48 protein-coding genes (2 of these 48 running past the window's edge) are annotated in these 57,671 nt (G+C 65.7%); 9 read left to right on the top strand and 39 right to left on the bottom strand.

What is annotated here, in order from left to right; translation table 11 throughout:
- The 12 genes from gmd to rfbB form a co-directional block, all read right to left on the bottom strand.
- Nucleotides 1–682: the 5' portion of a GDP-mannose 4,6-dehydratase gene (gene gmd / locus LDO27_RS16885; protein ID WP_224042905.1), read on the bottom strand. Its footprint begins 404 nt before the window's first position; only the first 682 of its 1,086 coding nucleotides appear in the window; its start codon is at nucleotides 680–682; its stop codon lies off the left edge, out of view.
- A 3-nt stretch (nucleotides 683–685) separates the two neighbouring features.
- The gene (locus tag LDO27_RS16880) at nucleotides 686–2,089 is read right to left on the bottom strand and encodes a mannose-1-phosphate guanylyltransferase/mannose-6-phosphate isomerase (RefSeq protein ID WP_224042896.1); all 1,404 of its coding nucleotides are present in this window, start codon (nucleotides 2,087–2,089) and stop codon (nucleotides 686–688) included.
- Nucleotides 2,090–2,295: 206 nt separating this feature from the next.
- A complete protein-coding gene (locus tag LDO27_RS16875; RefSeq protein ID WP_224042895.1) occupies nucleotides 2,296–3,069 on the bottom strand; it encodes a glycosyltransferase in 774 nt (257 codons plus the stop codon).
- Nucleotides 3,062–4,021: a rhamnosyltransferase gene (locus LDO27_RS16870; RefSeq protein ID WP_224042893.1), complete on the bottom strand. Its 960-nt coding sequence runs from the start codon at nucleotides 4,019–4,021 to the stop codon at nucleotides 3,062–3,064. The genes LDO27_RS16875 and LDO27_RS16870 overlap by 8 nt, the downstream gene beginning before the upstream one ends.
- Nucleotides 4,018–4,941, bottom strand: coding sequence for an NAD-dependent epimerase/dehydratase family protein (locus LDO27_RS16865; protein WP_224042891.1), 924 nt, complete (start codon nucleotides 4,939–4,941; stop codon nucleotides 4,018–4,020). The genes LDO27_RS16870 and LDO27_RS16865 overlap by 4 nt, the downstream gene beginning before the upstream one ends.
- Nucleotides 4,942–4,955: 14 nt before the next feature.
- On the bottom strand, nucleotides 4,956–8,951 hold the full coding sequence (locus tag LDO27_RS16860; protein ID WP_224042889.1) for a glycosyltransferase: 3,996 nt from the start codon (nucleotides 8,949–8,951) through the stop codon (nucleotides 4,956–4,958).
- Nucleotides 8,952–8,971: 20 nt separating this feature from the next.
- Entirely contained in the window at nucleotides 8,972–10,405 is a 1,434-nt protein-coding gene (locus LDO27_RS16855; RefSeq protein WP_224042887.1) for an ABC transporter ATP-binding protein, read from the bottom strand.
- Nucleotides 10,395–11,216 (bottom strand): ABC transporter permease, encoded by an 822-nt coding sequence (locus LDO27_RS16850; protein WP_224042885.1) that lies wholly within the window; start codon nucleotides 11,214–11,216, stop codon nucleotides 10,395–10,397. Before LDO27_RS16850 ends, LDO27_RS16855 begins: the two co-directional genes overlap by 11 nt.
- Nucleotides 11,217–11,325: 109 nt before the next feature.
- Complete coding sequence (rfbC, locus tag LDO27_RS16845) at nucleotides 11,326–11,877, bottom strand: dTDP-4-dehydrorhamnose 3,5-epimerase (RefSeq protein ID WP_224042884.1); 552 nt, start codon at nucleotides 11,875–11,877, stop codon at nucleotides 11,326–11,328.
- On the bottom strand, nucleotides 11,874–12,752 hold the full coding sequence (gene rfbA, locus LDO27_RS16840) for a glucose-1-phosphate thymidylyltransferase RfbA (RefSeq protein ID WP_224042883.1): 879 nt from the start codon (nucleotides 12,750–12,752) through the stop codon (nucleotides 11,874–11,876). The genes rfbC and rfbA overlap by 4 nt, the downstream gene beginning before the upstream one ends.
- A gap of 11 nt (nucleotides 12,753–12,763) precedes the next feature.
- Entirely contained in the window at nucleotides 12,764–13,678 is a 915-nt protein-coding gene (rfbD, locus tag LDO27_RS16835; protein WP_224042882.1) for a dTDP-4-dehydrorhamnose reductase, read from the bottom strand.
- Nucleotides 13,668–14,732, bottom strand: coding sequence for a dTDP-glucose 4,6-dehydratase (gene rfbB / locus LDO27_RS16830; RefSeq protein ID WP_224042881.1), 1,065 nt, complete (start codon nucleotides 14,730–14,732; stop codon nucleotides 13,668–13,670). Before rfbB ends, rfbD begins: the two co-directional genes overlap by 11 nt.
- A 239-nt stretch (nucleotides 14,733–14,971) precedes the next feature.
- Between rfbB and LDO27_RS16825 the strand changes: the two genes are divergently transcribed.
- Entirely contained in the window at nucleotides 14,972–15,811 is an 840-nt protein-coding gene (locus LDO27_RS16825) for a symmetrical bis(5'-nucleosyl)-tetraphosphatase (RefSeq protein WP_224042880.1), read from the top strand.
- Between the two features lie 44 nt (nucleotides 15,812–15,855).
- Here LDO27_RS16825 and LDO27_RS16820 read toward each other — a convergent pair whose 3' ends face one another.
- The 7 genes from LDO27_RS16820 to LDO27_RS16790 all read right to left on the bottom strand — a co-directional run bounded on the left by LDO27_RS16820 (nucleotide 15,856) and on the right by LDO27_RS16790 (nucleotide 21,480).
- A complete protein-coding gene (locus LDO27_RS16820) occupies nucleotides 15,856–16,683 on the bottom strand; it encodes a lysophospholipid acyltransferase family protein (RefSeq protein ID WP_224042879.1) in 828 nt (275 codons plus the stop codon).
- A 13-nt stretch (nucleotides 16,684–16,696) separates the two neighbouring features.
- A complete protein-coding gene (locus LDO27_RS16815) occupies nucleotides 16,697–17,971 on the bottom strand; it encodes a dihydroorotase (protein WP_224042878.1) in 1,275 nt (424 codons plus the stop codon).
- A 35-nt stretch (nucleotides 17,972–18,006) separates the two neighbouring features.
- Nucleotides 18,007–18,978 carry an aspartate carbamoyltransferase catalytic subunit gene (locus LDO27_RS16810; protein WP_224042877.1) on the bottom strand — a complete coding sequence of 324 codons (972 nt, stop codon included), beginning with the start codon at nucleotides 18,976–18,978 and terminating at the stop codon, nucleotides 18,007–18,009.
- Nucleotides 18,979–19,092: 114 nt separating this feature from the next.
- Entirely contained in the window at nucleotides 19,093–19,650 is a 558-nt protein-coding gene (gene pyrR / locus LDO27_RS16805) for a bifunctional pyr operon transcriptional regulator/uracil phosphoribosyltransferase PyrR (protein WP_222208012.1), read from the bottom strand.
- The gene (gene ruvX / locus LDO27_RS16800; RefSeq protein WP_222208014.1) at nucleotides 19,647–20,099 is read right to left on the bottom strand and encodes a Holliday junction resolvase RuvX; all 453 of its coding nucleotides are present in this window, start codon (nucleotides 20,097–20,099) and stop codon (nucleotides 19,647–19,649) included. The genes pyrR and ruvX overlap by 4 nt, the downstream gene beginning before the upstream one ends.
- The gene (locus tag LDO27_RS16795) at nucleotides 20,092–20,664 is read right to left on the bottom strand and encodes a YqgE/AlgH family protein (protein ID WP_222208016.1); all 573 of its coding nucleotides are present in this window, start codon (nucleotides 20,662–20,664) and stop codon (nucleotides 20,092–20,094) included. Before LDO27_RS16795 ends, ruvX begins: the two co-directional genes overlap by 8 nt.
- Nucleotides 20,665–20,772: 108 nt before the next feature.
- The gene (locus LDO27_RS16790) at nucleotides 20,773–21,480 is read right to left on the bottom strand and encodes a pseudouridine synthase (RefSeq protein WP_224042876.1); all 708 of its coding nucleotides are present in this window, start codon (nucleotides 21,478–21,480) and stop codon (nucleotides 20,773–20,775) included.
- Between the two features lie 129 nt (nucleotides 21,481–21,609).
- Here LDO27_RS16790 and LDO27_RS16785 point away from each other — a divergent pair, with 129 nt between their 5' ends.
- Complete coding sequence (locus LDO27_RS16785; RefSeq protein WP_224042875.1) at nucleotides 21,610–23,169, top strand: cryptochrome/photolyase family protein; 1,560 nt, start codon at nucleotides 21,610–21,612, stop codon at nucleotides 23,167–23,169.
- A 39-nt stretch (nucleotides 23,170–23,208) separates the two neighbouring features.
- On the opposite strand, the gene LDO27_RS16780 is transcribed toward LDO27_RS16785, so the two are convergent.
- Genes LDO27_RS16780 through hemC form a run of 3 tightly spaced genes read right to left on the bottom strand, consistent with a single transcriptional unit; the run spans nucleotide 23,209 to nucleotide 27,666 of the window.
- Nucleotides 23,209–24,399 carry a heme biosynthesis protein HemY gene (locus LDO27_RS16780; protein WP_222208020.1) on the bottom strand — a complete coding sequence of 397 codons (1,191 nt, stop codon included), beginning with the start codon at nucleotides 24,397–24,399 and terminating at the stop codon, nucleotides 23,209–23,211.
- Between the two features lie 3 nt (nucleotides 24,400–24,402).
- Nucleotides 24,403–26,658: a fused uroporphyrinogen-III synthase HemD/membrane protein HemX gene (gene hemDX, locus LDO27_RS16775; protein ID WP_224042874.1), complete on the bottom strand. Its 2,256-nt coding sequence runs from the start codon at nucleotides 26,656–26,658 to the stop codon at nucleotides 24,403–24,405.
- Nucleotides 26,659–26,667: 9 nt separating this feature from the next.
- Nucleotides 26,668–27,666, bottom strand: coding sequence for a hydroxymethylbilane synthase (hemC, locus tag LDO27_RS16770; protein ID WP_224042873.1), 999 nt, complete (start codon nucleotides 27,664–27,666; stop codon nucleotides 26,668–26,670).
- An 88-nt stretch (nucleotides 27,667–27,754) separates the two neighbouring features.
- On the opposite strand from hemC, the gene ppc reads away from it, so the two are divergent.
- From ppc to LDO27_RS16745, 5 genes are all read left to right on the top strand, one after another.
- Nucleotides 27,755–30,796: a phosphoenolpyruvate carboxylase gene (gene ppc / locus LDO27_RS16765; RefSeq protein WP_224042871.1), complete on the top strand. Its 3,042-nt coding sequence runs from the start codon at nucleotides 27,755–27,757 to the stop codon at nucleotides 30,794–30,796.
- A 154-nt stretch (nucleotides 30,797–30,950) separates the two neighbouring features.
- The gene (gene argH / locus LDO27_RS16760; protein ID WP_224042869.1) at nucleotides 30,951–32,366 is read left to right on the top strand and encodes an argininosuccinate lyase; all 1,416 of its coding nucleotides are present in this window, start codon (nucleotides 30,951–30,953) and stop codon (nucleotides 32,364–32,366) included.
- 176 nt (nucleotides 32,367–32,542) lie between these two features.
- Entirely contained in the window at nucleotides 32,543–33,142 is a 600-nt protein-coding gene (locus tag LDO27_RS16755) for a TRAP transporter small permease subunit (RefSeq protein WP_222208031.1), read from the top strand.
- Between the two features lie 12 nt (nucleotides 33,143–33,154).
- Nucleotides 33,155–34,849 (top strand): TRAP transporter large permease, encoded by a 1,695-nt coding sequence (locus LDO27_RS16750; protein WP_224042867.1) that lies wholly within the window; start codon nucleotides 33,155–33,157, stop codon nucleotides 34,847–34,849.
- Nucleotides 34,850–35,050: 201 nt separating this feature from the next.
- Entirely contained in the window at nucleotides 35,051–36,019 is a 969-nt protein-coding gene (locus LDO27_RS16745; protein ID WP_224042865.1) for an Rpn family recombination-promoting nuclease/putative transposase, read from the top strand.
- Between the two features lie 94 nt (nucleotides 36,020–36,113).
- On the opposite strand, the gene LDO27_RS16740 is transcribed toward LDO27_RS16745, so the two are convergent.
- From LDO27_RS16740 to apbC, 15 genes are all read right to left on the bottom strand, one after another.
- Complete coding sequence (locus tag LDO27_RS16740) at nucleotides 36,114–38,375, bottom strand: arginine/lysine/ornithine decarboxylase (RefSeq protein WP_222208037.1); 2,262 nt, start codon at nucleotides 38,373–38,375, stop codon at nucleotides 36,114–36,116.
- 177 nt (nucleotides 38,376–38,552) lie between these two features.
- Nucleotides 38,553–39,119, bottom strand: coding sequence for a dCTP deaminase (dcd, locus tag LDO27_RS16735; protein ID WP_222208039.1), 567 nt, complete (start codon nucleotides 39,117–39,119; stop codon nucleotides 38,553–38,555).
- A 135-nt stretch (nucleotides 39,120–39,254) separates the two neighbouring features.
- The gene (locus LDO27_RS16730) at nucleotides 39,255–40,085 is read right to left on the bottom strand and encodes a formate dehydrogenase accessory sulfurtransferase FdhD (RefSeq protein WP_222208041.1); all 831 of its coding nucleotides are present in this window, start codon (nucleotides 40,083–40,085) and stop codon (nucleotides 39,255–39,257) included.
- 64 nt (nucleotides 40,086–40,149) lie between these two features.
- The gene (locus LDO27_RS16725; RefSeq protein WP_222208043.1) at nucleotides 40,150–40,671 is read right to left on the bottom strand and encodes a superoxide dismutase family protein; all 522 of its coding nucleotides are present in this window, start codon (nucleotides 40,669–40,671) and stop codon (nucleotides 40,150–40,152) included.
- Between the two features lie 55 nt (nucleotides 40,672–40,726).
- Nucleotides 40,727–41,089 carry a hypothetical protein gene (locus tag LDO27_RS16720; protein WP_224042863.1) on the bottom strand — a complete coding sequence of 121 codons (363 nt, stop codon included), beginning with the start codon at nucleotides 41,087–41,089 and terminating at the stop codon, nucleotides 40,727–40,729.
- An 81-nt stretch (nucleotides 41,090–41,170) separates the two neighbouring features.
- The gene (locus LDO27_RS16715; protein WP_377747488.1) at nucleotides 41,171–42,403 is read right to left on the bottom strand and encodes a formate dehydrogenase subunit gamma; all 1,233 of its coding nucleotides are present in this window, start codon (nucleotides 42,401–42,403) and stop codon (nucleotides 41,171–41,173) included.
- A gap of 70 nt (nucleotides 42,404–42,473) precedes the next feature.
- Nucleotides 42,474–42,707: a hypothetical protein gene (locus LDO27_RS16710; protein WP_222208047.1), complete on the bottom strand. Its 234-nt coding sequence runs from the start codon at nucleotides 42,705–42,707 to the stop codon at nucleotides 42,474–42,476.
- Complete coding sequence (gene fdh3B, locus LDO27_RS16705) at nucleotides 42,704–43,366, bottom strand: formate dehydrogenase FDH3 subunit beta (RefSeq protein WP_222208049.1); 663 nt, start codon at nucleotides 43,364–43,366, stop codon at nucleotides 42,704–42,706. The genes LDO27_RS16710 and fdh3B overlap by 4 nt, the downstream gene beginning before the upstream one ends.
- A gap of 15 nt (nucleotides 43,367–43,381) precedes the next feature.
- On the bottom strand, nucleotides 43,382–46,417 hold the full coding sequence (locus LDO27_RS16700; protein ID WP_224042861.1) for a molybdopterin-dependent oxidoreductase: 3,036 nt from the start codon (nucleotides 46,415–46,417) through the stop codon (nucleotides 43,382–43,384).
- A gap of 60 nt (nucleotides 46,418–46,477) precedes the next feature.
- A complete protein-coding gene (locus LDO27_RS16695) occupies nucleotides 46,478–46,687 on the bottom strand; it encodes a twin-arginine translocation signal domain-containing protein (RefSeq protein ID WP_222208053.1) in 210 nt (69 codons plus the stop codon).
- Nucleotides 46,688–46,872: 185 nt separating this feature from the next.
- Nucleotides 46,873–47,505 carry a TorD/DmsD family molecular chaperone gene (locus LDO27_RS16690; protein WP_224042859.1) on the bottom strand — a complete coding sequence of 211 codons (633 nt, stop codon included), beginning with the start codon at nucleotides 47,503–47,505 and terminating at the stop codon, nucleotides 46,873–46,875.
- A 59-nt stretch (nucleotides 47,506–47,564) separates the two neighbouring features.
- Entirely contained in the window at nucleotides 47,565–49,730 is a 2,166-nt protein-coding gene (locus LDO27_RS16685) for a 4Fe-4S binding protein (protein WP_224042856.1), read from the bottom strand.
- A 103-nt stretch (nucleotides 49,731–49,833) separates the two neighbouring features.
- Nucleotides 49,834–50,472, bottom strand: a complete 639-nt coding sequence (locus LDO27_RS16680; protein ID WP_224042854.1) for a DUF3306 domain-containing protein — start codon at nucleotides 50,470–50,472, stop codon at nucleotides 49,834–49,836.
- A gap of 1 nt (nucleotide 50,473) precedes the next feature.
- A complete protein-coding gene (locus LDO27_RS16675) occupies nucleotides 50,474–51,037 on the bottom strand; it encodes a DUF3305 domain-containing protein (protein ID WP_377747492.1) in 564 nt (187 codons plus the stop codon).
- A gap of 3 nt (nucleotides 51,038–51,040) precedes the next feature.
- Nucleotides 51,041–52,129 (bottom strand): iron-sulfur cluster carrier protein ApbC, encoded by a 1,089-nt coding sequence (gene apbC / locus LDO27_RS16670; RefSeq protein ID WP_224042852.1) that lies wholly within the window; start codon nucleotides 52,127–52,129, stop codon nucleotides 51,041–51,043.
- A gap of 319 nt (nucleotides 52,130–52,448) precedes the next feature.
- On the opposite strand from apbC, the gene LDO27_RS16665 reads away from it, so the two are divergent.
- Both LDO27_RS16665 and metG read left to right on the top strand, forming a co-directional pair.
- Entirely contained in the window at nucleotides 52,449–53,081 is a 633-nt protein-coding gene (locus LDO27_RS16665; RefSeq protein WP_222208065.1) for an OmpA family protein, read from the top strand.
- A 288-nt stretch (nucleotides 53,082–53,369) separates the two neighbouring features.
- A complete protein-coding gene (gene metG, locus LDO27_RS16660) occupies nucleotides 53,370–55,442 on the top strand; it encodes a methionine--tRNA ligase (protein ID WP_224042851.1) in 2,073 nt (690 codons plus the stop codon).
- Nucleotides 55,443–55,481: 39 nt separating this feature from the next.
- On the opposite strand, the gene bamE is transcribed toward metG, so the two are convergent.
- Both bamE and LDO27_RS16650 read right to left on the bottom strand, forming a co-directional pair.
- Nucleotides 55,482–56,030, bottom strand: a complete 549-nt coding sequence (gene bamE / locus LDO27_RS16655; RefSeq protein ID WP_224042849.1) for an outer membrane protein assembly factor BamE domain-containing protein — start codon at nucleotides 56,028–56,030, stop codon at nucleotides 55,482–55,484.
- A gap of 28 nt (nucleotides 56,031–56,058) precedes the next feature.
- Nucleotides 56,059–57,671, bottom strand: the final stretch of a protein-coding gene (locus tag LDO27_RS16650; RefSeq protein ID WP_224042848.1) for a translocation/assembly module TamB domain-containing protein. Its footprint extends 2,500 nt past the window's final position; only the last 1,613 of its 4,113 coding nucleotides appear in the window; the start codon falls outside the window, past its right edge; the stop codon is at nucleotides 56,059–56,061.

The following is a 57,671-nucleotide window of genomic DNA, read 5'->3' as shown; positions in this document are numbered from 1 at the left end:
CCCAGTCACGGCGTGAATCGAGGTTGCCGAGGTACAGGCAGTCCTGCAGCCCGAGATTGATGCGGGCGAGCGCCCGGGTAATCTTGCGCGTGACGAACGTCTCGCCACGGATCGGCGATTCGTGATTGAAAAGGATGCCGTTACAGGCGTACATGCCATAGGCTTCGCGGTAATTCACCGTGATCCAGTACGCGTAGAGTTTAGCCACCGCATAGGGCGAACGTGGATAGAACGGCGTGGTTTCTTTCTGCGGAATCTCCTGAACCAGTCCGTACAATTCCGACGTGGAAGCCTGATAAAAACGCGTCTTCTTTTCGAGCCCAAGAATGCGGATCGCTTCCAGCACCCGCAGTGCACCAAGTGCGTCGGAATTGGCGGTGTACTCGGGCTCTTCGAACGAGACGGCGACATGGCTCTGTGCCGCGAGGTTGTAGATTTCGTCGGGCTGGACCTGCTGGATGATGCGGATCAGGCTCGACGAATCCGTCATGTCGCCATAATGAAGGATGAAATTGCGCCCGCTCATATGCGGGTCTTGATAGAGATGGTCGATGCGATCGGTATTGAACGACGACGCGCGCCGCTTGATGCCGTGGACCTCATAGCCCTTGCCGAGCAGAAATTCGGCGAGATAGGCGCCATCCTGGCCCGTGACACCGGTAATGAGTGCAACTTTAGTCATCGCTCAGTTCGTCCTTCCGTAGGTATCTTCGAAGCGGATAATATCATCCTCGCCAACATAATCGCCGCACTGCACTTCTATTATTTGCAGCGCTACCGACTGGTGGTTTTCCAGCCGATGTCGCGTGTTTTTCGGGATATAGGTCGACTCATTTTCCCGCAATGAGCTCGTCGTTTCCCCATTCGTAATTTCTGCAATTCCGGCAATTACGACCCAATGTTCCGAACGATGCCGGTGCATCTGCATGGAAAGCTTAGCGCCAGGGTTTACAACGATGCGTTTGATCTTGAAGTTCGGCCCTTCCTCCAGCACGGTATAAGTTCCCCACGGGCGGTGTACCGTCAGGTGACATTCGGTCACGGCAGGAAAACTGCGACTCAGATCCGCAACCAGATGCTTGACGTCTTCCGTCCGGGACCGATCGCAGACCAGCGTGGCATCGTCGGTCTGGATCACGGCGACATCGCGCAGCCCCACCGCCGCAAGCACGCCGCGCGAACTCCATACGATGCTGTCGCGCGTATCCATCAGCATTACGTCGCCGCGAGCGGTATTCCCTGCGGCATCCTTTTCGTGCGTCTGGTAGATCGAGTCCCAGCTACCCAGGTCGCTCCAGCCAAAGTTGGCCGGCACTACTGCGACGTTCTCGGCCTTTTCCGCGAGCCCATAGTCGATTGACACTTTCGGCAGGCGATCGTAGACGTCGGCGACATTGGTGTCGTCGAGGCTGGCAATCAACGAGTGCAGCTCGGGTTGGTGTCGCTCGAGAAGCGCCATGAATTCGCGCGCCCGGAATACAAAGATACCGCCATTCCACAGGTACCCGTCGGCGACGAAACGTTCTGCGGTGGAACGGTCGGGCTTCTCCACGAACTCCCGCACCTTGCGGATGTCACGGTCGCCCTCTACCTGCAGCACCTCGCCGCAACGGATATAGCCGTAGCCGGTTGCCGGCTCGGTTGGGGTGATCCCAAGCAGCGTCAGGAAGCCTTGGCGGGCGCTTGCCTCGGCCGCTCTCCAGCACGAAAGAAAGCTGTCGTCGTCCTGAATGGCATGATCGGACGGAAACACGCCGATCAGCCCTTCGGGATCACGGGCGTGCACCTGTGCGACAGCTCGGGCAATGGCCGGCAACGTATTGCATGCCGCCGGCTCACACAAGACCGAGGCCGGCAGATCCGGCGACACTTCCCCCAACTGCCCCTTGACTTCGAACTTCTGATCTTCGTGCGTGACCGTCAGTATGTTGCGGGCGGAAACATGCTGCAGCAGCCGCCGTGCCGTCTGCTGAAGCAAGCTTTTCTCGCCGTTCAGGCACAGGAGATGTTTCGGGCGTTGTGCGCGCGACAACGGCCACAGACGCGTGCCTGAGCCGCCGCAGAGGATGATGGCGTAGTGATCAGACACGGTGGTTCCCAAAGCATGAGGGAGCGACATCGGGAGCAGCATGGCGCCGCAACTGGCAGCCGCCGGGGCGCCCGGCCATCAGATCGTTTCTTTGTCTCATCGTTATCGCGGCGCCAGTAGCGCTCTCCTTCCCAAAAATTTGCAACGAGGGCAGCGCCTGCTGCCTCTACGCGCGGGTGCCATTTAAGTCCGTCGAAAATGTGGGCTCAATGTGGCATGCTGAGCCGATATTTCCAGTAAGGTTTCGACGTGAACAGCCGCAGAAGACTGCTGAGATGCCATCCGAGATAGCGCAGGCTTCGATGGCTGTCTCTTTGCGCGTCGTGGATTACCGTACTGGATTGCACCCATGACACCGCACGCCCGGAGAGATGCATGCGTATGCATACGTCGACGTCTTCGCAATACAGCCTGTAGTCTTCCGTGAATCCGCCCACCGCAACGAAGGAGTCGCGATCGAACATCAGGCACATCCCGGCCACCCAGTCGACGGACTGTTCGGAAACAGATGCATTGTAGTCGGCGCGGCGCCGCCCGGAGAGCGTCCGCCAAGCCAGGCGCAGCACGCCAGGCACCTTGCGCGCGCTGTCCTCCAGGCAGCCGTCCGACGCAATCACCTTGGGCCCCGCCACTCCGGGCTTCCGTTCAAGGCATTGCAGCAAGGCGAGCAGGCTGTGATCGTGAAGGCGGATATCGGGATTCAGAATGCAAAAAAACGGCGCCCGTGATTCCGCGAAGGCCTTGTTGTGGTTGGCGCCGAAACCGAGAGGCGAAGCGTTGCGCAACACGCGGACGTGCTCCGCCCACGTGGCTGGCAAATGGGTGGGACGTGCAAGCACGTTGTCCGTGAGCAGAATCTCCAGCGGAGTCTCGCTAGACAGCGTGATCAGCTGCTCCAGCAAAGGCATCACCAGATCGCCCTGGCCGTGGCTGACGATGGAGACGGAAAGTTGGGGCTGGGCCGCGCCGATCTCATGCATGAATCGGGCCTCCCCTGTTCCGGAGCCCGTCCGCGATGCCTCGCAGCATGTATCGCAGGCGTGCCGAGCGGCTCGACCCGATCACTCCGAAGAAAACAAAGAACTGCGCCAGCCGCAACACATGCGCGACTCTCCAGGCAAATGGCATCGGCGTCCTGCGAAGCATCAGGATGGTATTTCGGAATACATAGTAATTACGCGCCGGCGCATGCACGGATACTTCGCGCCAGCGGCCCATCCATACGCGGACTACACTGTCTCCCAGCGTATGCCGCAACAATGCATCGCAGACACCGAAGAGTGCATAGCCTTTGCTGCGCGCCCGCAGGCACCATTCCGTATCGACATGATCGATGAACATATCTTCACTCATGCCGCCTACCGCCTCGAACACATCCGCGGATATCAACATGCCGGAGGCAATCAGAAAATCCGCCTGGACAGCCGGCTGTCCACATGTGCACTGGCGCCGCCCTATCCGAATGCCGTCGAAGCATACGAAGGCGCCGCGCACCCCGGTGCGCGAGTCGACAGTGACGGGGCCAACCGCCGCAACGCGCCGGCCCGCCTGAACAAGGCTATGGCGGGCCGCAAGCAGACGCTCGGCCATGTTCTCGTCCGGAAGACTGTCTTGGTCCAACAACATCACGAAGCGAAACCCCGTCGCCAATGCATCGCGAATGCCGGCATTCTGCGCTGCGCCGATTCCGACGTTCGACCCCATGGGCAAGACGCGCTCATACGGGCCTACAGCGATAGCGTCCAACGCGGCCAGCGTTGTCGCGTCACTGCCATTGTCGACAATGACGACGCCGTTGCCGGACTCGCGCAGGCGCGCCACGCAAGCGGCAACATGCGCGACCTGCGGGCGATAGCTCACGATGACCGCGCATACCGACGGCATCGCAGAAGGGAAAGTCACGCCCATCATGCCTGGCGGATCAGCGGTCATCCGCGCAACCACTCCAGGGTCTTGCGAATGCCCTCGCGAAACGGCACGCGTGGCGCAAACCCAAGTTCCTGCTGCGCCCGGGCGATCGACAAGACGTTGATCGGCACGTCGAACACGCGTGCCGGCTGGTACACCACCGTTGCCTTCTCCCCCGAAACCCGTTCGATTTCGGCGATGACTTCGTTCAACGAGTGCCCCACGCCGGAGCCGATGTTGTAAATCCCGCGTCCACCCTCGTAGCGGGCGGCGGCCACGATACCGTCGACCGCATCGGAGATATAGATGTAGTCGCGCACGACCGAGCCGTCCCCCCAGATCTCGATCGGCACCTTGCGCAGAATGCGGTCCAGGAAGACCGAGACCGCGCCCTGCGCCCGATCTAGGGGTTGTCCGGCACCGAAGGGATTGGACAAACGCACCACCGCATACTCAAGCCCATGCTGGGTATGAAAGAGCTGCAGATACTTCTCGATCGCCATCTTGCCCACGCCATACGAGCAGTTAGGCTCGAGCGGGTGATCTTCGGTTATTGGAAGGAACTGCGGCGGACCGTAGATCGTCCCGCCTGACGACAGGAAGACCACCTTGCGGACCCGGCATTCCACTGCCACGCGCAACAGTTTCAGTGTGCCGCCGACGTTAGAGGTGATGTCATAGACGGGATCCTCGTTCGAGGAGCGCGGCAGTGTCGTCGAAACGAGGTGAAACACGGTGTCAGCGCCTTCCATCACGGAGCGCACCAATGCCTCGTCCTGGAAGTCGCCGCAGAACCATCGCACGGCGTCGCCCTGCTGATCGGCATCGGCGCAATCCGCCGGAGTAATGCCGAGCGCATGCACCCGGCATCCGGCCTCCGCTAGCTGCCGCACCAGAGGCTTGCCGATGAAGCCACTACCACCGATGACTGCAACCTGGGTCATGGTTCCCCTCCGCGTCATGGCGCTGGTGTCAGCGACTCGCCCGTTGCCGCAACGATCGTATTGGTAAAGGTCTCGCGCGAGAAGCATTGCTGAAAGACCTGCTGCCCGCGGTGCCCGATGGCGTTCCAGCTATCCCGCCGTGCCAACGACGACTCCAGCGTCCTCGCAATGGCTTCAGCCGAGTCGGCCGGAATGATGAAGCCCGACTCCATATCTTCAATATACTTGGACGTCCCGGTCGACAATGTGCACATCAGGGGCTTGCCCGCCGACAGCGCGTGCAGCGACACAAGCGGCAGCGTGTCATCGCGAGACGGCACGACCACGAGATCGGATTCGCCCAGTTCGGTCACATAGCTTTCGAATCCCAACTCCTTCCCAAGCGTGATCTGAGGAATGTCCTTGGCGCGACTATGTACGACCTTGAAAAACGAGTCATGCAATACACGGCCAAAAAAGCGGAACGAGCATTGGGCCCGGCGCTCGGGTTTCAACAGGCGGATCGCCTCCACCATCAGATCCTGGCCCTTGCGCGGTTCATAGGAACCGAACACGCTGATCACCACCGGGTCGTCGCCTGCACCATTGCTGGCCCGGGGAAGCGCCAGCGGATCCAGCCCGTACTCGATGACTCTGACGTCCGGACGCAGCGCGGTCAGCGGCTCCGCGGCGCGCTGGCTACCGGCCCACACCGCCTTCGCACTTTTCATTGCGGCGTCGAAACCGGAATGCTCGCGGGACAGTTGGGCCACCAGGCTGGTCTCGTGGATGTACCAGTAAACGTCCGTAACGGGAGCCACCTGCTCCACCAGTGGAAAGGACACCGCGGTGTTGGCGATCACTGCATCGAAATTGCGCGCGAAATCCAGCACGGACGGATGTTGGCGGAGCACCAGCGCGTCGACGATCACCGTGATCCCCAGCTGCTGGAAAGCGCGGCGCATCGGCCCGTCCTCCGGCGAGACAACCACGACGAAATGACCGGACGCCTTCAACGACTGCGCAACCTCGAGAACCACGCGAGGCGCGCCGCTTTCACTGAGATCGTGCGACACCAGCAGGACGTCCTTGCCGTTGCCTTGGTATGGCCTTTCGGCGGCGAAAACCTCGTAGTGGTCCGGCGAGTCGTGGAACAGCAGTTCCCGCATGGCCTTCGTGAAGTACGGATCGCGCGCGAGCATGGCGGACCAGCGACGCAACAGATAAATGTCCGCCTTGTCCTTGCGCCGGGTCGCCGCCTTCTTCTGGGCCTTCTCCATGGCGCCGATGGACATGTGGCCGATGTGAAGCAGCTTGGCGTGCGGCGTGTAGACGCACTCGTAACCGGCCTCGCGGACCTTGAAGCAGAGGTCTACGTCGGAATGGTTGATAGGCGCGTCAACGGCATCGAAGCCTCCAATGGCGCCGAATACGTCGGCGCGGATCGCGAGGCATGCGCCGCAGATCAGCGAAACCTGCCGTACCGATTGTGCGAATTGATAGTGCTTCGCGGTGTCATCCGGCAGCGCGTGGAATGCCGTGCCGACCAGGCGCCGGACGCCGGTTACCATGCCGGCATGCTGGATCGTTCCATTCTCGTACAACAGCTTGGGACCCACGACGCCTACTCGGTCAAGGGTCAGATATTCGAGCGTCGATTCAATCCAGTCCGGCGAAATCACCCGCACATCGTCGTTGAAGAAGACGAAGAATGCGCCGGTAGCGATCTTCGCGCCCGCATTGCACTTGTCGGAAAAATTGTACGGCTTGTCGTACGGCGCGAAACGCACGCGCGTGGGATCCACCTTGCCCCGCAGCGCCTCGACAATACGTGAATTCGTGACGATGATCGTCTCGAAATTCCGGTAGGTCGACTCTCCCAGAGATTCAATGGTGGCTTCGATATTGGCCTGGTTGTCCGAGGGCACGATCACCGAGACCAGTTGGGTAAATTGAGCGGGGTCCCGGTGCGCGCGGTTTGCCGTCGGCAGCGCCTCGGCTCTGCCGTTCCACCCCCTCCGATCGATGGCATCCTGCAGTGCGGCGAGATTCGTGACGCGCGCGTGCGGTTTGCCACCCGCTGCTGCGGACGAGGCGATCATTCTCCAGCCGTACAAGACGCGCTCGATGTGGGCGACGCGTCTGGCCCTTTCCGTCACGCGCAGCGCCAGGTCATAGTCCTGCGAGAAATCGAACTGCGAACGGAACCCACCGACAGCTTCAACCAGCGATTTGCGATAAACACCGAAGTGGCCGATGTACATGCAGTTGAGCAACAGCATCGGATCCCAGTCTGGCTTGGTGAAAATCTCCACCGGCCGCCCAGCCTCGTCGGTCTTGCACTCGTCGGAATAGACCACGTCAATGGCCGGATCCTCAGCCAGCTTGCGCGCGACCGCCCACAACGCATCGTTGGTCAGCACATCGTCGTTGTCGAGCAGACCGACGAATTCGCCGGTAGCCTGTTGCAGCGCCAGATTGGTGGCGTGCGAAATGCCACCGTTGACCTCTGAAAACACGACCTTGATTCGCCGGTCGGCGTTGGCGTAGGCTCGCAGCACCGACGCGATCTCGTGGTCATCCGACTTGTCATCCGCGATGCACAACTCCCAATCGGCATAGTTCTGCGCCAACACCGAGTCGATAGCGGCCTTCAGCAGCTTCACCGGCACTTTGTACACCGGCATCAAGATCGAGATCCGGGGGCCGGCAACGACCTCGGTCGTCTGGGCCGCGGGACCCGCCAAGCGGCTCGCGATTTCTTCCAGCGCTGCTTTCGTGCGCAGCGCAATCGGGTCGAAACCTGCGGCTGTCGCGTATGCGGCATTGCCGAAGCTGCGGGCCTTCCTGAAAAGCCCCCCCGCACCTTCGGTGCGGAGCACGCGATAGGCGGCATGACCCAGCTTATCCCAGCCGCCCATCGCCTCCTTCGCCGCAAGAACCTTGCGCGCGCGGTTGCGGTAAGTCCTCGAGTAGTGACCCAACGCCCGCCAGGGGAACGTCAAGCGCCAGATTCGCGACGAATAGATTTCATGCAGCCGGCGATTCGCACCGTCCAACTCAGCCTGCAGAGCGTTGACCTGATCGTGAAGTTCATGGTCATGCTCGTCCATTTCCCGACGCTGTTCCGCAATAACCTCTTCCGCATGCTGCGCGACGACTTCGATCTCGTGCTGACGCCCGGTCAAAGCTTCATCCAGGTCGTGAATGCTCGCATCCAGTTCCCTGATGCGGTTCTCCAGCTCTCTATTGCGCGCCTCCGAGGCGTTCAACGCGTTGTGCACTTCCCCGATCTGGCTTTGCTGCGCCGCCATGCCGGCCTCGAGCTGCTGCTCTCGGGTAAGCCGATAGCCGAGTTCAGCGAAAAACTTGGCGATGCGGGTCCGCCCTTCGGCGTCGGCATCGACCAATGGCGCAATCAGGGTGCGGGCCTGCGGGCCTACTGCCAGCACACCCAGCCCGTGACCGTGCGCAAACTCGAAGTGCGGATACTGAGCCGACAGTTCTTCCCACAGTTTCCACACGCCAAAGTCGCGCTCGCGGACATTCGTGTCATGGAACAAGACCACCGCCCTTTCGGACAGCTTGTCTTTCCACGTCAGGAAGTCATGTTTGACGGCTTCGTAGCTGTGCAGACCATCGATATGCAAAAGGTCGATGCTATCGGGTCCGAAGTTCGCAGCTGCCTCATCGAACGTGGCCTGCACCAGACGCGAGAAATAGCTGTACTCAGCGTCGTGGGCCTGCCGCACCTGTCCAAGCACCTGATTCCCATAAAAGCCGGCGTGTTCGTCGCCCTGCCACGTATCGACAGCGAACGCGCGAGATTCCAAACGTTGCTGCTTGATGGCCTGACAGAACGCGCAGTACGAATCGCCATAGTGCGTGCCCAGCTCGACCAGCACGCGTGGCTTCAGCATTTCTATGAGCGCGAACGCGAATGGTATGTGCTCGATCCACGCGCTCTTTCCCGACAGGTAGATGGGCCGATCGAAGCTTCCAGGAAATTGCAGGGGGTTGAACGAATGCATGTGTCAGTATGAAAGTTCGGTCAGCGCTGGACGCGCAGCGGCTCCACGTCCGCGGGAACGTCGGGGCACGCGGGCCTGGCGGCCATCTCTATATGGCGCATCGGGATGCCCACCAGACCGGTGGACACGCTCGACGACGACGACGTGAAGAGCAGTGCATCGTGAATCCAATGCAATTGCGTATGGACATCCTGCGTACCTTGGGCGATCGCCACGCAGATCGAGTAATCCCCCTTCGGGAGGATTGGCATCTGGAAGTGGAAGCGCGCCTCGAGTTCGCCGCCCGCCGCGCATTGCACCGCGGCGTCGTGATAAGTGAAATAGGTGTTGTCGCCGAACAGTGTCTGGCCCAACCGGTCCTTCACATAGAAGCCGATGATTGGCGATTGCAGCGGCTTGTGTGCAACGGCGGTAATAGAAATGACAACCGTCTCGCCGCCGACGACCCATGACAGAGGTGCACCGTCCTCGTCAAAGAAGCGCACGTCTGTGATTTGGGCATCGCCGAGGCCGAACGAGCTGGCATTCGGATCAAACTCGAACAATTGCAGATCGTTGCGCAAGGTCGTCTGGTTGACGAACTTGAGTCGCTGGTCGCGCGTTTCCTCCGCCGGCGTCTGCGGCTTAGCCTGCACCTTTAGCCGTGTGGTCGTACTCTTGCCCTGTTGGGCCTCGTAGAAGGCTTCAAGGTAGGCGTCGCAAACGTCCTTGGGAGCGCCCGCCATGAGCACCTGGCCATGCTCGAGCCAGATCGCATGCGAACACAGGCTCTTGACCGACGCCGTATCGTGACTGACGAACAGAATGGTGCCGGTCTCCATGAACTTGCGCAGGAAGCGCATGCACTTCTGGGTGAAGAACGCATCCCCAACAGCCAGCGCCTCATCGACAATCAGTACGTCCGCATCGACGTGCGCGATGACAGCGAAAGCCAACCGCACCAGCATGCCGCTGGAATACGTCTTGACTGGCTGTCCGACAAAGTCACCAATATCGGCGAAGGCAACGATCTGGTCGAATCGCTCCTCGATCTGCTTGCGTGTCAGACCGTACAGTTGGCCGTTGAGGAACACGTTCTCGCGGCCCGTGAACTCGGGATTGAAGCCGGAGCCCAGTTCCAGTAGCGCGGCCACCCTGCCGCTGAATTCGGCCTCTCCGGCGGTAGGCGCGAGCGTGCCACAGATGATCTGGAGCAACGTGCTCTTGCCTGAACCGTTTCGGCCGACGATGCCAACGGTTTGACCGCGAGGGATTTCGAAGGACACGTCGTTCAGCGCCCAGAACTTGCGCGAGCACTTCTCGGCGCGGCCGCGCAGTTTTGCCTTCAGCGCTGGAACGGGGCAAGTCCGAGCGGCAAGGCCGTACAGACCTTCCATCAGCCTGTCCTTCGGACGTTCGTAGGTACGGAATACCTTGCTCAGGTGGGAAACTCGGATTGCCAGATCAGACGACATCGGCGAACCCCCTCCGAGATTTCTGGAACGCGGCGAAACCGATCCAGGCCACCGCGGCCGTGAAGGCCAAATAACGCAACCATCCGTCCCACTCCAGCGGGCTGCCGATCACCAGCACACTTCGCATCTGCTCGATGGGGAACGTCAGTGGGTTGAGGTCCGCCAGGATGCGCCAGCGCTCGGGAAACGAGCTTACCGGAAAGAAAATAGGCGAAACGAACATCAGGCCGGTGACGACGATACCGACGGTCTGCCCCACGTCTCGCAGGTACACCCCGATCGCGGCAAGGCCCCAGGTCAGTCCGAGCAACAGCAACACGACGGGGACCATCACCACCGGTGCAAAGAGCGCAGTCGCCGGCACCGAGCCCATGCTGATCCATTCAAAGACCAGCAGCACGCCGACGCTGACCACCGCATGGAACAGTGCGGACAGCACCGTCACGCACGGCAAAATTTCGAGCGGAAAAATTACCTTTTTCACGAAGTTGACATTTGACAGCACCACATTGGGCGCCTTCACCAGACACTCGCTGAATACGTTGAAGATGATGAGGCCCGCGAACAAGATGACGGCGAATGTGGCCTTGGAAGGCGCGACAGTAGCCCCCCAACGCGATACAAAGATTTCGCTGAAGACGAAGGTGTAGATGCCCAGCATCAATAGCGGGATGATGAGCGACCACAACACGCCCATGACGGATCCCTTGTAACGGCCCACGGTTTCCCGCCAAGCGAGTTCTAAAACCAGGTTCCGGTTGCGTACCAGCGAGCCAATCATGGCGGCCGGACTAATACTGAAGTGTTTCATTAGAGACCTTTGTGACTCGACGCGTGTCCCGGACACGATGTCCGCGGCCAGCCCCCAAAATCAAAGCGGAGTCGCGCCTGGCATGCCCAATACTGGCCATGCGACCGACTTACGCGAAGCACTCAGCCTGGTCGAGCGTAACTGCCTGCCGGTCTTTTTGGGCGAGCAGCGGCTCACCTGTAATCTGCCAGTCGATGCCGATCGCGGGATCGCACCACAGCACGCTGCGTTCCGCTGATGGGTTGTAGTAGTCGGTCGTCTTGTAAAGGAAATCCGCCGATTCGGATAGCACCACGAAACCGTGGGCAAAGCCCTCCGGCACCCAGAGTTGGCGCTTGTTTTCGCCCGACAGTCGCACTCCGACCCATTTGCCGAAGTTGGACGACGAACGCCGCATGTCGACGGCCACGTCAAGTACCTCCCCAGACACCACGCGGACCAGCTTGCCTTGGGGATTCTGGATCTGGTAATGCAGACCGCGCAACACGTTGCGCGCGGAACGGGAATGGTTGTCCTGCACGAACTCCCGTTCTACGCCTGTTGCCTCGGCAAAGACCGCGGCGTTGAAGCTCTCCATGAAGAATCCACGATCGTCGCCAAATACCTTTGGCTCCAGGATCAGTACTTCCGGCAGCGCCGTACGAATGACGGTGAGACTCATTTGATGATTTCTCCGACGATATGCTGCAGATACTTGCCGTATCCATTCTTCGCCAGGGGCCGCGCCAGTTCAGCCACTTGATCTGCCGTAATCCACTTGCTGCGATAGGCAATTTCTTCCGGGCAAGCCACCATCAGACCCTGCCTGTTCTGCAGCGTAGCGATGAAGGTCGCCGCCTCCAGCAGCGAATCATGGGTGCCCGTGTCCAGCCATGCGTAACCGCGACCCATGATTTCGACGTCAAGCTGCCCCATTTCAAGATAGCGCTTGTTGACGTCGGTGATCTCGAATTCCCCGCGTGCCGAAGGCTTGATATCGGCTGCAATGTCGCAAACCTGGTTGTCGTAGAAATACAGGCCTGTCACGGCGTAGTGCGAACGCGGCTTGGCCGGCTTCTCTTCGATCGAGACAGCACGGAAGCTGTCGTCGAATTCGACCACCCCGTAGCGCTCCGGATCGTGCACGTGATATGCAAAAACGGTCGCTCCCTTCTCCTTCCGGGCGGACCGGTGCAACTGGCTCACCAGGTCGTGGCCATGGAAAATGTTGTCACCGAGGATGAGCGCGGACGGATCGTTGCCCACGAAGTCGCGGCCGATGACGAATGCCTGGGCGAGGCCGTCGGGCGAAGGCTGCACGGCATACTGCAGATTGATACCCCACTTATTGCCATCGCCCAACATGGCGGAGAAGCGCGGGGTGTCTTCCGGCGTCGAAATGATAAGAATGTCCCGAATCCCCGCGAGCATCAGCGTCGACAGCGGGTAATAAATCATCGGCTTGTCGTATACAGGCAGCAATTGCTTGGATACGGAGCGCGTGATCGGATAGAGACGGGTGCCGGAACCTCCGGCCAAGATAATGCCTTTGCGCATGGGAAACCCTTTCAGCTCAGGATCTGGTCGAGCAAGTGATGCACGCCCGTCTGCCAGTCCGGCAGGTAAATGTCGAAGGTCTGCCGGAGCTTTTCCGTGTTCAGACGCGAATTGGCGGGACGCGGTGCGGGCAGGGGGTAAGCCGATGTGGGGATCGCTTCGACCTGAGCTGGATCGACCTTGAACGCTTCGCCATGTTGCTGCGCGTACGTGAGAAGTTCGACGGCATAGCCGTGCCAGGAGGTAAAGCCGTCTGCTGCGAGGTGGTACACACCTCCCGGGAACTCGTCCTTTGCTTCGAGCCACCGGCGTCCCACGATCTGTGCCGTAACATCGGCGATCAAGGCGGCCGTGGTGGGCGCCCCGAGCTGATCATCGATGACCCGAAGGGTGTCGCGCTCGCGCGCAAGGCGCAGCATCGTCTTAGCGAAATTACCGCCGTGCGCGCCAGCCACCCAGCAAGTGCGCAATACAAGCGCGGCCGCGCCGCTCGCCACGATGGCCTGCTCCCCGGCCAGCTTGCTTGCGCCATAGACCGACTGCGGATTGACCTCGTCGCTCTCGACGTAGGGACTGTCCTTTCGGCCGTCGTATACGTAGTCGGTCGAGTAATGAACCAGCAGGCTGCCCAGTGCTTTCGCCTCTTCGGCCAACACACCGACACTTGTGGCGTTGATCGCGAACGCGAGATCGCGCTCCGTCTCCGCCTTATCGACGGCGGTGTAGGCCGCGGGATTGACGATGACGTCCGGCTTCGCATCGCGCACAACCCGGCGAAGCTGGTCGACATCGGACAGATCGCATTTGCCTCTGTCCAGCGCAATGACCCGGCCCAGCGGAGCAAGGCTGCGGCGCAGTTCGAAGCCGACCTGCCCGTTGCTTCCAGTTACAAGAATGGTCGGAGTACGCGATAGCTTACGCGGCATATTGCTTCGCCACCCAATTCCGGTATTCCCCCGACATAACGTCCTGCACCCACGCCTGATTGTCCAGATACCACTGAACGGTCTTGCGCAGACCGCTTTCGAAGGTCTCCGCCGGCTTCCATCCGAGCTCGCGTTCCAGCTTGCGCGCGTCGATGGCGTAGCGGCGGTCGTGCCCGGGCCGGTCCTTGACGAAGGTGATCTGGTCCCGGTAGGAACCGGCCGCCTTCGGCCGCAGTTCGTCGAGCAGATCGCAGATGGTGTGGACGACCTCGAGGTTGGTCTTCTCGTTCCAGCCACCGACGTTGTATGTCTCCCCAAGCCGCCCGCGCGCGAGCACCTCTCGGATGGCGGCGCAGTGGTCGCCCACATACAGCCAGTCACGGACATTCAGGCCGTCGCCATAGACCGGCAGCGGCTTACCGCCGAGGGCATTCGAGATGACCAGCGGAATGAGCTTTTCGGGGAAATGGTACGGACCGTAGTTGTTTGAACAGTTCGTAGTGACCACCGGCAGCCCGTAGGTGTGATGGTAGGCGCGGACCAGATGATCGGAGGCCGCCTTGGACGCCGAATATGGGCTATTGGGCGCGTAGGGTGTGGTCTCCGAGAACTGAGCATCGTTCGGCCCCAGGGAGCCGAACACTTCGTCGGTGGAGACATGCAGAAAGCGGAAGCTGGTCTTGCGCGTGTCGTCAAGGCCCGACCAGTAGGCCCGCACCGCCTCCAGCAGTGTGAAGGTGCCGACGATATTGGTCTGGATGAAGTCGCCGGGACCATGGATCGACCGGTCGACATGGCTTTCCGCCGCGAAATGCACCACCGCGCGAGGCTGATGCATGGCGAACAACTGGTCCAGCGCCGCGCGGTCGCAGATATCCGTCCGCGAGAAGGTGTGCCGTGCGTCGCCTTCCAGTGAGGCAAGCGTCTTGAGGTTGCCAGCGTAGGTGAGCTTGTCGACATTGACGATGCCGTCGGCATCGCCATCGCGCAGCCAGTCCAGAACGAAGTTGGCGCCGATGAATCCGGCGCCTCCGGTAACGAGTATTTGTGGCAAACCCTGAGCTCCCTGCCTATCGATATGTTTCGAATACCCAACGAAAAGTCGGGCGCCCGCCTTGGCCCGTGAGCACGGACAGCGGGATCATAAGTACCTGCAGAAGTGGCCGTATTCTATCCGACCGAAGGATGGGGATTACCCCGACCCGTCATCTTTTTGTAGCCTGTTGTAACGATCGCTCCCCCATCTCTTTACAATCAAGCCATCCTTTGCCATATGGCTTTTCCGCCGTTTCGATGCCCGCCCCCGACCCCCGTCTTCTCCCCTACGCCATCGGCGACCTCCAAGGCTGTGCCGACGCACTCGACCGACTGGTCGACGCGCTGCCCACCGACGCCCCCCTGCGCTTCGTCGGAGACCTGATCAACCGCGGCCCCTCCTCTGCCCGGACGCTGCATACCGTGATGGCCTGGGGCGACCGTGTCCGCACCGTTCTCGGAAACCACGACATCCATCTGCTGGCCGTGGCCGCCGGCGTGCGCAAGTCGGGCCGCAGCGACACGCTGGACGACATCCTGGAGTCGCCGGACCGCGACGACCTGCTGCACTGGCTGCGGCACCGGCCGCTGGCCATCGAGGAGAACGGCTTCCTGCTGGTGCATGCCGGCGTGCTGCCGCAGTGGACCGTCGACAAGACTCTGGAACTGGCCCGGGAGGTCGAGCAGCGGCTGCAGGGGCCGGGCTGGCGGGACTTCGTTGCCGATATCTTCGGCAACGCGGCGGACCGCTGGCATGACGGCTTGCGCGGCATCGAGCGTCACCGGGTCGTGATCAACGCGCTGACTCGCCTGCGCTTTTGCACCGCCGAAGGCGTCATGGACTTCAAGACCAAGGAGGGCCTGGGCCACGCGCCCGAAGGCTTCATGCCGTGGTTCGACGTGCCCGGGCGGCACAGCGCGGACGCGACCGTAGTCTGCGGTCACTGGTCAGCTCTCGGCCTGGTAATGCGTCCGGACCTGATCGCGCTCGATACCGGATGCGTCTGGGGCGGCAAGCTGACCGCGGCGCGGCTGTCTCCCGAGCCGGCGGATCGCTCCGTGGTCCAGGTGGAATGCGGCGGAAATTGTGATTCTTGAGTCTCGCAATGTGATCCCCACTTGAGCAGGGATGACAGCCGCGGTCAGGGCATGCCAGCGGCGGCGGGGACGGCCATGGCGGGAACCGCGGCATTGGCCCGCGCGACCACATCCGCCGCGGCGTCGTGGGCGCCGGCGCACAGATGAGCCACCGCTTCCCGCGAGGCTTCGGCCAGCGCCCGGCGGCTCGGTTCGGTGGCGCGCAGTGGCGGCGCGAAGCTCAGGCGCGCCACGATGGGCGGGGCATGAAGGACCGCGTTGAGCGTCTGCATCAGCGTGAGTTCCCCGATATAGGCAGGCGCCACGGTGCGCTCCCGCGTGGCGGCGTCGAGATAGGCGAGTCCCACGGGCAACACCGGCAGACCGCCGGAGATCGGCGCCTGCATCAGGTTGGCATGGAAGGGCAGCACCTGTGCGCCATCGCTGGTCGTGCCCTCCGGAAAGACGCAGACGCGGTCGCCTTGCAGCATGCAGTCGGTGATGTCGTGCAGCACGCGGTGGGCGTCGCGCTTGCGGCCGCGCTCGATGAACAGCGTGCCCGTCTGCGCGCACAGCCAGCCGATGACCGGCCAGCCCCTGATCTCGGACTTGGCGACGAAGCGTGCCGGATGCCAGCAGTGGATGACGAAGATATCCAGCCACGAAATATGGTTGCAGACCACCATCGCGCCATGGGTGCCGGCCACATCGGCCTGATCGGGCACGGTCCCGACCAGTTCGAGCCGCACCCCGCACAGCCGCAGCAGCCGCAGCGACCAGCGCCGGATATGCCAGCGCCGCACGCTGGCCCCGATCCAGGGGAACAGCACGGCGCAGGTCACGACGCCGCGCAGCAGGTGCAGCGCGAGGGCGATCTTGCGCAGCCAGATCATCGGCCGTTACCGCTCAGCGGGCCTCGTAGACGATCTGGCCGCCCACCAGGGTGGTGCGCACCCGGCCCTGCATGTCGTAGCCCAGCCACGGCGAATTCTTGCCCTGGCTCTTGAGCGAGCGGCGCTCGACCTTCCAGGTCTGCTTCGGATCGAACACGCAGACGTCGGCCGCGCAGCCCGGCGCGAGCTTGCCGGCCGCGAGACCGATTACGCGGGCCGGCTCTGCGGTGATGCGTCCCAGCGCCGTGGCCAGGGGCACGCCATGCTCCTCGGCCCAGCGCAGCGTCAGCGGCAGCAGCAGTTCGAGCCCGGTGGCGCCCGGCGTGGCTTCGCCGAAAGGCAGCAGCTTTTCATCGTCGTCCACCGGCGTGTGATCGGAACACAGCGCGTCGATGGTGCCGTCGGCGAGCGCAGCGACGATGGCATCGCGGTCGCGCCCGCCGCGCAGCGGCGGCGAGAAGCGCATCTGCGAGTTGAAGAAGCCGATATCGACGTCGGTCAGCCCGACGTGGTGGATATTGACGTCGCAGCTGACCTGCAGCCCTTCGCGCTTGGCTTGGCGCACCAGCTCGATGCCGGCGGCCGACGACAGCCGGCACAGGTGCACGCGCGCACCCGTGGCCCGCATCAGCTCGAAGATGGTATGCAGCCGCACGGTCTCGGCGATCACGGAGACGCCCGACAGGCCCAGCCGCGAGGCGACCGCCCCACTGGCTGCGACACCGCCGCCCAGCCACGGATCTTCCGGGCGCAGCCAGACGGTGAACCCGAACGTCTGCGCGTATTGCAGCGCGCGCAGCAGCACCTGGGTATTGCGGATCGGCATCTCCGCCTGGCTGAAGCCGACGCAGCCCGCCTCGGTGAGCTGCGACATCTCGGTCAGGGTCTCGCCCTTCAGGCCCAGGGTCAGCGCGCCAAGCGGATAGACGTGCGTCTGGTTCAGCGAGCGGGCGCGGAACTTGAGCATCTCTACCAGGCCCGGCTCATCGAGCACGGGGTCGGTATCGGGCGGGCACACCAGGCTGGTCACGCCGCCGGCCGACGCCGCCGCCACCTCGGATTCGAGCGTGGCCTTGTATTCGTAGCCGGGCTCGCGCAGCCGCGCGCACAGGTCGACCAGTCCGGGGCACACGATCTGTCCGCTGGCGTCGATGGTCTTGTTGGCCTGGAAGTCGGCGGGCGCGTTGCCCACGCCGACGACGCGGCCGGCGGCGATATAGAGGTCCTGCTGCGCGTCGACGTTCGCGGCCGGGTCGATCAGGCGGCCACCCTTGATGTGAATCTTCATATCGTGTCGCTTGGCTGGTATCGGTTGTTCTTGTTTCAGTCGTGATTGCCGGCCACGATGCCCATCACGGCCATGCGCACCGCAATGCCGAACGTCACCTGGTTCAGGATCACCGACTGCGGGCCGTCGGCCACGGCGGAGTCGATCTCCACGCCGCGGTTCATCGGTCCGGGGTGCATGACGATGGCGTCGGGCTTGGCCAGCGCCATGCGCTCCGGCGTCAGACCGTAGGCCTTGAAGTATTCCTGCGCCGAGGGCAGCAGCGCGCCGCTCATGCGTTCGTTCTGCAGACGCAGCATGATCACCACGTCGACGCCCTTCAGGCCTTCCTCCATGCTATGGAAGACGCGCACGCCCATCTGCTCCAGCCCGGACGGCAGCAGCGTGCGCGGCCCGATGGCGCGCACTTCCGGCACGCCCAGCGTGGTCAGCGCATGGATGTCCGAGCGGGCCACGCGCGAATGCAGGATGTCGCCAACGATCGCGACGGTCAGGTTGGTGAAGTCCTTTTTGTAATGCCGGATGGTGTACATGTCGAGCAGCCCCTGCGTGGGGTGCGCGTGCCGGCCATCGCCGGCGTTGATGACATGCACATGCGGGGCCACGTGCTGCGCGATCAGGTAGGGCGCGCCCGAGCTGGCATGGCGCACCACGAACATGTCGGCGGACATCGCCGACAGGTTGTTGATGGTGTCCAGCAGCGACTCGCCCTTGCTGGTCGACGAGGCGTTGATGTTCAGGTTCAGCACGTCCGCCGACAGCCGCTTGGCGGCGATCTCGAAGGTGGTGCGCGTGCGCGTGGAGTTCTCGAAGAACAGGTTGAACACGCTCTTGCCGCGCAGCAGCGGCACCTTCTTGACGTCGCGGTCCGAGTCCGACAGCGAGACGAACTGGCTGGCGGTGTCCAGAATGTGCGTGACCATGTCGCGCGACAGTCCTTCGATGGACAGCAGATGCTTCAGCTCGCCGTTCTTGGTGAGCTGCGGATTGCGGAACGTCTTGATCATGGCAGGTGAGGCCCGGGCAATGGCGATTGGCTGGTCTGGCGTTGGTGGTGGCGATGCGGGCCGCGCGCGGGCCGCGTCGATGACGCGGCCGGCCCGACGCCCGCGCGGAGCCGGTCAGTTGCCGGCACCGGGGAAGACTTCGGTGGAGGTTTCGGTGGAGAAGGCGAAGCGCGTGTCGGCGCCCTCGCCTTCGCGCGACAGCACCAGCGTGGTGCCGCGCGGCAGCTCGATGCGCTGGGCGACGAAGTCGGCGGCGATCGGCAATTCGCGTCCGCCACGGTCGACCAGCGTGGCCAGCGCCACGCGCGCGGGCCGGCCGTAGTCGAACAGTTCGTTGACCGCGGCGCGGATGGTGCGGCCCGTGGCCAGCACGTCGTCAATCAGCAGCACGTTGCGATCCTGCACGTCGAACGGCAGCGTGGTCGACTGCGCCTGGCTGTGCAGGCCCTTCTTCGCGTAGTCGTCGCGGTGGAAGGCCACGTTGACCATGCCGTGGTTGGGCAGCCCCAGGTCTGCGGCGAGCCGCTCGGCGATCCAGGCGCCGCCCGAATGGATGCCGGCGATCGACCATTTGTCTCGTGCCGGGCCGGACTCCGCGGGAAGCAGGTTCCGCACCTGGTCGCGCAGGGTACGGTAGAGCGCCTCGGCGTCAAGGGAGGATGTCTGGGTCATAGCGGATGCTGGTCGAAATACTGTTGCAGGATGATGCGCGCGGCTTCGGCATCGAGCGCCCCGGGACGGGCCCCGCCCATCTCCGCAAGGCGGGACGAATAGCGTTCGTCGATCCAGGTCACCGGAAGACCGAAGCGTCCGTTCAATTGATTGCCGAAGCGGCGCGCCAGCCGCATCGAGGGCTGCTCGCCGCCTTCCGGGTTCACCGGCATGCCGACGACCAGGTGCACCGGCGCCCATTCCTCTATCAGCGCGGCCACGGCGGCGAACCGGCCCTCGACGGTGAGATTGGGGACGATGGTGAGCGCCCGGGCCTGGCGCGTGATGAAGTTGCCCAGCGCGACGCCGATCTTCCTCTCGCCGTAGTCGAAGGCGAGCACCGTGCCGTCCACGGGCAGGACGGGGGCGCTTGCGGGCGGGGTGGTTTGCGGCGCATCGGCGTCAGGCATGCCCCGCCTCGCCGGAGAGCATGGTGAAATCAATGCCCAGAAGGCGAACGGCGGAGGCGAAGCGTTCCTCGGGAGGGACGCTGAAGATGATCTCGGGGTCGGCCTGGACGGTCAGCCAGCCATTGCGGCTCAGTTCTTCCTCCAGCTGTCCGGCGCCCCAGCCGGCGTAGCCGAGCGTCAGCAGGAAGCGGTGAGGACCGCTGCCATTGGCGACGGCTTCGAGGACGTCCTTGGAGGTGGTCATTTCCAGCCCGCCGGGCACGGTCAGCGACGACACGTAGATGCCCACCGGGTCGTGCAGCACGAAGCCCCGCTCGGTCTGCACCGGGCCGCCGAAGTAGACCGGCTGCTGGGCCACCGGCTGGATTTCCAGCTTGAGGTCGATCTTGTCGAACAGCGTGGCCATGTCGATATCGATGGGCCGGTTGATCACCAGGCCCAGCGCGCCGCGCTCGTTGTGTTCGCAGATATAGACGACTGCGCCCGTAAACGTCGGATCTGCCATGCCTGGCATGGCGATCAGGAACTGATTCGTCAGATTGATGAGGGCTTCGGGCTTCGCCATGGGCTGCATTTTATCAAATCATGGCCAAGATTCCGGAAAAGATTCCGCCGTCGCCGCGGTGCACCATCGCGCTCCGCGCCGGGCGGCGACCGCCCCCGGGACCCGCGCCTATTCCTTGCGGGTCAGCGCGGCCAGGTCTTCCGGCGTCAGCCAGCGCCATTCGCCCGGCTCCAGCGCGGGATCCAGCGGCAGTGCCCCGATGCGGCTGCGGTGCAGGGCGACCACGTGGTTGCCGGCGGCGACCACCATGCGCTTGACCTGATGGTATTTACCCTCGGACAGGGTCAGCCGCAGGGAACGCTCGCCGGTCGCCTCGCAGGCCAGCGCGGCCAGTGGCGCCGGCTCGTCGTCCAGCTGCACGCCGCTGCGCAGCGCCTGGACCTGGGCCTCGGTGACCGGCTCGGCCGTGGTGACTTCGTAGATCTTGGGGATCTTGCGCTTGGGCGAGGTCTGCGCGTGGATGAACTGGCCGTCGTCGGACAGCAGCAGCAGGCCGGTGGTGTCCTGGTCCAGCCGTCCGACCGCCTGCACCCCGCGCAGGCGCAACGGGTCCGGCAGCAGCGTATAGACGCTCGGATGGTGGATGGGCCGCTGCGAGCATTCGTAGCCGGCGGGCTTGTGCAGCATCACGTACGCCTTGGCGTGGCACGTCCACGGCTCGCCGTCGATGGCGATTTGCAGGCCCTCCACCTCGAACTGGGCCGAAGGGTCATCGCACACCTCGCCGTTGACTTCCACCATGCCGGCCGCCACGAGGTCCCCGCAATAGCGGCGCGTGCCGAAGCCCTGGGATTGGAGAATGCGATCGAGAGTCATGGTGTGGCTGGTACGTCGGAAGTTGATGGTAAGGGCGCCATCGCGGCCGGGCAGGCGGCGATGTCGCTATGTTAGGGTAGCGCCCACGTCAATCCGGCCTTCAACGCCGCAATATCCACGAGAAACGCCTTGCCCCCGCTTTCCGATTCCGGACGCCGCCCCTACCAGATCGATCGCCGCTTCGAGCGCGCACTCGTCTGGTTCCGCCGAGACCTGCGGATCGACGACCATGCGGCGCTGCATTATGCCCTCAAGCACAGCCGGCAGGTCTGGTGCGCGTTCGTCTTCGACCGGGACATTCTCGACCCCTTGCTGGAACGGGGCCTGCAACAGGATCGCCGCGTCGAGTTCATCCTGCGTTCGCTCGCACCCCTGGAGGCTGCCCTGCGCGCCTCCGGCGGTGGCCTCATCGTGTTGCACGACAGCGCCAGCCGCGCCGTGCCCGCGTTGGCCCGGGACCTGGACGTGCAGGCCGTCTTCGCCAACCACGACTACGAGCCGGCCGCCGTCGCGCGCGACGCCGAAGTCCGCGATGCGCTGGCCAGCGAGGCTCGCCTGCTGTTCACCTTCAAGGACCAGGTCGTCTTCGAGCGGGACGAGATCCTCAATGGCCAGGGCAAGCCGTTCGCAGTCTTCACCCCCTACAAGAACGCCTGGCTGCGCGAAGTCCGCCCGTTCGACCTGCGGCCTTATCCGGTCGCGCCCTATCTGCCGGCGCTCGCCGCGCCGCCCCCGGCCCTGGACCGCGGCATGCCCGCCCTGGAGACCCTGGGCTTCGCGCCCACCAACCTGCCGGAACTGGCCATCCCCATCGGCAGCGAGGGCGCGCACGAGCTGTTCGACGATTTCCTCACCCGCATCGAGGACTACCAGCGCCGGCGCGACTTTCCCGCGCTGCGCGGGCCGAGCTATCTGTCGGTGCATCTGCGCTTTGGCACCATCTCGATCCGCACGCTCGCCCGCGCCGCGCATACGGCCGTGCTGTACGGCGGGGCCGCCGCCAGCGGCGCGGCGACGTGGCTGTCGGAACTGATCTGGCGGGACTTCTACTTCATGGTGCTGCACCACCACCCGCGCGTGGCGGCTGGGAAGTCCTTCCATCCCGCGTATGACGCCATCCGCTGGGAACAGGGCGAAGTCGCCGAGGACTATTTCCGCGCCTGGTGCGAGGGTCGCACCGGCTATCCGCTGGTGGACGCCGCCATGCTGCAACTGAACCAGACCGGCTATATGCACAACCGGCTGCGCATGGTGACAGCCAGTTTCCTCAGCAAGGACCTGGGCATCGACTGGCGCCGCGGCGAGCAGTATTTCGCCGATCGGCTCAACGACTACGACCTCGCGGCGAACAACGGCGGGTGGCAGTGGGCGGCATCGAGCGGCTGCGACGCGCAGCCCTACTTCCGCATCTTCAATCCGGTGACGCAATCGCAGAAGTTCGATCCGGACGGACGATTCATCCGGCGGTATCTGCCGCAGCTGGGCGCCCTCCCCGACAGGTATTTGCACGCGCCGTGGACGGCGCGGGAGGACGTGCTGAGCGCGGCTGGCGTCCGGCTAGGCCAGGACTACCCGCGGCCCATCGTGCAGCATGACGTGGCGAGGCAGCAGACGCTGGCGCGGTACGCGGTGGTGAAGGAGGCGAAGGGACGCGACCTGGCTGCGGTGGCAGAAGACGCGCAGGGTTGAGCGCAAACGCCCAGGCGCGCGCCGCCGCCATCCACGGGATCAGGACGCCAGCAACGCGCTTTCCCGGTAGTGCCGCTGCGCCTCGTCCGGCCGCTCGGTCTCCTCGAACAGCCGCGCGAGCGCCAGATGGGTGCGCACCCGCAAGCGGCGCTGCTCCTCGGGATCGGCGTAGTTCAGCGCGCGCTCGAAGCATGACTGCGCCTTGCCCCACAGCTGCTGGCGCAGGCAAAGCACGCCGAGCGTGTAGTACAGGTCCGCGTCCGCAGGATGCTGGACCAGCCATTTCTCGGCCTGCTGGATCAGCGGCAGGGCCTTGCCGGCCTCCGCGCAATCCGCGTAGCGCAGTACCAGACGACTGTCCCAGTTGACCCTGAGCGCCTCCTCGACGATCCGGCGGGCCTCCTGCTGGCGGCCCAGCGCCGAGAAATACCGTGCCGCGGGCTCGGCGATGCGGGCCGCGTGCCGCTCCTCGGCCGAGAGCGAGCGCCAGAACTCGTTCAGCGCCTGCGCGTCGTGGCGGCGCTCGTCGAGCAGCGCCTCGCAGGCCATCTGCTTGAGCCGCAGTGCCAGCACCGGATGCAGCGCGTTGCGCTTTTCGAGCGAGCGTGCAAGGCGCAGCACTTCGGACCAGTTCTTCAGGTGCTGGTGCGCCCGCAGCGCAATGCGCTGCACCTGGATCTGCCGGCCGCCCTGCGCCTGCAATTGCGCGATGGTCTCCAGCGCGCCCTCGGCGTCGCGGTTGTCGGCCAGCATTTCGGCCAGCGACACGAGCCGGGCCTGCTCGCGTTCGGGCGCGGTGACCTGGCCAAGCCAGGCGTCGCGCCGTTCGCTCTCCTGCATGCGGTGGGCGGCCATGGCACCGATTAGCGCGGCGGTCTGCGCCTGTTCCGGCCATACCTGGGCTTCGCGCGCGGTGCGCTCCGCGCGGGCGAAGCGGCCGGCGAACAGGTTCTCGATCGACTCGCGCAGCGACGACTGCGCCTTCAGCATGCGGTTGCGCTCGCGATAGGCGGCGGCGCGCCGCGGCATCTCGGACAGATGGCGGACCGTGGACAGGATGGTCCACAGCACGAAGAACACCAGCAGCAACAGCGCAAGCGCCAGATTCAGCGACAGTTCGATCCGATACGGCGGATAGAACAGCACCAGATTGCTCTGGTTGAATTGGGTGAACAGCGCCAGACCGACGGCGCCTCCGAACAGAACCGCTACCCAGAACAGAAGCCGCATGCGCTACTCCTTCTTGAGCGCATGGAGCGCACCGAGGCTTTCCGCCATGGTCGGCAGCTGCACCGTGACGGCGCCGGCCTGGGCCTGCTTGAGCAGCGTCTGCACGCCCTGCACACGGCGCGACTTGGTATCGAAATAGCGCGAGATCATGGCCTGCGCCGCGGCCAGGTCGTTGCGGAACACCGGTTCGTTGCGCGACAGCAGTGCGAGGCGCGCGTTAAGCAGGCGCAGCTTGACGTTCTCGCGCAGGAACCAGCCCTGGTCGCCGCTGAGCAGCAGCGCCTCCGAGTCGTCGACGCGACGCACCCGGATTACCTGCATGAATTCGTCGCGCACCGTTTCCCACAGGCCCGCGAACCAGCGGCTGACCGGATTGCCGGCGTCCGCGGCGGCTGGTGCGCTGGCCGGCGTGCGTGCGGCGGCCTCGCTGCGCTCGAGCATCCGTTCGCTGGAGAGCAGCGGCAGCAGGTCGACCTGGTTGATGGCCTCGTCCAGCTTGATGGCGGCGCCGGTCAGGTCGGTATCGGGCACCGCCTTCATGCGGGCAATATCGCGTGCAATGGCCCGGCGCAGCAGGTTGTACTGCGGCTTGTCCGAACGGGCCAGCCGCATGTCGGCGCTTTGCAGGGCCGACAGGGCGACCTGCACGTTGCCGGTGAGCTGCAGCTGCTGGCCGGCATTGGTCAGCAGCTGCTGGATCTCGGCAACTTCCCAATCATCGCGGTTGCGCATCAGGTCGTGATAGACCTGCTCCAGCGCGGCCTGCTTGTCGCGCGCCTCGCCCACCTGCGCTTCGAGTCCGCCCACCTTGGCCTGCATTTCCTTGACCAGTTCCTGGGCCTGCCGCGACAGCACGCGCGTTTCCTGCACGAGGGCGTCGTTGGTCTGCTGGCGGCGGGCCAGTTCGTCCGTCAGCCGGTCCACACGCTGCTGCAGCCACCAGAAGGCACCGGCAAGCGCGACCAGCATCACGGCCAGCACCAGCCAGCCCCACGGAAAGCGGCCAGCCCCGGCCGCGCGCGCAGTGGCCGGGCCGGACGGCGGAATGGGGGGCGGCGTGGCGCCCGGCGAGGGCGCGGAGGTGGAGGTAGTGTTGTCTTGCGTCACGCGATCGACCTTCGTTGACGGGGTGGGCGATGGGGCCGCGGCCGTGGCGGCTGCGGCCGGCGGTTCGGCGTGCGGGGGCGGCATCGTGGCGGGCGCGGCATTCCCCGGGCGCGGTTGCGGTTGCGGTTGCACCTGCACGGCGGTCGCGGCGATGGCCGGGGCGGCGACTACCGCGCCGGTCGCCGGACTGCCTTCCCCGTCGACCGCGGCATCGGGCATCGCGGGCGCCTTCACGGCGAACTGCTCGGGCGGCGCGATATGCGGCGCGGCCCACTGCAGGCAGGCGGCGAGCAATCCGTCGTCGCCCGGCGCGGCGCGAACCACGCGGCCGAAGCCCAGCGCGGCGGCCTGCTCCGCGATGCGGGCATGGGGCGCGATGCACGGCGCCTCGCGCAGCCGGGCGAACTCGCCCTCTTCGAGGTGCTCGCGCGCCAGCGTGTCGAGATTGCGCACCGCTTCGGAACTGGTCAGCAGCCACGCATGCGGCGCGGCTTCGGGCTTCAGGCTTTCGCGCACCGCATGCCATTGCATGGCGCCGGGGATCGGCATGCTGCGTCGATACGCTTCGACCGCGTGCACCTCGGCGCCCGCCGCGCGCAACTGGTCGGCCAGCCAGTCCCGTCCGCCGTTGCCGCGCACGATGAGCACGCGGCGCCCGGCCAGCGTGGCGGGCTCGAGCTGCGCCCACAGGGCTTCGGAATCGAAGCGCGAGCCAGCGCCATTGCCTTCGGGATCGCCGGCGTGCGGCTGGGCAGCGGTATCGACCTCGGCATCCTGGGACATCTCGATGGAGGCCCCCGCAGGGGCGATGACCCGATGGCCGGGCGCCGCGATGCCGCGTTCGGCCAGTGCCGCGACGCTCGCGGGCCCGACCACGGCGACCGGCACGCCGGCCGGCCATGCCGCGACCGCCACGCCCTGCACCTGGGCCAGCGCATCGAGCGCATAGGCAATGGCATTGGGGCTGACGAACACGGCCAGCGCGAAATCGTCGAGGCGCGCGAGCGCCTCGCGCAGCGGGCCTTCGTCAGCCGCGGGGCCGATGGTCAGCAACGGGAAGCTCAGCACGTCCACGCCGGCGGCCAGCAGCGCCTCGGTCAGTTGCCGGGACTGCCCGGCGGGTCGTGTCACAACGACGGTCGGGCGGGGCATGGGCTGGCCTCAGGCAGGAGCTTGCGGGGACGTATCGCCGGACAGCGATGACAGGATCGCGCTGGCGCCTTGCGCCACCAGGTCGCGGGCCACTTCGCTGCCCAACCGCTCGGCCGCCTCGCCGTCGGCGACGGCAGCGTCGGCGCGTGCGTGCAGCGCGCGGCTGCCATCGGGCATGGCGACGAACGATTCGAGCGCGAGGCGATCGCCTTCCCAACGAGCGTGCGCGGCGAGTGGCACCTGGCACGAGCCGCCGAGCGCGCGGGACACCGCGCGCTCGGCGCGCACGGCCAGCGCCGTGGGGGCGTGATTCAGGGGGGCGAGCCAGCCGGCGAGCTCAGGGCGGCCGGAGCGGATCTCGATGCCCAGGGCGCCCTGCCCCGCAGCCGGAAGCGATGCGTCGGGCTCGATCACCGCGCGGATGCGCGCGCCCAGGCCAAGGCGCTTGAGGCCGGCGGCCGCGAGAATGATGGCGCCGTACTCGCCGCGGTCCAGCTTGGCCAGCCGCGTATCGAGATTGCCGCGCAGGGGCCGGATCACCAGGTGGGGATAACGCGTGCGCAGGGCCGCCTCGCGGCGCAGGCTGGAGGTCCCGACCACGGTGCCGGCCGGCATGTCGGCCAACGACGCGAAGGCGTTCGACACCAGCGCATCGCGCGGATCCTCGCGCTCCATGACCGCGGTCAGCACGAAGCCTTCCGGCAGCTCCATCGGCACGTCCTTGAGCGAGTGCACGGCGAGATCGGCGCGGCCCTCGGCCATGGCGATCTCCAGTTCCTTGACGAACAGGCCCTTGCCTCCGACCTTCGACAGCGTACGATCGAGAATCTGGTCGCCGCGCGTGGTCATGCCAAGAATGGACACATCGCACGCGGGATAGTACTGTTGCAACGCAGCACGCACGTGCTCCGCCTGCCAAAGGGCGAGGCGGCTCTCGCGCGACGCGATGACGAGCTTGCGCGGCGCGCCGGCCGTCTGCGGGGAAGTCTGGATAGCGGAATCTTGCATTCCGCGAATGTTAGCACGCACCTCCAGCGCTTCTTGCCGCCGCCGGCGCCGCACAACAACAGACTGGACGAGACACAGAGGAGATGGCATGACCCAGCCCGCCGCGCGCCCTTCGGGACGACGGAACGCATCCGCCCCGGCCCAGCAGAGGCCCACCACGCCACACGAACCGTCGGCCCCGGCCGCGCCCGATGCCCCTCCGGCGCCTCGCCGCAGGGCAGCAAAATCCGTCTCCGCCGAGCCGGCCGCCGCCCCCCGCCGCGCGCTCGTGCATCTGGAGTCGGTGCCCGATGCGGGCGCGGCCGCCCCGGCGCGTCGCGCCGCCGACAAGGACCTGCCGCTGCGCGACGACATCCGCTTCCTTGGCCGCCTGCTTGGCGACGTGCTGCGGGAACAGGAAGGCGAGGCGGCCTTCGACCTGGTCGAGACGATCCGTCAGACCGCCGTGCGCTTCCGCCGCGAGGACGACCGCGCCGCCGCGGCCGAACTGGACCGCCTGCTCAAGCGCCTGTCGCGCGACCAGACCAACTCGGTGGTGCGCGCCTTCAGCTACTTCTCGCATCTGGCGAACATCGCCGAGGACCAGCACCACAACCGCCGCCGCCGGGTGCATGCGCTGGCCGGCTCGCCGCCGCAGCCCGGCAGCATGATGCATGCGCTGCGCGCGATCGACGCCGCGGGCGTCACCGGCAAGACGCTGCGCAAGTTCTTCGACGAGGCGCTGATCGTGCCGGTGCTGACGGCGCACCCGACCGAGGTCCAGCGCAAGAGCATTCTCGATGCCCAGCGCGAAATCGCCCGGCTGCTGGCCGAGCGCGATCTGCCGATGACCGCGCGCGAACGCGACCACAACACCGCGCAGCTGCGCGCCAAGGTCACGACGCTGTGGCAGACCCGCATGCTGCGCAACACGCGGCTGATGGTGGTCGACGAGATCGAGAATGCCCTGTCCTACTACCGGACCACCTTCCTGCGCGGCATTCCGCAACTGATGAGCGAGCTGGAGGAGGACATCGCCACGGTGTTTCCCGCGGGCCGCCGCAACCGCGACGTGCCGGCGCCGCTGCCGCCCTTCTTCCAGATGGGCTCGTGGATCGGCGGCGATCGCGACGGCAATCCCAACGTCACCGCGCAGACGCTGGAACACGCCGCATGCGAGCAATCGCGGCTGATCCTGGAGTGGTACCTGGACGAACTGCATGCGCTGGGCGCCGAACTGTCGATGTCGACGCTGATGGTGGATGCGAGCGCCGAACTGCTGGCGCTGGCCGACGCCTCGCCGGACCACTCGGACCACCGCGCGGACGAGCCCTACCGGCGCGCGCTGATCGGCATCTACGCGCGGCTCGCCGCCACCAGCGAACGCCTGACCGGGCACGCGGCGCGGCGCCATGCCGTGGCCGAGGCCCAGCCCTACGCCAATGCCGAAGCGCTGGCCGCCGACGTGCAGATCGTGATCGACTCGCTGCGCGCGCACCACGGCGGCGCGCTGGCGCGCTCGCGCATCGATGCGCTGCAGCGGGCGATCGGCATCTTCGGCTTCCACCTGGCCTCCATCGACATGCGCCAGGTCTCGGACGTGCACGAAGCCGTGATCGCGGAACTGTTCGCGGCCGCGGGCGTGGAGAGCGACTATGCCGCGCTGCCCGAAGACCGCAAGCTCGAACTGCTGCTTGCCGAACTGCGCCAGCCCAGGCTGCTGACGCTGCCCTGGCACGAGTATTCGGAACAGACACGCGGCGAACTGGCGGTGCTGGCGATGGCGCGCGAGCTGCGCCAGCGCTATGGCGCCCGAGTGGCGCGCAATTACATCATCTCCCATACCGAGACGTTGTCCGACCTGGTCGAGGTGATGCTGCTGCAGAAGGAAACCGGCATGCTGCGCGGCGCGCTGGGCAGCAAGCGCGACCCCGCACGCATGGAGCTGATGGTCATTCCGCTGTTCGAGACCATCGAGGATCTGCGCAACGCCCCGGGCATCATGCAGGCCCTGCTCGAGCTGCCCGGGTTCGACGCGATGCTGGCGCACCAGGGCGACGAGCAGGAAGTGATGCTCGGCTATTCCGACTCGAACAAGGACGGTGGCTTCCTCACGTCGAACTGGGAGCTGTACAAGGCCGAACTGGCGCTGGTGCAGCTGTTCGAGGAACGCAGGATCAAGCTGCGGCTCTTCCATGGCCGCGGCGGCACGGTCGGACGCGGTGGCGGCCCCACCTATCAGGCCATCCTGTCGCAGCCTCCGGGCACGGTCAACGGCCAGATCCGGCTGACCGAGCAGGGCGAGATCATCAACAGCAAGTTCGCCAACCCGGAGATCGGCCGGCGCAACCTGGAGACCGCGATCGCCGCCACGCTGGAGGCCTCGCTGCTGCCGACGCAGAACGCGCCCAAGGACCTCGCCTCGTTCGAAGACGTGATGCAGCGCCTGTCGGACCACGCGTTCCACGCTTACCGCGACCTCGTCTACGAGACCCCGGGCTTCAAGGACTACTTCTTCGCGACGACGCCGATCACCGAGATTGCCGACCTGAACCTCGGCTCGCGCCCCGCCTCGCGCAAGCTGATGGACAAGAAGAACCGCCGCATCGAGGACCTGCGCGCGATTCCCTGGGGCTTTTCCTGGGGCCAGTGCCGGCTGCTGCTGCCGGGCTGGTACGGCTTCGGCAGCGCGGTGCAGGCGCTGCTGGACCAGGCGGCCGACGACAAGGCGCGCAAGGCGGTGGTGGCCACGCTGCGCCGCATGGTCAAGACCTGGCCGTTCTTTTCCACGCTGCTGTCCAATATGGACATGGTGCTGGCCAAGACCGATCTGGCGGTGGCCTCGCGCTACGCACAGCTGTGCGAGGACAAGGCGCTGCGCAAGACGGTATTCGCGCGCATCAGCGCCGAATGGCACCTGAGCTGCGAGATGCTGGCGCTGGTGACGGGCAAGCACGAGCGGCTCGCCGACAATCCACTGCTGGCCCGCTCGATCAAGAACCGCTTCGCGTATCTGGATCCGCTGAACCACCTGCAGGTGGAACTGCTCAAGCGCTACCGCTCGGGCCGGGACGACGACGACATCCGGGTGCGACGCGGGATTCACCTGACCATCAACGGCATCGCGGCCGGCCTGCGCAACACCGGCTGACGCCCGCGCGGCGATCGCCACCCAGGCACCGGCGTGGGGCCGGTGCCTGGGCGATATAATCCCGGCTTTCCGCCGTTTCGGCGATTTTCGTCATTCCCGCCGCCGGACCGCCCATGCGCGCCGGCGTGGCGTTCAACCGCACACCCCGAACACCATGACCTCCCAACTTGCCAAGAAAGGCGAAGCCTGGTCCGCCCGCTTCTCCGAACCGATGTCCGACCTGGTCAAGCGCTACACCGCCTCGGTGTTCTTCGACAAGCGGCTGGCGCTGTTCGACATCCAGGGTTCGCTGGCCCACGCCGCCATGCTGGCGCGCCAGGGCATCATCGCCGAAGCCGACCGCGCCGAGATCGAACGCGGCATGACCCAGATCCGCGGCGAGATCGAAAGCGGTGCCTTCGAATGGAAGCTGGATCTGGAAGACGTCCACCTCAATATCGAGGCGCGGCTCACGGCGCTGGTGGGCGATGCCGGCAAGCGGCTGCACACGGGCCGCTCGCGCAACGACCAGGTCGCCACCGACATTCGCCTGTGGCTGCGCAGCGAAATCGACGCGATCATCGGCCTGCTCGGCGCCCTGCGCGGAGCGCTGCTGGATCTGGCGGAGAAGAACGCGGACACCATCCTGCCCGGCTTCACGCACCTGCAGGTGGCCCAGCCGGTCACCTTCGGCCACCACCTGCTCGCCTATGTGGAAATGTTCACGCGCGACGCGGAGCGCATGGCAGATGCCCGCAAGCGCGTCAACCGCCTGCCGCTGGGCGCCGCCGCGCTGGCCGGCACCAGCTATCCGATCGACCGCGAATCGGTGGCGCGCGACCTGGGCTTCGATGGCGTGTGCCGCAATTCGCTGGACGCCGTGTCCGATCGCGACTTCGCCATCGAGTTCTGCGCGGCCGCCGCGCTCGTCATGACCCACGTCTCGCGCTTCTCCGAGGAACTGGTGATCTGGATGAGCCCGCGCGTGGGCTTTATCGACATTGCCGACCGCTTCTGCACCGGCAGCTCGATCATGCCGCAGAAGAAGAACCCGGACGTGCCCGAACTCGCGCGGGGCAAGACGGGCCGCGTCAATGGCCACCTGATCGGCCTGCTGACCCTGATGAAAGGGCAGCCGCTCGCGTACAACAAGGACAACCAGGAAGACAAGGAGCCGCTGTTCGATACGGTCGACACCGTCGCGGACACGCTGCGCATCTTCGCCGACATGGTGCACGGCATCTCGGTCAAGCCCGAAGCCATGCGCGCCGCGGCGCTGCAAGGCTACGCCACGGCCACCGACCTGGCCGACTACCTGGTCAAGAAGGGCCTGCCCTTCCGCGACGCGCACGAGGCCGTCGCCCATGCCGTGCGCGCCTGCGACGACCGCCGCTGCGACCTGGCCGACCTGAGCGTGGAAGAACTGCGCCAGGCGACCGGCCTGGGCGACAAGGCCGCCCTGATCGCGGACGACGTCCACGCCGTGCTGACGCTGGAAGGCTCAGTGGCCGCGCGCAACCACATCGGCGGCACCGCGCCGGATCAGGTCCGTGCCGCCATCGCGGCCGCGCGACAGGCGCTCAACGGCTGAGTTCGCACGTTCGCTGTCGTTCTGCCCCGGCCTGGTGCCTGGGCGGAACGGCGTCCCGCAACGGGGCGCCAGGATTGGGAAAAATGTGACGGATTGGGGATTCACCCTAGCGATGCCTCGGCTGTAAGGCCGTAAACTGTCGCGCCACCTCTGTCTTCCCAATCTAGGACGATCACATGTCTCTCCTCATGAGGTTTTCACGGCTTATCGACGCCGTGAACGATTTCGTCGGGAGGTGGGCGAAATGGCTGATCCTGCTGGCCGTACTGGTCTGCGCGGGCAACGCCATCATCCGCTACACCTTCAGCATCAGCTCAAACGCCTGGCTCGAACTCCAGTGGTACATGTTCGCCGGCGTCTTCCTGCTCGGCGCCCCGTACACATTGCGCAAGGACGAACACGTCCGCATCGACGTGATCGCCGGGCGGTTCTCCGAGCGCACCCAGGTGTGGATCGACATCTTCGGCATCCTGCTGTTCATGCTGCCCATCTGCGCCGTGATCCTGTGGCTGTCCTGGCCCTATTTCTGGCTGTCCTACGTCGGCCATGAAATGTCCGGCAATGCCGGCGGCCTGATCCGCTGGCCCGCCAAATTCCTGATCGTCGCCGGCTTTTTCCTGCTGATCCTGCAGGGCGTTTCCGAGCTGATCAAGCGCTTCGCGTACCTGAAGGGCCTGCTGCCGTTCACGGCATTCCGCAAGCACGCGTCGAACCCCGCCGAAGAGATCGCCGCGATTGCCGAAGCCAATCGCATCGATCCGACGCCGAAACCATAACAGGGGCGCACGATGACGCAATTCCTGATCGCGAACATGGCGCCGATCATGTTCGCCTCGCTGGTGGTATTCCTGCTGTCCGGCTTTCCGATCGCCTTCGCCCTGGCCGCCAACGGTTTGCTGTTCGCCTTCGTGGGCATCGAACTGGGCATGCTGCCGCCCACCTTGCTGCAGGCGCTGCCGAGCCGGGTGTTCGGCATCATCGAGAACGACACGCTGCTGGCGATTCCGTTCTTCACCTTCATGGGCCTGGTGCTGGAGAGATCGGGCATGGCGGAGGACCTGCTCGATACGATCGGCCAGCTGTTCGGTCCCATTCGCGGTGGCCTGGCCTATGCGGTGATCTTCGTGGGCGCGCTGCTGGCGGCGACCACCGGCGTGGTGGCGGCCTCGGTGATCTCGATGGGCCTGATCTCGCTGCCGCTGATGCTCAAGTACAACTACGACAAGCGGCTGGCGTCGGGCGTGATCGCGGCATCGGGTACGCTGGCGCAGATCATTCCGCCGTCGCTGGTGCTGATCGTGCTGGCCGACCAGCTGGGACGCTCGGTGGGCGACATGTACAAGGGCGCTTTCGTGCCGGGCCTGGTCCTGACCGGCTTGTACATGGCCTACGTGATGCTGGTGACGATCATCAAGCCCGCCGCGGCGCCCGCGCTGCCGCTGGAGGCCCGCGTATTTCGCGAGCCCAGCGGCAAGAGCGGCGCGATGTCGGTGCTGGTCCTGACCGCGCTGGCCGTGGCCGTGGGCGTGGCGGTGGATCTGACGTACAAGCCGGAGGCCCCGCTGGACGAGCGGCTGGTCATCTCGGTCGGCGCGGCCATCTCCTTCGCCTTCGTCGTCGCGGTCGTCAACAAGGCGCTCAAGCTCAAGATGCTGTCGGCCATGGCGGAGAAGGTGACCTTCGTGCTGATCCCGCCGCTGGCGCTGATCTTCCTCGTGCTGGGGACGATCTTCATCGGCGTGGCGACTCCCACGGAAGGTGGCGGCATGGGGGCGCTCGGCGCCGTGATCCTGGCGATGATGAAGCGCCGCCTCACCTTCGGCCTGACGCAGCAGGCGATGGAATCGACGCTGAAGCTGTCCGCCTTCGTGATCTTCATCCTGATCGGCGCCCGCGTGTTCTCGCTGACGTTCTACGGCGTGGACGGGCACCTGTGGGTGGAGCATCTGCTGACCGCCCTGCCCGGCGGCCAGACCGGCTTCCTGATCGCGGTCAACGTGCTGTTCTTCCTGCTGGCGTTCTTCCTGGACTTCTTCGAGCTCGCCTTTATCCTGGTGCCGCTCGTCGGCCCGGTGGCGGACAAACTGGGCATCGACCTGATCTGGTTCGGCGTGCTGCTGGCGGTCAACATGCAGACCTCGTTCATGCACCCGCCGTTCGGCTTCTCGCTGTTCTATCTGCGCTCGGTCGCGCCGCGGGCGGTGAAGACCTCGGATATCTACTGGGGCGCGGTGCCGTTCGTGGTGATTCAGCTGATCATGGTCGCACTGATCATCATCTTCCCGGGGTTGGTCAATATTGGCACGCAGAAGCCACAGGACAGGAGCATCACGCGGGACCTGAACGTCGACTTCGGCACCACGACGCCCGCGGCCCCCGCGGCGCCCGCGGCACCGCCCGCCGGTGGCGGACAGCTCGAATTGCCGGCGGCGCCGGCGGAATCGGAGCCGGCCGCGCCGCAGTTCGAGTTCCAGAAGAAGTAGGCGGCATGCAGCCCGCCCTCAGCGAGGGCTGAAGGAGGCCGGGATCCGCGGATGCGGGTTCCGGCTTTTTTTTCCGCCGCCGTTCTCCTCGCCTTCCCGGCGGAATGCGATAGGCACGTCACCTTGGCGGAAGCCCGCAGCGTCCCCTCGCGGCATGGTTGCGCCATCGGCGGTTGGTCGCCGACTTCTCCGACGGCGCCCATGTCAAAAGACGATGCCTGCTACAAGCTCCTGTTCTCCCACGCTGAACCGGTCCGCGATCTGGTGCTGGGCTTCGTTCCCGACCCTTGGCTCGAAAGCCTCGACTATTCGACGCTGGAGAGGGTGCCTGGCAGCTATGTCACCGACGACCTGCGCCAGCGGGCAAGCGACGTGGTGTGGCGCGTCAGGGCCAACGGCGACTGGATGTATCTGTATCTGCTGATCGAGTTTCAGAGCACCGTCGATCCGTACATGGCCGTACGAATGATGACCTACGTTGGCCTGCTGTATCAGAGCCTCATCAGGGAATCGAACGTGCCGGCCGGGCGGAAGCTTCCGCCGGTGCTGCCGATCGTTCTCTACAACGGCGAGGCAACATGGACGGCGGCCACCGATATCGCCGACATGATCGTGCCCGTGCCGGGCCTCGTCATGAAGTACCAGCCCCGGCTCGCCCATCTGGTGATCGAGGAAAATCGCTACACCGACGCGGAACTGGCGCCGATGAAGAACCTGGCCGCCTGCATGATGCGCCTAGGACACGTCAACACCCAGGATGCCGTGATACAACTGGTTGACCAACTGCACCAGTGGATCGGCAGCGATTCCGAACTGAGCAGGACTTTTGCATTGTGGATCCGTGGGGTAATCTCCCAACAGATCGGACGCACTCTGCCGCTAACCGAAGCCAACGATCTGGGGAGCTTGAAAATGTCGATTGGTCAGCGTTTTGAGCAATGGGCCCACGAGCATGAAGACCGTGGCATGCGCAAAGGTTTGGAACAGGGTTTTGAACGCGGTGTCCGGGAAGGCCGGGCGCAAGCGCTATGCTCCGTGCTAGGGATGCGCTTCGGCCGGCTGCCGCCGGAGATCCAGCTGCGTATCGACACCGCATCTGCACAGCAGATCGATGTCTGGTTCGAACGCTTCCTGGCAGCCGACTCCCTCAAGGAAATCTTCCGCCCTTAGTCCTTGCCAGCGTGGGACCAAAAAAACGCGGACACCGCAACGGTGTCCGCGTTTTTCGTTGGCTGGCTGCGGGACGATGGCTCGCGCCCGGCCGTTACTTCACGCAGTCGACGAAATACACCCGCTTGCCGTCCACCTCCTCGGCCACGAGCCCATGGATGTCCGTCTCGAAGCCGGGGAACAGCTCGTTGAACTCGCGTGCGAACTTCAGATACTGGACGATGGTCCGGTTGAAGCGCTCGCCCGGGATCAGCAGCGGGATGCCCGGCGGATACGGCGTCAGCAGGATAGCGGTGACGCGGCCCTCCAGTTCGTCCACGGGCACGCGCTCGATCTCGCGGTGGGCCATCATCGCCCACGCGTCGGACGGCTTCATGGCCGGCTCCATGTCCGACAGGTACATCTCGGTGGTCACCCGCGCCACGTCGTTGGCCTTGTAGACGCTGTGGATCGCGTCGCACAGGTCGCGCAGGCCGAGCCGCTCGTACTGCGGGAAGCGGCCGACGAACTCCGGCAGCACGCGCCACAGCGGCTGGTTCTGGTCGTAGTCGTCCTTGAACTGCTGCAACTCGGTCACCAGCGAATTCCAGCGGCCCTTGGTAATGCCGATGGTGAACATGATGAAGAACGAGTACAGCCCGGTCTTCTCGATGATGATGCCGTGCTCGGCCAGGTACTTGGTCACGATGGCGGCCGGAATGCCGCGCTCGCTGAACTCCCCGTCCACGTCCAGCCCCGGGGTGATGATGGTGGCCTTGATAGGGTCGAGCAGGTTGAAGCCGTCCGCCAGGTCGCCGAAGCCGTGCCAGCGGTCATTGGCCTCGAGGATCCATTCCTCGCGGTCGCCGATGCCATCCTCGATCAGCGCGTCCGGGCCCCACACCTTGAACCACCAGTCGCCGTTGTTGCCGGCATCGTAGTCGCCCTCGACCTTGCGCATCGCGCGGCGGAAGTCCATCGCCTCCTGGATGCTTTCTTCCACCAGCGCGGTCCCGCCGGGCGCTTCCATCATGGCCGCGGCAACGTCGCACGAGGCGATGATGGAGTACTGCGGGCTGGTCGAGGTATGCATCAGGTAGGCCTCGTTGAAGCGGTAGCGGTCCAGCTTGCGCGTCTCGGAGTCCTGCACCAGGATTTGCGACGCCTGCGACAGGCCCGCGAGCAGCTTGTGGGTGGACTGGGTGGCGAACACCAGCGCGTCCTTGCTGCGCGGGCGGCCGCGGCCGATCGCGTGCATGTTGCGATAGAAGTCGTGGAAGGCCGCGTGCGGCAGCCACGCTTCGTCGAAGTGCAGCGTGTCGATCTCGGACGCCAGCATCTCCTTGATCTGCTCGGCGTTGTACAGCACGCCGTCGTAGGTACCCTGCGTGATGGTCAGGATGCGCGGCTTCTGGTTCTTGGCCTGGCTGGCGAACGGATGCGCGGCGATCTTGCGGCGGATGGTCTCCGGATCGAACTCGCTCTTCGGAATCGGGCCGATGATGCCGTAGTGGTTCCGCGTGGGCATCAGGAACACCGGAATGGCCCCGGTCATCATGATCGCGTGCAGGATGGACTTGTGGCAATTGCGGTCCACCACCACGATGTCGCCCGGCGCCACGTTGGCGTGCCAGACCATCTTGTTCGATGTCGACGTGCCGTTGGTGACGAAGTACATGTGGTCCGAGTTGAAGATGCGCGCGGCATTGCGCTCGGACGCGGCCACCGGCCCCGTGTGGTCCAGCAGCTGGCCCAGCTCGTCCACGGCGTTGCAGACGTCGGCGCGCAGCATGTTCTCGCCGAAGAATTGGTGGAAGACCTGGCCCACCGGGCTCTTCAGGAAGGCGACGCCGCCGGAATGGCCGGGGCAGTGCCACGAGTACGAACTGTCCTGCGCATAGTCGATCAGCGCCTTGAAGAACGGGGGCGCCAGCGAGTCCAGGTAGACCTTGGCCTCGCGGATGATATGGCGGGCCACGAACTCCGGCGTGTCCTCGAACATATGGATGAAGCCGTGCAGTTCGCGCAGGATATCGTTGGGGATATGGCGCGAGGTACGGGTCTCGCCGTACAGGAAGATCGGCAGGTCGCTGTTGCGGCGGCGCACTTCCACCACGAAGGCGCGCAGCTTCTCGATGGCGGCGGCCTCCGGCTCGTCGGCACCGCTGGCGAACTCGTCGTCGTCGATGGACACGATAAAGCTGGAGGCGCGGCTCGACTGCTGGGCGAACGAGGTCAGGTCGCCATAGCTGGTCAGGCCCATCACCTCCATGCCCTCGGCCTCGATGGCCTGCGCCAGCGCGCGGATGCCCGAGCCGGAGATGTTCTCGGAGCGGAAGTCTTCATCGATGATGATGACGGGGAAGCGGAATTTCATCGGGCATCCTTGATCGACATAAAAGGACTTGAGCCACATGGCCCGCGGCGGCTAGCTCGCCGCGAGGCATGTGGCTCCAACTTCAGGGGGCCCGGACATCGGATGGTCCGGGCATCAGAGCGGCTCGCTGGCCGCGCGCGGCAAGGCGTCCACGCCTTCGCCGGCATTGTATTGCACTCAGGTTTTCGGCAGCGTGACACCATGCTGGCCCTGGTACTTGCCGCCGCGGTCGCGGTACGACGTCTCGCAGACCTCGTCGCTTTCGAAGAACAGCACCTGCGCGCAGCCTTCGCCCGCGTAGATCTTGGCCGGCAGCGGCGTGGTGTTCGAGAACTCCAGCGTCACGTAGCCCTCCCACTCCGGCTCGAAGGGCGTCACGTTGACGATGATGCCGCAACGCGCATACGTGCTCTTGCCCAGGCAGATGGTCAGCACGCTGCGCGGGATGCGGAAGTACTCCATGGTGCGGGCCAGCGCGAAGGAGTTCGGCGGGATGATGCAGACGTCGCCCTTGAAGTCGACAAACGATTTTTCGTCGAAGTTCTTGGGGTCGACAATGGTGCTGTTGATATTGGTGAAGATCTTGAACTCGTCTGCGCAGCGGATATCGTAGCCGTAGCTCGACGTGCCGTAGGACACGATCTTGCGCCCGTCCTGTTCACGGACCTGGCCCGGCTCGAACGGCTCGATCATGCCATGCTGCTCCGCCATGCGGCGGATCCACTTGTCGGACTTGATGCTCATAAGGTGTCGGGTGAACGGATGAGGGGCGCGCGGCGCAGGGAACGACAGGACGGGCCGGAACGGCTGGCGCGCAATGGGCCGCATTGTACAACCAATATCTGCCCGCTCCGGAAGGCCCCGGCCCGGGACGATCGCTCAGGCCACCGCGGCCTGCGCCTGGTTGTGGCGGAAGCGCTGGCGGCCGGTATAGAGCAGGAAGTGCTTGCCGGTGCAGCGGGCAAACAGCGTCAGGTTCACGCGCCGGGCCATCTCGTAGCCCATCTGCGTCACGCCAGAGCGCGAGAGCAGGAATGGGATGCCCATCTGCGCGCCCTTGATGACCATCTCCGAGGTCAGACGGCCGGTCGTGTAGAAAATCTTGTCGCCGCCGCCCATGCCCTCGAGCCACATGCGCCCCGCGATGGCGTCCACCGCGTTGTGGCGGCCGACATCCTCGACGAACATCAGCAGCTCGCGTCCCTGGAACAGCGCGCAGCCGTGGACGGAGCCGGCCTGCTTGTAGACCGACTGCTGGAGCCGGATGGTATCGACGATGCTGTACAGCGTGTCCTGGTCCAGCATCGCGTCGTCCGGCAGGCGGATGCTGTCCACCTCGTCGAGCAGCGAGCCGAACACGGTGCCCTGCCCGCAGCCGGTGGTGACGACCTTGCGCGAGGTGCGCTCCTCGATGCGGTCCACGCCGCCGCGCGTGGTGACCGCGGCCGATTCCGTTTCCCAATCGACCTGGATCGCGGCGATGTCCTCGATCGATTCGACCAGCCGCTGGTTGCGCAGATAGCCCAGCACCAGGGCCTCGGGCGCGCCGCCCAGCGTCATCAGCGTGACCAGTTCGCGCTTGTCCAGGTAGACCGTCAGCGGGCGCTCGCCGGGCAGCCATGCCGAGCGCACGCGACCCTGCTCGTCGACCACTTCGACCTCTTCGATCAGCGGAACGGCGGCTTGGGTGAGTTCGGGACGCAGAGGCATGGGAAAGTGGAAAAGGACTTCGCCCGGAAAGGGAGGGACCGGCGGCGAGCCGGTCCGATGCCCGTCAGGACTTGGCGATGACGCCGCAGGCGATGCGGCCGCCGGAGTTGCCGGTGGGCTGGGTCTTGTAGTCGTCGGGGTCCTTGTGGACCACCGCGGCGCGGCCCACGACGCTGTTCGGTCCGGGTGCCACCGTGACGCCGGTCAGGTGGAACGTGGCTTGGGCCCGCCCGTTGGCGTCGGCCTTCAGGTTCGGCATGTCGCCGGCGTGGTGTTCGGGAGCGGAACTGGAGCCGTGCGGCTTGCCGCCGGGATTGAAGTGGCCGCCTGCGCTCATCGCGTCCGGTGCCGAGCAGTCGCCCTTCTCGTGCACGTGGAAGCCATGCTCGCTGTTGGGCGAGAGGCCTGTCACCTCGGCCTTCACCATGACATGGTCGCCATGCTGGGTGAACGTCACCGTGCCTTGCGTGGCCGAGCCGCTCTTGGGTGCCAGCTTGGCCGACGCCGATTCACCGCCGCCCATGCCCATGTGCGAGCAGCCAGCCAGGGTGCCCACGATTGCCAGACCGAAAAGTACGCGTTTCATGCAGAACCTCCTCTCGCGGTGTTGTCCGCGGGGATTGTACCGCCCATCCACCCGCTCAGCGCGCCGCGGCCGAACTCTTCTGGGTGGAAGGCGCGCCGACGGGGGCGGTCAGGGGGCCGCCGGCGGTCTTGGCCGCGTCGGCCACTGCCGGTGCGTCGAACGGGCCCGGGTCCGCGCACGGCGCGGTCGGCACCGGAGCCGGCACGTCCTTGCCCTTGGACTTCATGCCGCCAAGATAGCGTGCCGCGGCACGTTCCTGGGCGCGGCACAGCTGGTAGGCGGCGACCTTGTCCGACCAGGCGGTCTTGGCCTTGGCCTGCTCCGCCTTGAGCTGCTGGGCCTCGGTGGGCGGGGGCAGCTTGGCCAGCGCGGCAGCGCTGCCGAGCGACAGAGCGACGGTAAGGAGGGTGCGGATCATCTCAGGGTCCTTGTTATTGTCGTTGCGCCCGCGAACGAAGGGGCGCCGAAGCGCCCCTCTTGGCTCAGGGCGCGGGGATGCTCATGCCTCGGTCGTGCGCGCCGACGCCGTGCCGTCGCGGGGAACGGTGCGCTGCGCCGGAATCTTGCCGGCCTTGATATCGTCGTACCACAACTCGTGGTGCTCCTTGGCCCAGGCCTCGTCCACGTAGCCGTCGCGCATCGCGCGATAGGCGCCTTCCATGCCGACCGTACCCATGTAGATATGGCCGAAGGAGATCGCCATCATCACGATCGCGGCGATGCCGTGGATCACGTTGGCGATCTGCATCGTGGAACGGTAGTAGTCCATGCCCGGCACGATCATGTCCAGCACCCAGCCGGAGGCCGACACGATGAGTCCCAGCAGGAACAGGCCGCCCCAGAACCATGCCTTCTCGCCGGCGTTGAAGCGCCCGCTCGGCACATGCTTGCCCGACACGATGCCGCCCAGGCTGGTCACCCAGCGCACGTCGTCGCGGCTTGGCAGGTTGTCGCGCACGAAGATGACGAAGCCGACGATCAGCGACAGCGTGAAGACCGGCCCCACCAGGTTATGGACGTTCTTCAGGAGGTAGGTCAGCCAGCCGAACAGCGTGTGCCCCATCAGCGGCAACAGGAAATGCTTGCCGAACAGCATCACGATGCCCGAGACCGCCAGCACGACGAAGGCGATCGCCATGGTCCAGTGGACGATGCGCTCCAGCGGCGTGAAGCGCTCGATCATGCGGCCGGTGCGCGGCGACTTCAGCGGGATGGTGCCCTTCCAGACGAAGAACGCCAGGATGGCGGCAGGCACCAGCACCAGCAGCCAGCCACCCCACACCGTGATCACGCCGTTGCGGAACAGGCGCCATGACTGGCCGGTACGCTGGATCAGCACGCCCGCTTCCTTGTCCGGCAGGCTGCTGTAGTGCCGCTGGTCCGAATTGATCTCGCGCCAGACCGGCGCATTGTTGCCGGGCTGCGTGACGGTGCGCGACTGCTGCTCGCGGGCCTCGGCCGCGATATCCCGCTGCGGCACGTCGAAGATGTTCTGCGAGGCGATGCCCGCCAGCGGCTGCGACGGGTGGGTCGCCGGGTTGTTGGTGTCCGCCGTCGAACCGACGGTCGGCTGCATCGTCTTCGGCGGCGCCGACTGCGCAGCTTCCTTCACCGCGGGCTGAGCCGCCGGTTCCGATTGCGCCAGCGCGCCGCCCACCGGCGCGAGCAGCGCCAGCGCGCAAGCGGCGGCGGCCATGCGGCCCGACAGCGCCGGAATCAGCTTGGCGATCATGTGCACTCCTTCGGACTGCGGACACCGGCTGGGCCGGCGCCACGGATCCTGACTGGGTCCAGGCAGGTCCTCATTGGATCCGCTTGTATTCGTTCTGGTACTGGTTGCGCTCGCGGATCTGGTTGTGCCAGCTGGTCTGGTCGCCCGCCGTCCACCCCTTCACCACATAGGGATCGTTGGGCGCGCCCTGCCACGACTGCGCATCGGACTTCTTGTGCGAGGCGCTGATGGTCTGCGGCTTTTCTCCACAGCCGGCGAGCGCCATCGCGCCGCCAGCGAGCAGCATCAGGACGGTGGCTTTCATGACGGCTGGCCTCCGGTCGGCGCGGGGGTGCCTGCCGGTGCGGGGCTGACGGCCGCGCCCTGTCCGTTGGTCGGCTTGCCATACGCGGTGCCCCAGCCGAACACGTCGCCGCCGGTGCCGCGCTTGATCACACGATTGCGCAGGATGTCGGCGATCACATCGCCGTCGCCGCCGAGCAGCGCCTTGGTCGAGCACATCTCCGCGCACAGTGGCAGCTTGCCTTCCGCGAGGCGGTTGCGGCCGTACTTGTCGAACTCGGCCTCGGAGCCGTTGGCTTCCGGACCGCCCGCGCAGAACGTGCATTTGTCCATCTTGCCGCGCACGCCGAAGGTTCCGGTGCTCGGGAACTGCGGCGCGCCGAACGGGCAGGCGTACGAGCAGTAGCCGCAGCCGATGCAGACGTCCTTGTCATGCAACACCACGCCGTCGTCCGTGCGGTAGAAGCAGTCCACCGGGCAGACCGCCATGCACGGCGCGTCCGAACAGTGCATGCACGCGACCGAGATGGACTTTTCCGCGCCCTGGACGCCGTCGTTGACGGTGACCACGCGGCGGCGGTTGACGCCCCAGGGAACCTCGTGCTCGTTCTTGCAAGCGGTGACGCAGCTGTTGCATTCGATGCAACGCTCGGCGTCACAGATAAATTTCATGCGTGCCATTGTCTTTCCCCGCCCTTATGCGAAACGCTCGATCTGGCAAATGGTGGTCTTGGTTTCCTGCATCATGGTCACCGAGTCATAGCCGTAGGTTGTGGCGGTGTTGACCGCCTCGCCCCGCACGATGGGCATCGCGCCTTCGGGGTAGTAGTCCTTCATGTCCTTGCCCTGCCACCAGCCGGAGAAGTGGAACGGGATGAATGCCGTGTCCTCGCCGACGCGCTCCGTCACCAGGGCGCGCACCTTCAGGCGCGCACCGGTCGGCGTCGACACCCAGCAGTAGTCGCCGTTGCGGATGCCGCGGGCCGCGGCGGCGCGCGGATTCACCTCGACGAAGTTCTCCTGCTGCAGCTCCGCCAGCCACGGGTTCGAACGGGTTTCCTCGCCGCCGCCCTCGTACTCCACCAGACGGCCCGACGTCAGGATGATCGGGAATTTCTCATAGAGCTTGTTCTCGATGTTGCGCTGCTGCACCGACTTGTACAGCGTCGGCAGGCGCCAGAACGCCATCTTGTCGTCGTGGGTCGGGTACTTGGCGACCATGTCGGGTCGCGTCGAGTACAGCGGCTCCCGGTGCTGCGGGATTGCATCGGGGAAGTTCCACACCACGGCACGCGCCTTGGCGTTGCCAAACGGATGGCAGCCATGGTTCTTCATGACGACGCGCTGGATGCCGCCGGACAGGTCGGTCTTCCAGTTCTTGCCTTCCGCGGCCTTCTTCTCGGCGTCGGTGAGTTCGTCCCACCAGCCCAGCTTCTTCAGCAGCACGTGGTCGAATTCGGGATAGCCGGTCGTGATCTCGGCGCCCACGGAATGCGAGCCGTCCTCGGCCAGCAGCGACACGCCCTCGCGCTCCACGCCGAAGTTCGCGCGGAAGTTGCCGCCTCCGTCCATCACGTGGCGGGTGGTGTCGTACAGGTTCGGCGAGCCCGGGTGCTTCAGTTCCGGCGTGCCGTAGCACGGCCACGGCAGCCCGAAGTAGTCGCCCGTGATGTCATAGCCCGTGGCCGCGTCCTTGCCGCCTTTGCAGCGCAGCGTCTTCACGTCGAACATATGCATGTTGCGCATATGGGCCTTCAGGCGCTCCGGCGACTGGCCGGTGTAGCCGATGGTCCAGTTCGAGCGGTTGATCTCCCGCAGGATCGATTCCACCTCGGGCTCGGCCCAGGTGCGGCCCGCGCGCTTGACCTCGATCATCTTGTAGTGCTTGGACAGCTCCTTGCCAAAGCCGAGCTTGTCGGCGAAGGCCTGCATGATCGTGTGATCGGGCATCGATTCGAACAGCGGCTCGATGACCTTCTCGCGCCATTGCAGCGAGCGGTTGGACGCGGTGCACGAACCCGAGGTCTCGAACTGCGTCGCGGCCGGCAGCAGGTAGACCGCGCGGTTCGGATTGACCTTGTCGCCCTCGGCCGGCGGCATGTTGGCCATGGCCGCGGTCGCCGACGGGTACGGGTCGATCACCACCAGCAGGTCCAGCTTGTCCAGCGCCTTCTTCATTTCCAGGCCGCGCGTCTGCGAGTTCGGGGCATGGCCCCAGAAGAACACGCCGCGCACGTTGTTGTCCTGGTCGATCAGCTCGTTCTTCTCGGTGACGATGTCGATCCAGCGCGATACCGTGGTACCGGACTTCTCCATCATCGCCTGCGAGACGTACTGCTTCTTGATCCACTCGTAGTCGACGTCCCACACCGCCGCGTAGTGCTTCCAGGCGCCGGTCGCCAGGCCGTAGTAGCCCGGCAGCGAGTCCGGGTTCGGGCCGACGTCGGTCGCGCCCTGCACGTTGTCGTGGCCGCGGAAGATATTCGCGCCGCCACCGGACACGCCGATATTGCCCAGCGCCAGCTGCACCAGGCACGACGCGCGCACGATGGCATTGCCGATCGTGTGCTGGGTCTGGCCCATGCACCACACCAGCGTGCTGGGACGGTTCATGGCCATGGTCTCGGCGACCTTGAACACCTGCGCCTCGGGCACGCCGCAGACTTCCTCGACCTTGTCCGGGGTCCACTTGGCGAGGACTTCCTCGCGGACCTTGTCCATGCCATAGACGCGGTCGTTGATGTACTTCTTGTCTTCCCAGCCGTTCTGGAAGATGTGGTACATCACGCCGAACAGGAAAGCGATATCGGTGCCCGAGCGAATGCGTACGTACTGTTCCGCCTTGGCGGCCGTGCGGGTGTAGCGCGGATCGACCACGATCACTTTGCAGCCGTTTTCCTTGGCGTGCAGCAGATGCAGCATCGACACGGGGTGCGCTTCGGCCGCGTTCGAACCGATATACAACGCCGCCTTGGCGTTCTGCATATCGTTGTACGAGTTCGTCATCGCGCCGTAGCCCCAGGTATTCGCCACGCCCGCCACGGTGGTGGAGTGGCAGATACGCGCCTGGTGGTCGGTATTGTTGGTGCCGAAGAACGACACCCACTTGCGCAGCAGATACGACTGCTCGTTGTTGTGCTTGGACGAGCCGACGAAGAACATCGAATCCGGGCCGGTCTCCTGGCGGATTGTCTTCATCTTCGCCGTGATCTCGTCGAGCGCCTGGTCCCAGCTGATGCGCTGGTACTTGCCGTTGACCAGCTTCATCGGATACTTCAGGCGGTATTCGCCGTGGCCGTGCTCGCGCAGCGCCGCGCCCTTGGCGCAGTGGGCACCCATGTTGATGGGCGAATCGAACACCGGCTCCTGCCGTACCCACACGCCGTTCTGCACCACGGCATCGACCGCGCAGCCCACCGAGCAGTGGCCGCAGACCGTGCGGCGCACCACGATATCGCCGCCGCCGGTGCCGGCGGCCTTGCCGTCGGCCGCATCGGCCTTGCGGATCAGGTTCAGCTGCGATGCCGCCAGGCCGGCGCCCACGCCAATGCCCGAGCGCTTCAGGAAGCTGCGGCGGTCCATGGTCGGCATCGCGCCGGCCAGGCTGGCGGACAGCCGCGCCGACAGGCGGCCGGCAGAAGACGTTGCGGCGGTATGTGCCCGGGCAACCAGCGCGTCAGCGGATTGCGTGGATGCGCCGGCCTGCGCCGCACGCTTGCGGGTCAAGATCATGTCGTCTCACCTCAGAGTCGAACGAAAGCGGAAAAACGCCGCGTATCAACGCGGCGCCGATCACACCAGCGTCGTTCGGTAGTACTTTCGAATGTGTTCTGAAACCCGGTAGCCCTTGCTGTCGCTGGGCTCGACCTCCGGGAGGGAGGCCACGGGTGTAGGCGCGGACGGAACGCGCGAGGTCAGGGCCGCGGTGCCGGCGGCGGCGGCAACAACGCCTGCGCCAGCCAGAAAATGACGACGTGCGACCCGATGCTGTTTCTCTTTCATGTGGGGCTCCTCGGTAATGACCTACCGATTACCAATCTAGTTATGTATTGTTTTGCGTATTCTAGATTGATATGAAACGAAAGACCATGCTAACCACGGGTTTTTCCTTACTTTGAGCAACGTTCCGCGTTGCACAAATCCTTGACAGCGCGACGCGATTTTGATTAACCGCTCGCCGCGATGCATCAATTCATTTCCAGTGCCACCGCCTCGACCGCGACGAACGCCTTGAGCAATTCCGCCGCGCTCGCATAGAAGCGCGCCTGCGGGTGATTGGCGATGGTGTCGCACAGCGTCTCGGCCCAGGGCTGCACATGACGGGCAAAAAAACGCTGCTGCTCGCCCAGGTTGGACACCGACAAATCGTCGCCGGCCACCAGGAAGCGCATCACCTCGCATAGCGTGGCGATATGGTCCTCGGTCTCGCTGACATCGTCGTGGCGCTCCAGCCCGTAACGCGCCAGATCCTCGCGCAGCGCCACCAGCGGCCGCTCGTTCAGAAAGCCCGCCACGTAATACGAGCCATAGAGAAAGACGTCCGGCTTGCCGACCCCGACGAACAGCCGCTGGTATTCGTCGTCGGCCTCGGCCGCGCTCGTGGTCGAGGCCGCGTCGCACAGCCCGTTCCAGGCATGCCCCAGCGGCGTCGCCGCGTCCTCGTCCGCCGCACGGTTCGCAGCGATATGGTGCAGCATCGCCGCATCCGGCGCCCGGTAGAACAGCGTGGCAAACAGGCCGTATAAATCGGCGCGGGCGGTGTCTTCGGCCTGCTCCGTCGGCGCGGGGGCGGTCAGCTGGATGGGCTGGAAATCGGTCATCTCGTGATGGTTGCGTGCTGATGGAAACAGGACACGGCGCCCAAAAGGCGCCGTGTACCTTACTGCAGGGTCGCGCCGGTGGCGGCGCCGCTGTCTTTTTCGACCATGTCGACGACCCGGCAATCGCTGCACATGCGCAGCCGGTCCGCCGCCGCCCCGGCGAAGGCCGGGTGGCTCGCCAGCCGGGCCAGCATCGCGTTGACCATCTGGGCGGTGCCGAACGGCTTGGCGCAGCGAATGCAATGGAACGGCTTGGTCTCGTTGAGGGTGACCACGCGGCGCGCCTCCTCGGTGGCGACCAGCCGGGGCACCAGCGAGATGGCGTCCTCCGGACAGGTGCTCTCGCACAGGCCGCATTGCACGCAATTGCGCTCGAGGAAGGCCAGCACCGGGCGGTCAGCGTTGTCGCGCAGGGCCTGCGAGGGACAGGCACCCACGCATGCCATGCACAGCGTGCAGCGCTGCGTATCGACCGCGACGGCGCCCAGCGGCGCGCCCGCGGGCAGCGGCACGCTAATGGCCGGCACGGGGGCGTGGCGCATCAGATGATCGACCGCGAAGCCCAGGGTTTCGCGCTTGGCCGCCGCGGCGCGGAAGCCCGCCACCTCGACGGTGGCGCGGTTGGGCCGCAGGGCCGCCAGCTGAACGTCGAGCGTGGGGACGTCCGGCGCCTCGACCAGCGACAGGAACTGGCCGCGATACCCAAGGCCTTCCAGGATGGCTTGTCCCACCGCCATCTGCTCGGCCAGCGCGGCGCGATATTGCGGGGCCTCGTCGCCGGTCAGCATCACCGCGACGCGGTCCGCGCCCCAGCACAGCGCGGCCAGCCACAGTTCCAGGCCGACGGAGGCCGGATGGAACACCGGGACGGGGATCACGTTGGCCGGAATGCCCTGGGCCTGGCCCGCGCGCGCGGCACGGCCCAGTGCCAGGATCGGCGCGTTGCCGTATTCCTCGCCGTGCAGCATCAGCACGGCGTCGCGCCCGCCGGCGGCGCGGTACGTCGAGAGCAGCGTGCGCAGCCGCTCGCCAAAATAGTCGGGCTTCGGATAGGCGTAGCTGATGGCGCCGGTCGGGCAGACGGTCGTGCAGGCGCCGCAGCCCATGCACAGGTTCGGCGCGACCTCGATGCGGCCCTTGCCGTCGCGCCAGTCCGAACGGATGGCCTCGGCGGAGCAAATGTCGATGCAGGCGCTGCAGCCGGTGGTCTGGTTGCGGCCGTGCGCGCAGATCGATTCCTTGTACTGGAAGAATTTCGGCTTCTCGAATTCGCCCACGAGCTGGACCAGCGTCAGCGCAAGCGCCTGCTGGCGCGCGGCGTCGGCGCCCGCATGCAGGTAACCCTGCGGCGGCGCGTGCATGGCAAAGGCGGGCGCGTCGTTCAGGTCGAAGACCAGGTCGAAGCGCTCCGTGACGGTGGCGGCCGGGCGGTCGAAATCGATCGCGGCCGCGGCGCCGCAGGCCTTGACGCAGGCACGGTTCGCATCACAGCGTGACAGGTCGATCTGATAAGTGAAGTCGATCGCGCCCTCGGGACAGGCATCGATGCAGGCATTGCAGCGTGTGCACAGGTCCAGGTCGATCGGATTGCCGCGCCCCGCCCCGGTCTCCCACGACGCCTCGAAGGCGCCGAGCCAGCCGTTCAGGCCGGCAAGCCGGCCGCTGTAGACCGGATAGGCGCGCTCGGCGGGTTGCGCCGCGCCGCCCGAGTGCGGCTTGCCGGCGTCGGTCAGCAGCACCGACACTTCCAGCGGAGATTCGGCCAGCTTCGCCGCCCACGGCAGCGCGCGGGCCGCCGGGCCCAGCACCAGGACATTGCCGCCCGAGCGGTAGTCGACCACCGGCACCGGCTCCGGATCGGGCAGCGCCGCGGCCGCCAGCAAGGCGGCGATCTTGGCGTTGGCGGTCTTGGGATCGCGCCGCGCGCCTTGCGACCAGCCGCCGGTTTCCCGGATATTGACGAAGCGCACCGGCGCGGTGACCACGCCGCGCGCGGCGGTCTGGGCGGCGACCTCGGTAAACAGCTGGCGTTCCTGGGTGCAGGCCACGATTACATCGTCCGCGCCATCCAGCGCGGCGGTGAAATCGCCGATCTCGCGGCGGCACAGCAGGCGGTGCACCTTGGTCGGTGGCTGGGTCGTCGAGGAACCAGTGGGGGATTTGCCCGACAGCGCCGCCCCGTCAAGCGGCATCGTGTCGTTGCAATTGCAGATCAGGGTTGGCATCGGTACTACTGCTTGCCGGTTCGTCCGCCCGCCTCTTCAGGGCGGGTCCGCGGTCCGGCGGTTTTGTGGGGATGGCTATTGTAGGGCCGCGAAGGCCCCGTTGCTACGCAGGTTTATCCGCAGCCGGCCGCGGGGCGGACAACTCGTCGCCGGTCCCGGCCGCGGCGGGGCCAGCCTCGTTGGCCGCCAGCGCTGGCGGCGCGGCTTCCACGGGCGTCTCCTGCGGCTCGGCGACATCGGCCGGTTCGGCGGCCGGCTCGGCCGCGGCCATCTCGCTGCCGGCTGGCCCGGACTCGAGGGCGGCCTGCGCGGCGCGCGCGGCTTCGCGCTCCTCGTCGGTGGGCTCGAACAAGCCGAGCGCCTCGGACTGACGCATGCGGCGCAGCACGTCCATCGGGATGGGCTCGGACTTGCTGTAGTCGTCGATATAGATATCGAGACCGTCCATCACGTTGAAATGCGGATCGGCGAACAGCGTCTTGAGCGCCGCGCGCTTGACGGCCTGGTCCACGCCGCTGGCCACGAAGCGGGCAATATTGTCGCCCGGCTTGAGCAGCGCGGCATCGTCCAGCGTGGGCAGCGGTTCGGCGGGCGCGGCTTCCACTGCCAGCGCGGGCTCGCCGACAGGCGCGGGGGGCGGCGTCGCGACCACCGGAGCCGGCGGCTCGTTCGGCACCGCCTTGCCCTCGCGCACCGCGACCTTGCGGCGCGACCAGCGCGACAGGAAGGAAGAATCGCTCATCTCAATACTTGGCGCGCTCGCCCGGCGCCTTGAAGGACTCCGGCCGGCGCCGCTGCTTCGGCTCGGGCCGGTAGTGCTGGTCCACATATGCCTGCAGCCACGCGATCTGCTCGGCCGCAAGCGGCACGTTTTCGACCGTCTCGCCCGCGTCGAGCCAGCGGCCCGCCTCGTTGTACGACAGCGACACTTCCATCGGGCGGGGGCGCCGCTCCTCTTCCGGACTTTCCTCGTCCAGGCGCCACAGCACGAACCAGCAGGGCGCGGCGGACGACAGGTTCAGGTAATACCCCTCGGCCTGGTCGAAGAACAGCGTGACCTCGTAGCCGGGATGGAGCCAGCGCGCGCCGGCCTCATCGTCCTGGAGACAGTGCGGCACGGTGCCGAACAGGCCCAGGTCGGGCAGCACGGCCTCCAGCTCCCACTTCCAGGGCTGCCAGCGGCTGGCCAGCGCGACCTTGCGCATCACCACGGCCATGGTGACCGAGGGACGGCCGGCCGGCTCCGGCGTGGTGCCGGCCGTCGACAATGCTGCGGGATCCTGGCCCCGCGGTTGCTGCTGTGCCATCGCTCAGATGTTCTGCACCACGATGCTCGGAAACTTGCTGGTCATATCGCGCGCCTTGTCGGCGACCTTGATGGCCACCTTCCGGGCGATGCCGCGATACAGCTCGGAGATCGGGCTATCCGGCTCGGCCACCACCGTCGGTCGGCCGGAATCGGCCTGCTCGCGCACCGAGCGGGTCAGCGGCAGGCTGCCCAGCAGGTCCACGCCATATTCAGCACACATGCGCTCGCCGCCGCCCTCGCCGAAGATATGTTCGACGTGGCCGCAGTTGGAGCAGCAATAGACCGCCATGTTCTCCACGATGCCGAGGATCGGAATGCCGACCTTCTCGAACATCTTCAGGCCCTTGCGCGCATCCAGCAGCGCGATGTCCTGCGGCGTGGTCACGATCACGGCCCCGGTGACCGGCACCTTCTGCGACAGGGTCAGCTGGATATCGCCGGTGCCGGGGGGCATGTCGACGATCAGGTAGTCCAGATCCTTCCAGTTGGTCTGGCGCAGCAGTTGCTCCAGCGCCGAGGTGACCATGGGGCCGCGCCAGACCATCGGGTTGTCCTGTTCGATCAGGAAACCGATGGAATTGGCCTGCAGGCCGTGCCCTTCCAGCGGCTCCATGGTCTGGCCATCGGCCGATTCCGGGCGGCCATCGATGCCCAGCATCATGGGCAGGCTCGGACCGTAGATATCGGCGTCCAGCATGCCCACGCGTGCGCCTTCCGCGGCGAGGGCCAGGGCGAGGTTCACGGCGGTGGTCGATTTGCCGACGCCGCCCTTGCCGGAGGCCACGGCGATCACGTTCTTGACGCCAGGAAGCAGTTTCACGCCACGCTGCACCGAATGCGCAACGATGTTCATGGTGACGGCGACGCTGACATTGCTGACGCCCGGGAGCTGGCGAAGGGCCGCGATCACCAGCTTGCGGATGGGATCCAGCTGGCTCTTGCCGGGATAGCCCAGCTCGACGTCCAATGTGACGTCTCCGCCATCGACGCGGATATTGCGGGCGGATCGCGAGGACACCAGATCCCGGCCCGTGTTGGGGTCGATCACGGTTCGCAGGGCTTCGGTAACCTGGTCAACGGTAAGGCTCAAGACGATCTCCGCTACTTAACTTGATATATGGGGGAAGGCGCGTACTGTAGCAAAGTGTGCCGCGCTCGTCGGGGCGCATTGCCAATCCCCGCGCATAACCCTCAGGTAAGCAGGGAATTACACACACTTACAAATGTCACAGCATCATGCTTGTGCACGCCGCAGCATGTCCATATTGTAGGTCGCCTTCGAACGGGAGCCGCCGCACGGCGGCAGGCCTTGCTTCCGGGGCACCGCCAAGCACGCGGTTTTGCGGCGCTGGCGCCGCTTCCGCCCGCAGGGCCGCCCCGGCAAAGAACATTCGTCAAAAGGAGAAAGCATGAAATTCAAGCTTGTCAGCCTGGCCATTGTGGCAGCCTTCGCAGCGGGCTGCGCCACCGAACAGGGAACCCAGACCGCGGTCGGCACCGGCGTCGGCGCCGCGGTTGGCGCGGGACTGGGCAATCTCATTGGCGGCAACACGACCGGTACCCTGGTCGGCGCGGCGGTTGGCGCCGCGGCGGGCGGCGCGGCCGGCTACAACTGGAACGCCATCCGCGGCAAGCTGAGCAAGGATACCGCCGGCACGGGCACGCAGATCACCGAGCAGCCGGACGGCTCGCTGAAGGTCAACATCCCCAGCCAGGTGACCTTCGATACCGACAGCGCCACCATCAAGCCTTCGTTCCGCACCGTGCTGGACCAGGTCTCGCAGACGCTGACCCAGCACCAGGACGTGAATGCCACGATCGTCGGCCACACCGACAGCACCGGCAACCCCAGCTACAACATGCAGCTGTCCCAGCGCCGCGCCCAGAGCGTGTCGACCTATCTGGGTGACCACGGCGTCGCAAAATCCCGCCTGACGGCCGAAGGCCGCGGCCAGTCGCAGCCGATCGCGGACAACGCCACCGAGGCCGGACGCGCGCAAAATCGCCGGGTCGAAATTTATTTGAAACCAATTTCGGGGTAGCCCGGTCATAGAAACAGGTACCGCTTGCCACCGTTGCTGGCTCGCGATGGGTGGCTGACCTCCCGGGCGGTACCTGATTTCTCCTCCTTTTCCGTTGTGGAAAGCTGCGCCGGCTCTGACCGGCGCTTTTTTTTGCCCGCCGTTTGCCGCGTTCCTGTGCGCGTGCAGGCCGCGCCTCGCGCACCGCGGAGGCGTATTCCGCGTGTCGCTTGTTAAAATGGCGGTTTTTCGGTGTCGGGCATCCGTGTCCGGCGCCCGAACCCCTTCGCTCCCGACCGGCTTCCCCTCATGACAGCACGCCGCATTCTCGTCACATCCGCCCTGCCCTACGCCAACGGCCAGATCCATATCGGCCATCTGGTCGAGTACATCCAGACCGATATCTGGGTGCGTTTCCAGCGCATGATGGGCAACGAGGTGTACTACGTGGGCGCCGACGATACCCATGGCACGCCGGTGATGCTGCGCGCGGAGAAGGAAGGCATCACGCCCAAGCAGCTGATCGACCGCGTGTGGGCCGAGCACAAGCGCGATTTCGACAGCTTCCTCGTGTCGTTCGACAACTACTACAGCACCGACGCCGAGGAAAACCGCGCGCTGTGCGAAAAGATCTACCTCGCGCTGAAGGCCGAGGACCTGATCGCCGAGCGCGACGTCGAGCAGTTCTACGATCCGGTCAAGAACATGTTCCTCCCGGACCGCTTCATCAAGGGCGAATGTCCCAAGTGCGGCGCCAAGGACCAGTACGGCGATTCGTGCGAGGTGTGCGGCACCACCTACGCTCCGACCGACCTGAAGAACCCGTATTCGGTCGTGTCCGGCGCGGCGCCAGTGCGCAAGTCGTCGACCCACTATTTCTTCAAGCTGTCCGATCCGCGCTGCGAGAGCTTCCTGCGCGAGTGGGTGGCGGACCTGGCCCAGCCCGAGGCCACCAACAAGATGCAGGAGTGGCTGGGCGGCGACGGCGAAGCGTCGACCCTGTCGGACTGGGATATCTCGCGCGACGCGCCGTATTTCGGTTTCGAGATCCCCGGCGCGCCGGGCAAGTTCTTCTATGTCTGGCTGGACGCCCCGATCGGCTACTACGCCAGCTTCCAGAACCTGTGCACGCGCAAGGGCATCGACTTCGACGCCTGGGTGGGCCCGCATTCGACCGCCGAGCAGTACCACTTCATCGGCAAGGACATCCTGTACTTCCACACGCTCTTCTGGCCGGCCATGCTGCGCTTCTCGGGCTACCGCACGCCCACCAACGTCTTCGCCCACGGCTTCCTGACCGTGGACGGCGCCAAGATGAGCAAGTCGCGCGGCACCTTCATCACCGCCCAGAGCTATATCGACACCGGCATGAACCCGGAATGGCTGCGCTACTACTTCGCTGCCAAGCTCAACGCGAGCATGGAAGACCTCGACCTGAACCTCGATGACTTCATCTCGCGCGTCAACAGCGACCTGGTCGGCAAGTACGTCAACATCGCCAGCCGCGCGGCGGGCTTCTTGGTCAAGCGCTTCGATGGCGTCGTCGATGAGGCCGCGCTGGCGCACCCGCTGCTGGAGCAGCTGCGTCAGGCCGCGCCGCAGATCGCGCAGTTGTACGAAGGCCGCGAATACAGCAAGGCGCTGCGCCAGGTGATGGAGCTGACCGACGCGGTGAACGCCTTCGTCGACACGCAGAAGCCGTGGGAACTGGCCAAGGACGAGAGCAAGCGCGCCGCGCTGCACGCCGCCTGCTCGGTGTCGCTGGAGGCCTTCCGCCTGCTGACGGTCTATCTGAAGCCGGTGGTACCGAACATGGCCGCCGGCGTCGAGTCGTTCCTGAACGTGGAGCCGCTGGACTGGCGCGCCATCGATACGCAACTGAGCGCCGCGCGCCCGATCCGCCCGTACTCGCACCTGATGACGCGCGTCGATGCCAAGCAGATCGAGGCGCTGCTGGCCGCCAACCGCGATTCCCTGCAGGCCGCGGCCCCGGCGGCCACGCAAGGCGGCGCGGCGGAGTCCGCCATCGAGCCGATCGCCGACACGATCACCATCGACGATTTCGCCAAGGTCGACCTGCGCGTGGCAAAGATCGTGGAATGCCGCAAGGTGGAGGGCTCGAACAAGCTGCTGCAACTGACGCTGGACCTGGGCGAAGGCCGCACGCGCAATGTGTTCTCCGGCATCCAGTCGGCCTATACGCCCGAGCAGCTCACCGGCAAGCTGACCGTGGTGGTGGCCAACCTCGCGCCGCGCAAGATGAAGTTCGGCGTGTCGGAGGGGATGGTACTGGCCGCGTCCGCCGCGGACGAGAAGGCCGCGCCGGGCCTGTACATCCTGGAGCCGCACACCGGCGCCGTGCCCGGCATGCGCATCCGCTGAGGCCGGCCGCGCCCCGGGACCGCCCCGGGGCGCGCGAGGCTAGCCGCCCTGCATCTTCGACGGGTCGTCGCTGCGCGAGGTATGCGTGACCCGTCCGCCCGCATCGAAATGGACATTGAAGAACGCCTTGTCCTGCGAGCTTTCCCACCAGCGGTAACCCCACACCTCTTCCTTCTTCAGCGCGAACGCCTGGATGCTGGTCGGCTTGCCGAGCAGGCGCCGGATATCGTCCTGGCTCATGCCGGCGCGCACGCGGGCGAAGTTGGCCGCGGTGAGCACCTGCTCGATGGCGGCCACCTTGCCGTCGGGGGCAATGGTCACCATCCACGTTGTCGCGCCTTCCGGCCCGCGCGGATACTCCAGGCGGCGGCCGCCGCCCTCCTCTTCCCAGACGATTTCCGGCCGGCCGGCCTGGCGGCGCACGTCCTCCTCGGTCGACACGCCGGTCTCGATGCCCTGGAACAGCATGCTGTCGGGTTGCACCGACTGCCATACCGCGCGCGCGGTGTCGCCGGCTTTCTTCATGGTCTGTTCGACCTTCTGCTGGTCGCAGCCGAACAGCGCGAGGACGGTGGATAGCAATCCCATGGCGGCAAGGCGGCGGGCCGTGGCGCCGTCAGCGCCGGATGGCCTCGGTGGCACCGGGGGCCGGCACGGTGCCGTTCTGGGGATCGCCCGCCGCGTTGCCCGATGAAGTGCCCGTTGTAGGGTTGTCAGTGCGCCCATCCTGCTGGCTCCGGTTATCGTCGCGACGCCCGGAGCGGCCGCCGAACAGCGCGCTCCAGTCGTCGAAACGGCGATTGAACAATACCGACAGGCCGTTGATCGAGCCGCCCTTGGCGAGCAGCGACCAGCGGCGCGAGAAGGCCCAGGTCACCTTGACCACGTTCGACGCCGAGGTCAGGCTCTGCTCGTAGCCCACCGAGATCTTCTCGGTCAGCGCCTTGCCCACGCTGACGACCTGCTGCTCGTTCAGACCGGCGGTGCTGGGGCCGATCGAGAATTCGTCGATGCCGAAACGCTGCACCACGCCCTTGCCGGCGCGCGTGCCCAGCATGCCCAGCGCGGCGCCGCCGAGCGCCGACCCGCTCAGCGCCTGCTGGCCCATGCCCGAGCCTTCGGCACCGTAGCCGAACATGAGCCACGAGAGCTTGTCCTCGTCCGGCACGTTGGGCTCGGACACCAGCCGCACGCGCGGCAGCCGCACGGTGCCCGTCACCTCCACGCCCGCTTCGACTTCCTGGTTCAGCCGCATCGCCCGGATATTGATGTTCGGGTTGTTCAGCGGCCCGTTGAAATGGACGATGCCGCGCGTGATGGTGAGCCTGCGCCCGAAGGCTTCGTAGGTGCCGTCCACCACGCGCACGGTGCCGGTGGCCCGCATCGGCGTGAGCGGCGCGCTGTTGACGCCGATCTCCCCGGCCAGCCGCAGGTCGGCGCCAGCGCCCTTGAAGCGGAAATTGCTGCCCAGGTCCACCGTGACGTCGATGACGGGGCTGAAGCGGCTGGCCGGCTGCGGCTCCTCGGTATCGGAGCCGGCGGTCTTGACCTCGCGCTGGTCGCTGCGGCGCACCACCACCACATCGTCGCCCAGCACCGGCGCGCTTTCCCGGGGCAGATCGAACAGCCCGCGGTCCACGCGGAACTTGCCGCGAATCGCCAGTTGCTCCGCCTCGCTGGCGATGCGGGCCTGCCCCGACAGCACCAGCGTGCGTTCGGGGCTGGCGAACAGCTGCAGCTTGTCGGCGACGATGGTGGCGCTGAGGTTCGGATCGCCGCCGCCGAGGCGGATGTCGCCGGTCGCGGTCAGCCTGCCGTCGCCACCGCGGAATTCCACCTGCCGCAGCTGAATCAGGTTGCGGTCCAGCGCGATGCGCACGATGCCGTCGGTCAAGCGTATGCCCTGGTCGTACAGGGTGACCGACAGGGCATCGCCATTGATGGACCCCGTCAGCAGCGGCTCGGCGACCGTGCCGGCCAGCTGCAGCGCTGCGGCCAGCCGGCCGTCGAAGCCGTACTGCGGCCCCATCAGCGCTTCCAGCGCTTCGACGCGCGGAATATCGAGCGAAACCTTGCCACCCAGCGTCGAAGCGGGGCCCACCGTCTGCAGGCCCTGCTGGACCACCAGTCCGGCGAAGGCGTCCACCGATATCGCGCCAAAGCGCGTCGACACCACGCCGCCGCGCAGATTGACCCGCCCGCCGGCAGCGTCCGCGCGCAGCGCGGTCT

Origin of the sequence: Cupriavidus respiraculi, assembly GCF_914271545.1 — a bacterium.
GTDB classification, from domain to species: Bacteria; Pseudomonadota; Gammaproteobacteria; order Burkholderiales; family Burkholderiaceae; genus Cupriavidus; species Cupriavidus respiraculi.
Note: the sequence above shows the minus strand (reverse complement) of the source record. Positions and strands in the feature narration are given on the sequence as shown.

Bases quoted from the DNA above. Each gene is read 5' to 3' on its own strand.
- LDO27_RS16875 (WP_224042895.1), bottom strand. From the start codon at position 3,069: ATGCATGAGATCGGCGCGGCCCAGCCCCAACTTTCCGTCTCCATCGTC.
- LDO27_RS16870 (WP_224042893.1), bottom strand. From the start codon at position 4,021: ATGACCGCTGATCCGCCAGGCATGATGGGCGTGACTTTCCCTTCTGCG.
- LDO27_RS16865 (WP_224042891.1), bottom strand. From the start codon at position 4,941: ATGACCCAGGTTGCAGTCATCGGTGGTAGTGGCTTCATCGGCAAGCCT.
- LDO27_RS16860 (WP_224042889.1), bottom strand. From the start codon at position 8,951: ATGCATTCGTTCAACCCCCTGCAATTTCCTGGAAGCTTCGATCGGCCC.
- LDO27_RS16855 (WP_224042887.1), bottom strand. From the start codon at position 10,405: ATGTCGTCTGATCTGGCAATCCGAGTTTCCCACCTGAGCAAGGTATTC.
- LDO27_RS16850 (WP_224042885.1), bottom strand. From the start codon at position 11,216: ATGAAACACTTCAGTATTAGTCCGGCCGCCATGATTGGCTCGCTGGTA.
- rfbC (WP_224042884.1), bottom strand. From the start codon at position 11,877: ATGAGTCTCACCGTCATTCGTACGGCGCTGCCGGAAGTACTGATCCTG.
- rfbA (WP_224042883.1), bottom strand. From the start codon at position 12,752: ATGCGCAAAGGCATTATCTTGGCCGGAGGTTCCGGCACCCGTCTCTAT.
- rfbD (WP_224042882.1), bottom strand. From the start codon at position 13,678: ATGCCGCGTAAGCTATCGCGTACTCCGACCATTCTTGTAACTGGAAGC.
- LDO27_RS16825 (WP_224042880.1), top strand. From the start codon at position 14,972: ATGCCCGCCCCCGACCCCCGTCTTCTCCCCTACGCCATCGGCGACCTC.
- LDO27_RS16820 (WP_224042879.1), bottom strand. From the start codon at position 16,683: ATGATCTGGCTGCGCAAGATCGCCCTCGCGCTGCACCTGCTGCGCGGC.
- LDO27_RS16815 (WP_224042878.1), bottom strand. From the start codon at position 17,971: ATGAAGATTCACATCAAGGGTGGCCGCCTGATCGACCCGGCCGCGAAC.
- LDO27_RS16810 (WP_224042877.1), bottom strand. From the start codon at position 18,978: ATGATCAAGACGTTCCGCAATCCGCAGCTCACCAAGAACGGCGAGCTG.
- pyrR (WP_222208012.1), bottom strand. From the start codon at position 19,650: ATGACCCAGACATCCTCCCTTGACGCCGAGGCGCTCTACCGTACCCTG.
- ruvX (WP_222208014.1), bottom strand. From the start codon at position 20,099: ATGCCTGACGCCGATGCGCCGCAAACCACCCCGCCCGCAAGCGCCCCC.
- LDO27_RS16795 (WP_222208016.1), bottom strand. From the start codon at position 20,664: ATGGCGAAGCCCGAAGCCCTCATCAATCTGACGAATCAGTTCCTGATC.
- LDO27_RS16790 (WP_224042876.1), bottom strand. From the start codon at position 21,480: ATGACTCTCGATCGCATTCTCCAATCCCAGGGCTTCGGCACGCGCCGC.
- LDO27_RS16780 (WP_222208020.1), bottom strand. From the start codon at position 24,399: ATGCGGCTTCTGTTCTGGGTAGCGGTTCTGTTCGGAGGCGCCGTCGGT.
- hemDX (WP_224042874.1), bottom strand. From the start codon at position 26,658: ATGCCCCGCCCGACCGTCGTTGTGACACGACCCGCCGGGCAGTCCCGG.
- hemC (WP_224042873.1), bottom strand. From the start codon at position 27,666: ATGCAAGATTCCGCTATCCAGACTTCCCCGCAGACGGCCGGCGCGCCG.
- ppc (WP_224042871.1), top strand. From the start codon at position 27,755: ATGACCCAGCCCGCCGCGCGCCCTTCGGGACGACGGAACGCATCCGCC.
- argH (WP_224042869.1), top strand. From the start codon at position 30,951: ATGACCTCCCAACTTGCCAAGAAAGGCGAAGCCTGGTCCGCCCGCTTC.
- LDO27_RS16755 (WP_222208031.1), top strand. From the start codon at position 32,543: ATGTCTCTCCTCATGAGGTTTTCACGGCTTATCGACGCCGTGAACGAT.
- LDO27_RS16750 (WP_224042867.1), top strand. From the start codon at position 33,155: ATGACGCAATTCCTGATCGCGAACATGGCGCCGATCATGTTCGCCTCG.
- LDO27_RS16745 (WP_224042865.1), top strand. From the start codon at position 35,051: ATGTCAAAAGACGATGCCTGCTACAAGCTCCTGTTCTCCCACGCTGAA.
- LDO27_RS16740 (WP_222208037.1), bottom strand. From the start codon at position 38,375: ATGAAATTCCGCTTCCCCGTCATCATCATCGATGAAGACTTCCGCTCC.
- dcd (WP_222208039.1), bottom strand. From the start codon at position 39,119: ATGAGCATCAAGTCCGACAAGTGGATCCGCCGCATGGCGGAGCAGCAT.
- LDO27_RS16730 (WP_222208041.1), bottom strand. From the start codon at position 40,085: ATGCCTCTGCGTCCCGAACTCACCCAAGCCGCCGTTCCGCTGATCGAA.
- LDO27_RS16725 (WP_222208043.1), bottom strand. From the start codon at position 40,671: ATGAAACGCGTACTTTTCGGTCTGGCAATCGTGGGCACCCTGGCTGGC.
- LDO27_RS16720 (WP_224042863.1), bottom strand. From the start codon at position 41,089: ATGATCCGCACCCTCCTTACCGTCGCTCTGTCGCTCGGCAGCGCTGCC.
- LDO27_RS16715 (WP_377747488.1), bottom strand. From the start codon at position 42,403: ATGATCGCCAAGCTGATTCCGGCGCTGTCGGGCCGCATGGCCGCCGCC.
- LDO27_RS16710 (WP_222208047.1), bottom strand. From the start codon at position 42,707: ATGAAAGCCACCGTCCTGATGCTGCTCGCTGGCGGCGCGATGGCGCTC.
- fdh3B (WP_222208049.1), bottom strand. From the start codon at position 43,366: ATGGCACGCATGAAATTTATCTGTGACGCCGAGCGTTGCATCGAATGC.
- LDO27_RS16700 (WP_224042861.1), bottom strand. From the start codon at position 46,417: ATGATCTTGACCCGCAAGCGTGCGGCGCAGGCCGGCGCATCCACGCAA.
- LDO27_RS16695 (WP_222208053.1), bottom strand. From the start codon at position 46,687: ATGAAAGAGAAACAGCATCGGGTCGCACGTCGTCATTTTCTGGCTGGC.
- LDO27_RS16690 (WP_224042859.1), bottom strand. From the start codon at position 47,505: ATGACCGATTTCCAGCCCATCCAGCTGACCGCCCCCGCGCCGACGGAG.
- LDO27_RS16685 (WP_224042856.1), bottom strand. From the start codon at position 49,730: ATGCCAACCCTGATCTGCAATTGCAACGACACGATGCCGCTTGACGGG.
- LDO27_RS16680 (WP_224042854.1), bottom strand. From the start codon at position 50,472: ATGAGCGATTCTTCCTTCCTGTCGCGCTGGTCGCGCCGCAAGGTCGCG.
- LDO27_RS16675 (WP_377747492.1), bottom strand. From the start codon at position 51,037: ATGGCACAGCAGCAACCGCGGGGCCAGGATCCCGCAGCATTGTCGACG.
- LDO27_RS16665 (WP_222208065.1), top strand. From the start codon at position 52,449: ATGAAATTCAAGCTTGTCAGCCTGGCCATTGTGGCAGCCTTCGCAGCG.
- metG (WP_224042851.1), top strand. From the start codon at position 53,370: ATGACAGCACGCCGCATTCTCGTCACATCCGCCCTGCCCTACGCCAAC.
- bamE (WP_224042849.1), bottom strand. From the start codon at position 56,030: ATGGGATTGCTATCCACCGTCCTCGCGCTGTTCGGCTGCGACCAGCAG.